Source organism: Amycolatopsis sp. lyj-23, assembly GCF_046549135.1.
Lineage (GTDB): Bacteria > Actinomycetota > Actinomycetes > Mycobacteriales > Pseudonocardiaceae > Amycolatopsis.
In genome coordinates this window covers 227,682-282,936 of record NZ_JAJPWN010000009.1, presented here as the reverse complement: position 1 = coordinate 282,936, position 55,255 = coordinate 227,682, and the positions used below count along the sequence as shown (strand labels likewise).

The following is a 55,255-nucleotide window of genomic DNA, read 5'->3' as shown; positions in this document are numbered from 1 at the left end:
ACGGGCCATGCGATCGCGCGAGGCAGACCCCGGTTCGCCCAACGGCCGATGCTTGCTCGGGCATCCCGCCCGCGGCGGTGAAACCACGCGATGGCGCGAGGCGGGCCGGTTCGCGCACGGCCGCCGCAATCGCCCGCCCCGCGCGGTTGTCCCGCCGGGGGAAGTCGTCGCGGGCTGGCGGGGTGGCGGGCCCTTCGCACCCAAAGCGAAAGGCCCGCCCACGCCTCAGCTCGTGTGCTGGGGCAGCACGGCGAACGCCACGCCGCCCGCTTCGTCCTCTTGGACGTCGAGCACCTTGTCGTCCAGCAGGGCCGCTGCCTGGGGCTCGAGGAAGACCTTCGGGCCCTCCGCCTCGCCCAGCACGCTGTCGCCCTCCGCGGGCTCGGGGGCCACCGACAGCGCCAGCTGGGCGCTCTCGCCGTCGGCGTTCTGGACGGCCAGGCGGAGCCCGGACTCGCCCTGTCCGTCGTTGGTCAGTGCGGTGATCGCCTCGGCGGCGGCTTCGGTCACGGTCAGCATCTTCGGCCTTCCCTTCGTCGCGGTCCGATGCAGCCCCACGCTAGGGGCGTCCTCAACGGCGTGCAGGCTGAGCGGCTCAGCCCTGGCGGGCGGCGCGGATGGCGTCCGCCACCGATTCGCCCGCGTAGTCCGTCGTTTCCCGGCGGCCCTGGTTGGAGTTGCGGCGCGGCATCGTCTCTTCCGGGGCCACCGGCTCGAAGTCCGGGGGCGCGTCCTCGATCGACTCGTCGAGCTCCGCCGCCGGGGTCGCCGCCAGCGGGCGCTCCGGGATGGGCTCCGGCTCGGTGTCCGGCACCTCCTCCGCCAGGCGCTGGTCCATCGGCTCGCCTTCGCGGATTTCTCGGGGTGTAGTGCCGAAACGGTTGGCGGCACTCCAGTGCTCGGGCGGCTCCATGCCCTCCTCGAGCGAATCCACGCGCAGCTCGTCCTCGTCCAGCGCCTCGCTGGGGCTCAAGCTCTGCGGTTCGGCCGAGTCTCGGTCACTCACTGGCCCTCCTGGCGCGTCGGAAACTGTCTTCGCCGCCTGACCTACCCCGGCCGGTGGGCCCGCGAAACCCGCCGGTGTCGCCGGGATCACAGATCTTCAACGGGTTTAACACATTCACAAGTTTGTGAACGCGGGGTAGGTTGGGATCATGGCCACCACCAGGTGTGCACCGGAGCACCGGCTGCTCGCCACCGATCCGGACCGCCACCACGAGCTCGGCACGCACGCGGCGTGGTACGTCGTGGCCGGCGTGGTCACCACCGGACTGCAGGCCGTCCTGTTCCTCCTGCTGCGCGACCAGCTCGGCTCGCAAGTGGCCAACCTCGTCGCCATCGCCCTCACCACGGTCGGCAACACCGAGTTCCACCGCCGCGTCACCTTCGCCGGGCGGCCCAGCAACGCCGGGAAGCGGCACCTGCAGGACCTACTCACCTTCGCCTTCTACGCCCTGTACGGCTCGGCCGTGCTGGCCCTGCTCGACGCGTTCGTCGACCGGCCGACGTCGTGGGAGGAAACCGGCACGCTGCTGCTGGCCAGCGTGGTCGGCGGGTTCGCGCGGTTCGCCGTGCTGCGCTGGTGGGTCTTCGCGCACCGCGCCGACCCGGCCGCCGCCGCGCACACCGGCTAGCGTCTGCGGACGTGGCCTCGGACAACACCCAGCCGGACGGCATCAAGCCCCACTCGGGCGGCACCGAACCGGACTACCGCTTCACCCTGGCCAACGAACGCACCTTCCTCGCCTGGCTCCGCACCGCCCTCGGCCTGCTCGCCGGCGGCGTGGCGGTGCACCAGCTCGTGCCCTCGCCGGCCGCGGCGAGCTCGGTGCTCGCCGGCCTGTGCGTCGCGCTGTCCGCCGTGCTCGCCGCTACCGCCTACCCCCGCTGGCGGCGGGTCCAGATCGCGATGCGGGCCGGGGAGCCGCTGCCGCGCAGCTGGATGGTCGTCGTCCTGACGGGCGGCCTGCTGGTCCTCATCGCCGCCGCGGCCGTGCTGCTGGTGGTCTCGTGAGCGACACGGAAGGCAGCGGACGGTGACGGCCGGGAAAAGCCGCCCGGACGCCCCGCCTCCGCGCCGAGCCGGACGACCGGGCGCCGACGAGCACGGCCGCCGGACGCGAATACCGCCGGTTCGCGATTATCGCGACGTCAAAAGTACCGACAGGCCGTTCGGGATCCGGCCGTGACCACGGGAAGTGGGGCTCAGCCCCAGCGCACGGGGCTCGCCTGGCGGCGAACCGCACTGGCGTCCGCCGCCTGCACGGTACTGCTCCTGCACTCCGCCGCCCAGCGCCATTGGGGTGGCACCTTGGTCCCGGTGCTGCTCGCCGGGGGGACATCTGCCCTGCTCGCAGCCATCGGGATGCACCGCGAACGGGCCTTGCGCGCGGCCGAACCGGCGCCACCAAGCCGGATACTGCCCGCAATCGCGTCGCTCGCCGTGACAGTGACCGCCACTTCCGTGGTCGTCTTCCACTGACGAGTGAACTCGGCACATCCTGAAACCGATTAATCGCAATGTGCGGGTCCGGGTCGCGGGAACGTCACGGTCCCTACTGCTAACGGGGTATTGGTGGTTGAAATCTGGACTGACCCGCCCGGACGTGTTTACGATTACCCTGCGTCGCACGGACCGCAGATCAGCCCCGATTAGCCGGAGCCTCTGCGATGGATCAGTTACGGAGTGTTGAACCCCCGGCAGCGACGGTCGAGGGTCGGCCGGGGAGACGACCATGACAGCACCGCCGAGCACCACCGAAGAATCGGCTTCCAGCGTTCGCGATTATCGCACCCCCGAGTCATTGCCCCGCCCGGGCGGACGGCTCACCAAGGAGGACCTCGACCCCCTGGTCAAGGACGCGGGCGAGGGCAACCCGGCGGCGATCCACTCGCTGCTGCAGATGATCGAGCCGGTGGTGGTCCGCTACTGCCGCGCCCGCATGGGCGGCCGCGACCTGTCCTACCTGTCGGCCGACGACGTCGCCCAGGAAGTCTGCCTCGCCGTGCTCAAGGCCCTGCCCGACTACCAGGACCGCGGTGGTTCCTTCCTCTACCTGGTGCACGCGATCGCGGCCAACAAGGTCGCCGACGCCTACCGCGCCGTCGCCCGTGACCGCTCCGAGCCCGTCCCCGAGCTCCCGGAGCGCCCGCTCGTCGCCGGCAACGAGCCCGAGTCCCACGCCCTGCACCTGGACCTCGGGGCCCGCCTGGGCCGGCTGCTCGCCTCCCTGCCCCGGGTGCAGCAGGAGATCCTGACCCTGCGCATCGCCGTCGGCTTCTCGGCGACCGAAACCGCCGAAGCGCTCGGGATCTCGCCGGGCAACGTCCGCGTGACGCAGCACCGGGCCCTGACCCGGCTGCGCGGCATGATCCGCGACGACGACTTCTGAGACCACCTCGCGGGCGGGCGGGGCGACCTCTTCTACCCCCTGGAGGAGGTCGCCCCGCCCGCGTCCAGCCCGTACACCGCGCGGGCGTTGTGCTCGAACACGCCCAGCCGTTCGGCGTCCGACAGCGAGCCCGTGAGGGCGATGGCCGCGTCGAGGACCAGCTCGTAGGACGCCGCCAGTTCGCAGACCGGCCAGTCGGAGCCGAAGAGCAGGCGCTGCGGGCCGAACACGTCGAGCACGTGGAGGACGTACCGGCGCAGGTGCCCGACCTCCCAGCCGGACCACTCCGCTTCGGTGACCAGCCCGGACAGCTTGCACACGACGTTCTCGCGCGCCGCCAGCGCGGCCACGCCGGACGCCCACGGCTCCCACTCCCCCGCCGCGATCGGGGGCTTGGCCGCGTGGTCCAGGACCAGGCGCAGCTCGGGCAGGCGCAGCGCCAGCTCGGCCGCGGCCGGCAACTGCCCGGGCCGGACCAGCAGGTCGTAGGCCAGGCCCGCGGCGGCCACCGCGCTCAGCCCGGCCACGACCTCGGGCCGCAGCAGCCAGTCGTCGTCGGGCTCGCCCTCCACCTGGTGCCGGATCCCGACCAGCGGGCCGTCGAGCGCCGCCAGCCGGTCGGCGACGTCCGGGGCCGTGAGGTCCACCCAGCCGACCACGCCCGCGATCACCGGCTCCGCGGCCGCGATCGCGAGGAACTCCGCCGTCTCCTCCGCCGAGGACACCGTCTGGACCAGCACGGTGGCGTGCACGCCCGCCGCCTTCGTCACCGCGCGCAGGTCGTCGGCGGTGTACGGGCGGCGGATCGGGTCGAAGGCCGCCCCCGCCAGCCAGGGGTACTCGCGCCGAGCGGGGTCCCACAGGTGGTGGTGGGCGTCGATCATGAGACTCCTTCGGCGATGACGACGTCGGCGCGCAGCAGGCCCGCGTCGATCAGCTCGGTCCACAGGGCGGGCGGTACGGCCGCCCGCGCCCGCCGCGCGTTCACCGCGACCTGGTCCGGATCATGCGCGCCGACGACCACCGACGCCACCGCGGGGTGCGCCATCGGCAGCGCCAGCGCGGCCTCCGGCAGCTCGACGCCGTGCCGCGCGCAGATCTCGGCGATCCGCCCGGCCCGCTCGACCAGCTCCGCGGGCGCTTCGGCGTAGTCGTAGACCCGGCCCGGCTCGGCGGTCGCCAGTATCCCGCCGTTGAACGCCCCGCCGACCACCACGCGGACGCCGCGCGCGGCGCAGAGCGGGAACAGCTCGTCCAGCGCGGGCTGGTCGAGCAGCGTGTAGCGCCCGGCCACCAGCAGGACGTCCAGGTCGGTCCGGCGGACGAACTCCGCCAGCATCGGCGCCTGGTTCATGCCGGCCCCGAACGCGCCGATCACGCCCTGTTCCCGCAGTTCGCGCAGCGCCGGGAACGCTCCCGAAACCGCCGCTTCGAAGTGGTCGTCGGGGTCGTGGACGTAGACGATGTCGACGCGGTCGAGCCCCAGCCGCGTCAGGCTGTCCTCCAGGGACCGCAGGACGCCGTCGCGGCTGAAGTCCCATCGGCGCTTGTACGCGGCGGGAACGGCGAAGCCCTGGTCGTCCCGGGCGCCGGCACCGTCCGGGTTGGGCTCCAGCACTCGGCCGACCTTCGTCGAGAGCACGTACTCCGCCCGCGGGTACTCGCGCAACGCGGCGCCGAGCCGGGTCTCGGACAGGCCGAGGCCGTAGTGCGGTGCGGTGTCGAAGTAGCGGATGCCCTCGTCCCAGGCGCGCCGGACGGTCGCGGCCGCCGTCTCGTCGGTGATCGCGTGATACAGGTTGCCCAGCTGCGCGCAGCCCAGGCCGAGCGGGGACAGGGAGAGTTCCAACGCGGTCACTCCTTCTCCGGCCGTTCCCATCGGCCCGGGGCCGGTGTCTTCGAGGACGTGGCCGAGCCCGGGACCGTTACGCCCGGGCTCGAGCCGGGTGGGCGGGGCCACTCGTTGCGGTGGGCGCTGGTGGGTCATCACCACTCCTTCGCCGGGACGTGGCACGCTGGGCAGCACCACCGAAACATCCGAGGTCTGTTGCAGGGAGGGCGGACGCGATGCCCGTCACCGATGTCGCGATCGACAAGATCAAGGACATGATCATCTCCGGCGAGCTGGCGCCGGGCGATCGGCTGCCGAAGGAGGCCGAGCTGGCCCAGCGGCTCGGGCTTTCGCGCAGTTCCCTGCGGGAGGCGGTCAAGGCGCTGTGCCTGATCCGCGTGCTCGACGTCCGCCAGGGCGACGGCACCTACGTCACCAGCCTCGAGCCCAACCTGCTGCTCGACGCCATGACGTTCGTGGTCGACTTCCACCGCGACGACACCGTCCTCGACTTCCTCGCCGTGCGCCGGATCCTGGAGCCGGCCGCGACCGCGCTGGCCGCGCTGCACATGAGCGACGACGACATCACCGAGCTGGGCACGCTGCTCGGCGAGCTGGAGGACTCGCCGACCGTCGAGGCGCTGGTCGCCAACGACCTGCAGTTCCACCGCAAGATCGCCGACGGCTCCGGCAACCCCGTGCTCTGCTCGCTGCTCGACAGCCTCTCCGGGCCGACGGCCCGCGCCCGGATCTGGCGCGGCCTCACCCAGGAGGGCGCGGTCGCGAAGACCCGGGAGCAGCACACGGCGATCTACGAGGCCATCGCCGCGCGCGAGCCCGAGCTGGCCCGCTCGTGGGCGACCGTGCACGTCGCGGGCGTGGAGCAGTGGCTGCGCAACGCGCTGGGCACCGCGGACGACCCGACGGTGCCCGACCCGGACGCCGAGCCGGCCGCGGAAGCCTCCTAGCACGCACTCCTCCTCGAAGGTCGGATCTCCACCGGGCGAGCGTCAGGTCTGGGGCTTTCCGCCCGCGTACCGGGCGATGATGAGCGCGATCAGGATGATGGCGCCGTAGATGGCGCCCTGCCACTCCGCCGTGACGTGCGCGTAGTTGAGCAGGCTCGACACCGAAGACAGCAGCAGGACGCCGGTGAGGGCCCCGACCAGGGTGCCCTTGCCGCCGTCGAGCGAGACGCCGCCGATCACCGCCGCCGCGAACACCTGCAGGATCATGCCGGATCCCTGGTTCGCGCCCAAGGCCCCGACGTAACCGGTGTAGGCGAGGCCGCCGATCGCCGCGAGGACCCCGGCGACGACGAACACCGCCCACGCGATCCGGTCGACGCGCACGCCGGCCGCCCGCGCGGCCTGGCGGTTGCCGCCGATCGCGTACAGCGCGCGGCCGACGCGGTGGTAGCGCAGCACCCAGCCCGCCACGGCGAACAGCAGCGCCGCCAGCCACACCGACATCGGCAGACCGGCGAACGTCGTCGTCGCCAGGTTCGTGAACGAGTCGGGCAGGTTGAACAGCGTCTTGCCCTTCGTCGAGCCGACCTGGACACCGCGCAGCACTGTGAGCATCGCCAGCGTCACGATGAAGGCGTTCAGCTTCAGCTTCACGATCAGGAAGCCGTTGACGAACCCGACCAGCGCCCCGCACAGCGGGATCACCAGCAGCCCGATCGCGGCGGGCAGCTCGACACCGAAGCCGGCCGACGCCGCGGGGATCACGACCATCGCGCCGAGCGCGGGAGCCAGGCCCATCGTCGATTCCAGCGACAGGTCGAACTTCCCGGTGATCAGCACCAGCGACTCACCCAGCACGACCAGCGACAGCGCGGCCGACGCGGTCAGGATGCTGACGATGTTGCTCCAGCCGACGAACGTGTCGTCGACCAGGCCGCCGATGACGAACACGACGACGAGGGCGGGCAGCAGCGCGAGTTCGCGCAGCCACACGGCTTTCCGGCGCCGGGGTGGGGCCGGCAGCGAAGTCTGCGGGGAGGTCATCACTTCGGTCACGAAAGCTCGACTCCTTCGATGTCGGCCACGAGGTCGCCGTCGGACCACCCGGCCTGGTGTTCGGCGACGACGGCCCCGGCGCGCAGCACCAGGACCCGGTCGCTCAGGCGCAGGTCGTCGAGCTCGTCGCTGACGATCAGCACCGCCTTGCCTTCGGCGCGCACCCGGTCGACGACCGCGAGCAGCGCCTCCTTCGACTTCACGTCCACGCCGGCCGTCGGGTTGATCAGCACGACCACCCGCGGGTCGCTCAGCAACGCCCGGGCCAGCACGACTTTCTGCTGGTTACCGCCCGAGAGGTCCGCCACCGGCTGCTCCGCGCCCGCGGCCACGATGTCGTAGTCCTTCAGGGCCTGCGACGCCTTCGCGTGCCTGGTGGCAGGCGACGCGATGCCGCCGCGGCCCAGCTTGTCCAGGATCGACATCGTGGCGTTGTCGGCGATCGAGTGGTCCAGGACCAGGCCTTCGTGGTGCCGGTCGCGGGGCACGCAGCCGATGCCGGCCCGCAGCGCCGCCGGGATGTCCCCGGGCCGCAACGGCGTGCCGTCGACCCGGATCGCGCCCGCCGACGGCGTCCGCAGGCCGTAGACCGTCTCGGCCACCTGGTGCTTGCCGCTGGCGTTGCTGCCCGCGAGCCCGACGACCTCGCCGCGGCGGAGCCGGAAGGAGACGTCCCGGAAGCCGTCGCCGGACAATCCTTCCACCGCAAGGATCTCGGCGGCGTCCGCTTCGAGAGCCTCGCGCGAAGCGGCGTCGCGGACGGAAAGGCCGCCCGGCTCGCCGGTCATCGCGTCGACCAGTTCCGCGCGGCCGACCTCGGCGACCGGCGCGGTGAGCACGTGCTTCGCGTCGCGCAGCACGGTCACCGCCTGACACACCTCGTACACCTCGTGCAGGTGGTGCGAGATGAACAGGAACGTCACCCCGCCCGCCTGCATCTGGCGCATCCGGTCGAAGAGCCGCTCGATGGCCTGGCTGTCCAGCTGCGCGGTCGGTTCGTCGAGCACGATGAACCGGGCGCCGTAGGACAGCGCGCGGGCGATCTCGACGAACTGCCGGTCCTCGACCGACAGGTCACCGGCCGCGGTGTCGACGTCGACGTGCACGTCCCACGAGTCGAGCAGGTCGCGCGCCTTGCGGCGCAACGACTTCCAGCCGATCGCGAACCCGCCGCCCGCCTGCCGGTTCAGGAACAGGTTCTCGGCCACGGTGAGCTGCGGGACCACCATCGCGTGCTGGTACACGCAGGCCACGCGGGCCTTCCAGTCGTCCTGGCGGGTCAGGGGCGGGGCCGGCTCGCCGCCGAACTCGACGTGCCCGGTGTCCGTGGCGGACAGGCCGGTGAGGATGGAGACGAGCGTCGACTTGCCGGCCCCGTTGCGCCCGACGAGCGCGTGCGACTCGCCGGGGTGCACGGTGAGGCTGACGTCGTGCAGCGCCACGGTCGGGCCGTAGCGCTTCCCGACACCGTGCGCGCTGACCACTCCGGCGGCGGTTTCGCCGGCGGGCAGCGCGGTCACAGGTTGTTCCCCCAGAGGGCCTTGTCGTCCACGTTGGCCTTGGTGATGACCGGCGCGGGCAGCTGGTCCTCGAGGATGCCGGGGCTGATCTCGACGATGGTGCTGTCGTGGTCGGTCGGGCCCGGCTTGAACGTCTCGCCCGCCATGGCCTTCTTCAGCCAGTACAAGCCGTACTTCGCGTACGCGTCGGCCGGCTGGGACACGGTGGCGTCCAGTTCGCCGGCGCGGATCGCGGCCAGTTCCTGCGGGATGCCGTCGTTGGAGACGAGCACGATGTGCTTCGGGTCCCCGACCGGGAAGAACAGGTTCTTGCGCTTGAGGGCCTGCTCGGTCGGGGCCAGGTAGACGCCGCCGGCCTGCATGTAGACGCCCTTGATGTCCGGGTTCGCGGTCAGCATGCTGTCCAGCCCGGAGGACGCCTTGTCGGCCTTCCACTCGGCCGGGATCTCCAGCACCTGGATGCCCGGGTACTTCGACTTCATGCAGTCGCGGAAGGCTTCCGAGCGGTCGCGGCCGTTGACCGAGGCGAGGTCGCCCATGATCTGCACGACCTTGCCGGACTTGACCTTCTCGCCGATCGCGTCGCACGCTTTCGTGCCGTAGGCCTTGTTGTCGGCCCGCACGACCATGGCGACCTTGCCGCTCTCGGGGGCGACGTCGACCGCGACGACCGGCACGCCCTTGTTCTCCGCCTGCTTGAGCCCGGCGACGATCGCGGCGGAGTCCAGCGGCGTCACGACCAGGCCCTTGACGCCCTGGTTGAGGAAGGTGCCGATGTCGGTGATCAGCTTGGCCGGGTCGCTGTCGGCGTTGACCGTCGGGAGGACGTCGACACCTTCCTGCTGGGCCATCTTCGGCACGTAGTTGTTGTAGGCCTGCCAGAACGGCGAGGTCAGCAGGGGCAGCGTCGCGCCCACTTTGCCGCCCGCGCCGCCTCCCGCCGCGGGCGCCGACGCATTGTCCTTGGTGGACCCGCAGGCGGCCAGTACCAGGCCGCAGGCGGCGACCGCGGCCACCTTGATCGCCCTCTTACCGAACGGCACAGTGCGCACAGCATCCTCCTTGATGACGGCGGGGAATCAAGTCTTCTAGTCGTGGTGCACGGGGCCGCGAGGACGCAGGCCGTACATGCCGCCGTCGACCGCGAGGGCAGTGCCGGTGGTCGACGCGGAAAGCGGGCTGGCGAGGTAGACGACGGCGTTCGCGACCTCGCCGGCGGTCACCAGCCGGCCCATCGGCTGGCGCGCGGCCAGCGCCGCGCGTTCGGCCGCCGGGTCGTCGGCGGTGTCGAGGAGCCGGCCGACCCACGGCGTGTCCGCCGTGCCCGGGCACACGCAGTTGACGCGGATGCGGTCGGGCAGGTGGTCGGTCGCCATGGCCAGGGTCAGCGAGAGCACGGCGCCCTTGCTGGCCGAGTAGAGCGCGCGGTTGGGCAGGCCGGCCCAGGCCGCGATGGAGCACGTGTTGACGATCGCCGCGGACGGCGAGTTCTTCAGGTGCGGCAGCGCGGCGCGGGCGACCCGGACCATGCCGACGACGTTGACGTCGAACACGCGGTGCCACTCGTCGTCGTCGTTGGCCGTGACGTCGCCCTGAGCACCGATCCCGGCGTTGTTGACGAGGACGTCGAGGCGCCCGAAGCGTTCCACGACCGCGTCGATCGCTTCGCGCACTTCCTGATCAGAGGAGACGTCGCAGCGGAAACCGTCGTCGCCGGGCTTCAGGTCCAGGATCGCCACCTGCGCGCCGCGCTCGGCCAGCAGGTCCGCGGTGGCCTTGCCGATGCCCGAGGCGCCTCCGGTGACGGCGGCCACCAGGCCCTCGAATTCACTCACTGGCGGTCTCCGTCCACTCGGGACCGTCCGGGAACCGGAACCGGCGCAGCGTGGCGTCGTGCATGCGCGCGGAGAACCCGGGTGCGGTCGGGGCGAGGTACCGGCCGCGCTCGACGACGGCCGGGTCGGTGAAGTGCTCGTGCAGGTGGTCGACCCACTCGATCGAGCGGTCCGCGTCGGTGCCGGACACCGCCACGAAGTCGAACATCGACAGGTGCCGGACGAGCTCGCAGAGCCCGACCCCGCCGGCGTGCGGGCACACCGGGACGCCGAACTTGGCCGCCAGCAGCAGGATGGCGAGGTTCTCGTTGAACCCGCCGACGCGGGCGGCGTCCAGCTGCAGCACGGAGATCGCGTCCGCCTGCAGCAGCTGCTTGAAGACCACGCGGTTCTGGACGTGCTCGCCGGTGGCGACGCGGATCGGCGCAAGCGCTTTCGCGATGGCGGCGTGGCCCAGAATGTCGTCCGGGGAGGTGGGTTCCTCGATCCAGTACGGGTCGTAGGGCGCCAGCGCCGTCATCCAGGTGACCGCGGCCGAGACGTCCCAGCGCTGGTTGGCGTCGACGGCGATCCGGACGCCGGTGCCGACGGTCTCGCGGGCGAGTTTCATCCGCCGGACGTCGTCCTCGAGGTTGCCGCCGACCTTGAGCTTGATCATCCCGAAGCCGTCGGCGACGGCCTGCTCGGCCAGCCGCACGAGCTTGGCGTCCGCGTACCCCAGCCAACCGGGTGAAGTGCTGTAGGCGCGGTAGCCGTTCGCCTGGAGTTGTTTCTCCCGTTCCGCGCGGCCGGGTTCCGCGCGCCGCAGGATGTCCAGGGCCTCGGCTTCGGTGAGCGCGTCGGTGAGGTACCGGAAGTCCACCAGCGACACGAGTTCTTCGGGCGTCATCCGCGCGGCGAACCGCCAGACCGGCAGGCCGGCGCGGCGCGCGGCGAGGTCCCACGCCGCGTTGACCACCGCCCCGACGGCCATGTGCGCGACGCCTTTTTCCGGGCCCAGCCAGCGGAACTGAGAGTCGCCGACGAGCGTGCGCGAAAGCTCGCCCAGCGCGGCCGCGTCCTCCGGGACGTCCCGGCCGACGACGTGCGGGGCGAGCGCGCGGATCGCGGCGGCCTGGACGTCGTTGCCGCGGCCGATGGTGAACGCGAGGCCGTAGCCGTCCGGGCCGCCGTCGGCGTGCAGCACGACGTACGCGGCCGAGTAGTCGGGATCGGGGTTCATCGCGTCCGAGCCGTCCAGCTCCCGCGAGGTCGGGAACCGGACGTCGAGGACCTCCATGCCGATGATCTTCGCCATGGTCAGGCCTGCCTCGCGGTCTGGCGCTGCCGGCCGAGGCCGTCGATCTCGAGCTCGACCACGTCACCGTCGCGCAGGTAGGGCTTGGGGTCGGGCTGCCCGAGCGCGACGCCTTCCGGCGTGCCGGTGTTGATCAGGTCGCCGGGCCGCAGCACCATCACCTGGGACAGGTGGTGGACGATCTCGGCGACGCTGAAGATCATGTCCTTGGTCGAGGAGTCCTGCTTCTTCTCGCCGTTGACCCACAGCCGCAGGCCGAGGTCCTGCGGGTCGGCCACCTCGCTCGCGGGGACCAGCGCGGGGCCGAGCGGGTTGAAGTTCTCACACGACTTGCCCTTGTCCCACTGGCCGGTGCGGAACTGCAGCTCGCGTTCGGAAACGTCGTTCGAGACGACGTACCCGGCGACGTACTCGAGGGCTTCGCCGACGGTTTCGAGGTAGCGGGCGGTCTTGCCGATGACGACGCCGAGCTCGACCTCCCAGTCGGTGCTGACCGACCCGCGCGGGATGAGGACGTCGTCGGCCGGCCCGACCACGACGTCCGGCGCCTTCATGAACACGACCGGCTCGGTGGGCGGGGTCGCGCCGGTCTCCTCGGCGTGGCGGCGGTAGTTCATGCCGATGCAGACGACCTTGCCGGGCCGGGCGATCGGCGCGCCGACGCGCAGGCCCTCGACCTCGGCGGCCGGCAGCTGCCCGGCGGCGAGCGCGGCGGCGGTCCGCGCGATCCCGTCCGCGGCGAGGAAGCCGCCGTCGACGTCGGCGGTCAGGCCGCCCAGCTCGTAGGTCGTGCCGTCGCCGTCCCGCACGAACGGCCGTTCGCTTCCCGGCTCCCCGAGGCGCACCAGCTGCACGGATATTCCCTTCACCTACACCGACCAGACATCCGATGTATATCGCAGTCGTGACCGCTGATCCAGAGTCGTCGCCGAAAAGGTGGCAAAATTGATCGGATCAGTGTCGCTGCATGGTCGGGCGACCACGGCGTGTCACCGGTCACAGCCGGAATAGCACCGGCGACCGCCCCGCTGGTCTGGGGTGAGGGAGCGAAAGGACGCGCATGACCACCACGGCGGAACCTACCGCGCCGAGCCGGCGGGCGCAGCTGAAGTTCGTCCTGGTCCTGGGCGGCCTCACGGCGTTCGGGCCGCTGTCGATCGACATGTACTTGCCGGCGCTGCCGCGGATGGCGGCCGACCTGCACGCGGCGGACAGCACGGTGCAGCTGACGCTCAGCGCGTTCATCGTCGGGCTCGCCCTGGGCCAGCTGGTGCTCGGGCCGCTGTCGGACGCCGTCGGCCGCCGCCGCCCGCTGCTGGCCGGTCTGGTGCTGTACGTCGTGGGCTCGGTGCTGTGCGCGGTGAGCCCGGACGCGTGGCTGCTGGTCGCGGCGCGGTTCGTGCAGTCGCTCGGGGCTGCCGCGGGGATCGTGATCGCGCGCGCCACCGTGCGGGACCTGTTCTCCGGGACCGCGATGACGAAGTTCTTCTCGACGTTGATGCTGGTCAGCGGCCTGGCTCCGATCCTGGCCCCGCTGATCGGCGGCCAGCTGCTCACCTGGACGTCGTGGCGTGGGGTGTTCGTCGTGCTGACGGCGTTCGGCGCGCTGCTGCTGGCCGTGGTCGTGTTCTTCCTGCCGGAACCGTCCCCGGTGCGGTCCCCGCTGCGGCTCGGCCGCGTGCTGCGGACCTACGGGCGGCTGGCGCTGGACCGTTCGTTCGCCGGGTACGCGCTGGCGGCGGGGCTGCTGTTCGCGTCGATGTTCGCCTACATCTCGGGTTCGTCGTTCGCGCTGCAGGGCGTGTACGGCCTCAGCCCGCAGGCCTACAGCGTGGTGTTCGGCGCGAACGGTGTCGGGATCGTGCTGGCGGGCCAGCTCAACGGGCGGCTGGTGGGCCGGGTCCGCGAGCGCACGCTGCTGTTCGCCGGCTTGCTCCTCGGCGTGACCGGCGGCGCCGCGGTGCTGGCTTCGGCGCTCTTCCGGGCGCCGCTGGCACTGCTGCTGGTGTCGCTGTTCCTGCTCGTGTCGAGCATCGGCTTGGTGATGCCGAACGCGAGTTCGCTGGCCCTGGCGGCCCAGGCCCGCTCGGCCGGGGCCGCGTCGGCGTTGCTGGGCGTGCTGCAGTTCGCGGTGGGCGCGGTGGCGACCCCGCTGGTCGGGCTGGGCGGGCCGGGGACGGCGGTGCCGATGGCCGCGACCATGGCGGGGTTCGCGGCGCTGGCGCTGGTGGCCTACCTGGCCCTGACGCGCCGAAGCCAAGGGGTTGCGGAGCCACTCGAAGCGGCTTAGGCAACTGACGGCATCGGCCGCGAGCCTGGTCCGCGGAAACGTCCCGCTGCGTCGATTTCACTCGATAAGGTGATGCCGTGGTCGATAGCGGCGAGACGGAGCGATCAGCGCGGATTGTGGAGATCTACACGGACGGCGCCTGCAGTCCCAATCCCGGCCCTGGCGGCTGGGGCGCTGTGCTGCGTTACGGTGTCCACGAAAAGGAAATCCACGGCGGCGAGGCCACCGAAACCACCAACAACCGCATGGAATTGACCGCCCCGATCATGGCACTGGAAAGCCTCAAGCGCCCCATGGCGGTACGGCTCCACACCGACAGCGCCTACGTGTGCGACGGCATCACCAAGTGGTTGAGCAAGTGGCGGGACAACGGCTGGAAAACCTCCGGGAAGACTCCGGTCAAGAACGCAGACCTCTGGCAGCGCCTGGCTGCGGCCGCTGAGCGGCACGAGGTGGAATGGGTGTGGGTCAAGGGTCACGCCGGCCACCCGGAAAACGAACGCGCGGACCGACTGGCGGTCAGTGGACTCGAGGAAATCACCGGGACGACCGTCGTTCAGCCATCACGACGGACAATCCCGGCCCAGCACGCGAAGCGCCGCGAACGACCGGACCCCTTGACTGACAGGCGCTGCCGTGAGGTCACCCGCAAAGGTCTGCCATGCCCGAACAACGCACGCCCCTCCGGCCTGTGTCACCTGCACGATCCCGCTGTCCAGTGCGGGGCGTCGAAACGCGACGGTCGGCGATGCACCACCGCGACCGGCGGCGGATTGTGCCCGAAACACCAGCCGCAGTCGAGCACAGAACCCGGCCTCTTCTCCTGAAGCTGCAGGACAACTCGACGCGCTGACCCGCGAACACCTGACACCAGCGAGCCGGCTCCGCGACCATGGCGGCGCTGGCGCTGGTGGCCTACCTGGCCCTGACGCGGCCCGCGGTCACCGCCTGAGCAGGCGTTCCAGCTCCTCACCGGCCGGTTCGTGGCCGGCGTCGGCGATGCGCTGCAACTGCAGGAGGTCGCCCGCGGCCACCGCGCGCCGGGTGAGCAGTGCGCCGGCGTGGTCGCAGCCTTCGTCCAGCAGCTCGCTCAGCTCCTCGACGTCCCCGCGGGCGTCGGCGAGGTCGGCCAGGCGGTCGAGCGCGGTTTCGTTGCCCTCGTCCGCCAGCGCGCGCAGGGTCTCGTGGTCGGTCATGCCGTCAGGGTGCAACCTTGCCCCAGGGGCAAGGTCAAGTGCGAGGATGGCCGGGTGCTCACCATCGGACAGCTCGCCGGGTACGTCGGGGTGACGACCAAGGCGATCCGCGTCTACCACGCGAAGGGCCTGCTCCCCGAGCCCGAGCGCGACGCCTCGGGCTACCGCCGCTACCGCGCGGCCGACGCGGTCGAGCTGATCAAGATCCGCACGCTCGCCGAGGCCGGCGTCCCGCTGGCCCGCATCCGCGAACTCCGTTCCGGGGAAGAGCTCGCTCCGGCTCTGCGGCGGATCGACGAAGACCTCACCGCGCGGATCGACGCACTGCAGGCGACCCGCGAGCGCCTCCACCGGCTGGCGGCCGGCCGGTTGTCGCCCCTGCCGGACGAGGTGGTGACGCACCTCGCCGAGCTGCGCGGGCTCGGCTTCAGCCGGCGGTGGGTGACGCTGCAGAGCGACCTGTGGCTGCTGGTGTTCGCCACCCACCCGGAGACGGCCCACCGCAACTTCCGCGACCAGGCGGCGATGCTGACCGACCCGGCGCTGCTGGCCTTGGTCCTCGAGTACGACCGGGTGCACGACCTCGACCCGCACGACCCGCGCGTCGAGGCACTGGCCGCGAAGCTCGTCGCGGCCACCCGGGCGCGTTACGGCGCGCAACTGCCTTCGTACGACCAGGGTTCGGCGATCCCGGCACTGGTGCAGGGCGCGGTCAACGCGTCGTCCTCCGCTTGGCGGCGGCTCGACGCGCTGCTCCGCGAAGACCTCAGACCAGCGAAGCCAGCTCCGCCGTCTTGAGCTGCTCGGCCGTCACCTTCTGGTCGCCGTCGACCAGCGCGCCCAGTGCGTCGCCGTCGTCCCACGTGTTCACGTTCATCGCCGCCGCCACTTCGCCGTCGCGGAGCCAGAACGCCGTGAACTCGCGGGCCGCCAGGTCGCCGCGGACCACCAGTTCGTCCGCGGCCGGGTCCGCCAGGCCGCGGTACTCGCAGCCCAGGTCGTACTGGTCGGTGAAGAAGTACGGCGAGGCCAGGAACGGCTCGTTCGCCCCCAGCAGGTTCTGCGCCACGTGCGTGCCCTGGTCCTTCGCGTTCGCCCAGTGCTCGACGCGGATGCGGCGGTCGTAGCGCGGGTGGAAGTGGGCCGCGATGTCGCCGACCGCGTACACGTCCTCGGCCGAGGTGCGCAGGGCCGCGTCCACCGCCACGCCGCCGTTGTCCGACTGCTCCAGGCCCGCTTCCCGGGCCAGCTCGACCCTCGGGGCCGCGCCCACCGCGATCAGGACGACGTCCGCCGTGAGCTCGTCGCCGTTGCCGAGGCGGACGCCGCGGACGCCGTCCGGGCCGCCGGTGATCTCGGCGACCTGCTCGCCCAGGCGGTACTGCACGCCGTTCGCGACGTGGAGGTCGCGGAACACCCCGCCGATCGTCTCGCCGACCACGTTCGCCAGCGGAACCGGCACCGGGTCGACGACCGTCACCTCCGCGTTGTGCGTCCGGGCCGCCGCGGCCGCTTCGGAGCCGAGCCAGCCCGCACCGACGATCACCACGCGCTCCGCCGCCGTGAACGCCGACCGCAGTTTGAGCGCGTCGTCGAGGGTGCGCAGGGTGTACAGGCCGGGCAGGTCGCCGCCGGGGACCGGGAGCCGGCGCGGCTGCGAGCCGGTCGCCAGCACCAGCCGGTCGTAGCCGTGCTCGCCGCCCGCGTCGTCCACCACCAGCCGGGCGCCGAGCTCGATCCGGGTCGCCGTGACGCCGGCGCTGAAGCGGATGTCCTTCTCGGCGTAGAACTTCTCTTCGTGCACCCAGTCGGGTTCGTCGGCGTTGCCCAGCAGCACGCCCTTCGACAGCGCCGGCAACTCGTACGGGCGGCGCGGGTCCGAGCCCAGCAACAGGATCTCCCCGCTGTAACCGCGTTCTCGCACCGCGGCCGCCGCGGACGCCCCACCGAGGCCCGCACCGACGATGACGATCTTCCGCGGTTCCGACATCCATACCTCCCACGAGACGGCTGCTGAACCGGACGCTACTCCCGAACCGGCGGCGCCACGAGCGTGGGCTACGCCGAAAACCCGCGAAACGCAAGACAAAACCCACTAGTAGGCAGATCGGGTGAACCCGCGTCATAGCTCCCCCGGGGCCCGCTCCCACCCTCGCACGGAGCACGACCACGACAGGAGAGCGAGGGCGGCGGCCATGAGTCGGGGCGAGTGGTCGATCGGCTGCCGGGATCTGGCCGGCAGGCGCAGGGACGTGACGGTGTTCGTCAGCAACGACAAGGTGGTGCTGGTCGCGCCGCCGGGCGAAGCGGCGGTGCTCGGGCCGCTCGACGTCGGACGGCTGCGGGCCGCCCTGCGGGACGCCGTCGTCGCGACGGCGGACGAAGACACTCCGGACCAGCAACACTGACAACTACCGTTCCTACTTTCCGGTAGGTTAGAGTCGGTCCGACTGAAGGGACCGGCCATGACGACCTACTTCGTGACGGGCGCGACGGGCTTCATCGGAAAGCGCCTGGTCGCCCGGCTGCTGCGGCGGCCGGAGACGTCCGCCGTCCACGCACTGGTGCGGGAGACCTCCCGCGAGCGCCTGGCCACCGCGGCCCGCGAGTGGGCGGGAGCGGACAAGCTGCACGCGGTGGTCGGCGACCTCGCCGAACCCCGGCTCGGGGTCGACGCCGCGGACCTCCCCCACTTCGACCACGTCGTCCACCTCGGGGCGATCTACGACCTGACCGCCGGCGAGGAAGCCAACCGGCGCGCCAACGTCGAAGGCACCCGGCACCTGCTCGCCTTCGCCGCCGCGGCACGGGCCGGGCTGGTGCACCACGTCTCCTCGATCGCCGTCGCCGGGGACCACGCCGGGCGGTTCACCGAGGCCGACTTCGACCTCGGCCAGCGCTTCGGCTCGCCGTACCACGCGACGAAGTTCCAGGCCGAGAAGCTCGTCCGCGAGCAGTCCCTGCCCTTCCGCGTCTACCGGCCCTCGGCCGTCGTCGGCGATTCGCGCACCGGCGAGATGGACAAGGTCGACGGGCCCTACTACTTCCTCCCGGCCATCTCGCGGCTGGCCGCACTCCCCCGGCAGCTCCCGCTGGCCGCGCCCGACCTGGGCGCGACGAACCTGGTGCCGGTCGACTACGTCGTCGAGGCGATGGAGTACCTGATGCACGTGGAGGCGCCGTCGGGAACGACCTACCACCTCGCCGCCGCGCGCCCGCAGCCGCTGAACTCCGTCTACAACGCCTTCGCGCGCGCCGCGGGCGGGCCCGTCGTCAAGGCCGTGCTGCCCGCCGGGCCGTCGGGCGTCCTGCGGCGCGCGGGCGGCCGCCTGGCGCACGCGGCCGCCGCCGGGATCGACCGCGTGCCGGGCGGCCGGGGTGCGCGTGCGGCCGTCCTCGACGAGCTGGGCGTCCCCCTGGCCGTGCTGCCGCACCTGACCATGGACGTCGACTTCGACACCGCGCGCACCACGACGGCGCTGTTCGGCAGCGGCATCGAACTGCCCGAGCTGCGGGACTACGCGGCGCCGCTGTACCGGTACTGGCAGGCGCACCTCGATCCCGACCGCGCCCGCCGCACCCACGGCTTGGCCGGGCGGACGGTGCTGATCACCGGCGCGTCGTCCGGGATCGGCCGGGCGTCCGCGCTCGCCGTGGCGCGCAAAGGCGCGAAGGTCGTCCTCGTGGCCCGCCGCGCTTCCGAGCTGGAAGAGGTCCGAGCGGAAATCCTCGCGGCCGGCGGCACGGCCGCGGCGTACCCCTGCGACCTGACCGACGGCGACGCCGTCGACGCGCTGGTCAAGGACGTGCTCGGCGACCACGGCGCGGTGGACGTGCTGGTGAACAACGCCGGCCGCTCGATCCGGCGCTCGGTGGCGCTGTCCACGCAGCGGTTCCACGACTTCGAGCGCACGATGGCGATCAACTACTTCGGCCCGGTGCGGCTCATCCTCGGGTTCCTGCCGTCGATGGCCCAGCGCCGCTTCGGCCACGTCGTCAACGTGACGACCCAGGGCCTGCAGACCGACACCCCGCGCTTCTCGGCGTACTTGGCGTCCAAGGCGGCGCTGGAGGAGTTCGGGCTGACGGCCGGGCGCGAGACGCTGTCGGACGGTGTCACCTTCACGTCCGTGCGGATGCCGCTGGTGCGGACGCCGATGATCGCGCCGACCGGCTACCGCGGCCTCCCGTCCAGCAGCCCGGAACGCGCGGCGGCGCTGGTGGTGAAGGCGTGCGAGGAGCGGCCGGAGATCCTCAGCCTCCCCGAAGGCCGCGCGGCCGAACTGGCCGCGCTCGCCGCGCCGCGGGTCGCCCGCTTCGCCGCGCACCTGGCCTACCGGGCGATGCCGGAGTCCGCGCCCGAAGCCCGCGGCCTGCCCCGCCGGTCCGCGCCGGCGTCGGTCGCGGCGGCGGTGACCCGCCTCATCTGGCGCCGTCGTGCCTGATTTCCGCGAATTCCGCCGAAACGGTGGCACGCACGCGACGGTACTTCTACCCTCGCGCGAGTCCCGTACATCCGTACGGGCTTCGACTGGGGAGTACGAAATGCCGGATTGCAGAGCAGGACACCGCACCGCCGCGCGCGACGAAACGGCCGTGATCGGCACCGCGAGGCGCACCCACGGGTGACCCGGAGTGACCGCCACCTCGCCGACCATCGGGACCAGCGAGGTGGCGGTCACCCCGGCCGCTACCATCGCCTGCGGGTGTGATCGGGAGCGGAAGGCGGGCACGGCGTGGGCGTGGCGAGTCCGGCACAGGTCGCCACGGCACCACCGCCCGGCAGGCAGGCCCGGCCGCTGCTGCGCCGGAGCATCCACTTCGGCTGGGTGCTGCTGCTCGCGCTGGCCACCGAATTCCGCGTCGGCCGCTTCGGTTTCCACCCCACGGACCAGGGCTTCATCCTCGCCCAGGCGTGGCGCGTGCTGCACGGCGAAGTCCCGCACGCCGACATCATCTCCGCGCGCCCGCTGGGGTCCGCGGTGCTGCACGTCGCCGACTACGCGCTGCCGATGCCGCTGTTCTTCGGCTCCAGTTTCCTGTCCATGGTCGAAATCATCGTGGCGACGATCGCGTTCGCGACGCTGGTGACCCGGCGCCGGGTGCTCGAGTGGGGCCCGGGCATGACGGCGATGGTCGCGGCCGCGTCGCTGATCAACCTCAACGCCTTCCCGCTGATGGCCTGGCACACCGTCGACGGCATCGCGCTCACCGCGTGCGGCGCCTGGGCGCTCGACGCGGGCTTGGGCAGCGGCCGCGCGCTCGCCCGCCGCGGCGGGCTGGTGCTGCTGGGCTGCGCGGTCTTCGTCAAGCAGAGCTTCGCGCTGGCCGCGGTGATCGGCGTGCTGTGGCTGCTGCTGCACCCGGCGACGCGGGCGGGCGCGCTGCGCACCGCGAGCTGGTGGCGGCGGCTGGTCCTCGACCTCCTCGCCCTCGGCGCGCCCGGGCTGGTGTACGTGACGTGGGTGAGCCTCGGCGGCGGGTTCGCCGAGATGGTCGAGCAGCTCACCGGCGGCGTGCCCGCGTACGGCGAGCGGCTGCTCGGGCTGTGGCTCGACGACCCCGAGGTGCTGACCAGGGCTCCCGTGCGGGAGCTGAGCTTCTTCGCCGCGATCGCCGTGGTGCTGCTGGCCGTCCGGCTGCCCGGCGACCGGCTCGGTGCGGCCGGGCGGGTGGCGTCCTGGGTGCTGGTGCTCGCCGGGGCCACGGCGGTGGTCTGGACCGTCGTCGACGGCCGGTTCACCGGCTCCTCGCGCTGGGCCGACGTCCTGTGGTGGATCCTCGCCGTCAGCGTGCCGGTGTACGCGGCCGTCCGGCGGAAGGTGCCGTGGGCCGGGCTGCTCGTCCTCGCCACCGGGTTCATGACCAGCCTGTCCTGGGGCAACGACACCCCGACGCTGCTCACCGGCACGCTGGCGCTGACCGCGTTGCTGCTGCTGAGCCACCTGGTCCCGCCCCGGCCGCGGCTGGCCCGGCGCTGGGTCACCGCCACGGCCGGGCTGACGGCGGTCGCGGTCTGCGGCTGGGTCGTCGTCGCCCGCCACGACCAAGCGGGCTACTTCGACGTCGGCCACGACCGGCTCACCGAGGACCTCGGTGCGGTCACCCCGGCGATGGCCGGGATCCGCACGAACCCGTCGACGTTCACCTTCGTCCGCCAGATCCGCGACTGCCTGGACCGCTTCCCGGCGGCGCGGACGGCGATCCTGCCGGACAGCCCGTTCGCCTACCCGGCGTTCGGCCTCCGCAACCCGTTCCCGCTGGAGTGGCCGCTGCCGCTGGAGGTCGTCGGCAGCGCGCCCGGGCGCATGCTCGCGACGGCCGACCGGCTGAACCGCGAAGGCGGCTACCTGGTCCTGTTCGAGACGGACTCGTTCCGGATGCTCGCCACGGGCGGCCCGGTCCCGGAGTCGATCCCGGCGGACACGCCGGTGTTCGACTACCTCGGCCTGGAGAAGGCGATCCAGGCCCGGCTCACGGGCCGCGTCGTGACCTGCGGCAGCTTCGTGGGCAAGTACGCGCCCTGACTTCAGGACGTCTGCTCGCGGCCGTGCACCAGGTCGAACAGCGCCTGCGGCACCTCGCCGTCCCCGAAGAGGCTTTCGAGGAGCACGGCCTCGTCGACCGGGTTGGCGCTGCGGGTGAACATGGCCTCCTCGTACTGCGCGAGCGCGGCCTCGACGTCGCCGGGGTGCCCGGCGAGGGCCTGGCCGAGCTCGGCGCCGTCGAGCATGGCCAGGTTGGCGCCTTCGCCGTTCGGCGCGGCGAGGTGGGCGGCGTCGCCGACGAGGGTCACGCCCGGCACGCGGTCCCAGCGCAGCCCGATCGGGAGCGAGTGGTGCAGGCGCAGGACCGGGGCGGTGTCGGCGTCGGTGATCAGCGCGGTGAGCTCCGGGGCCCAGCCGTCGAACTCCGCCGCGATCCGGGCCGCGGCGGCGGCGGGGTCGGTGAAGTCGACGGCGGCGAACCAGTCGAGCGGACGGGTGAGCGCCACGTAGGCGTGCAGGGTGTCGCCGTTTTCCCGGTGGGCGTTGATCGCCTCGTCCGGCGTGCCGCCGTTGGCGGCCATCGAGCCGCCGCCGACGGCCTTCGCGGTGGCCGGGTGCCGGGTGTCGGCGTCGTAGAGGTAGGTCTCGACGAACGCCGTGCCCTCGTACTCCGGCACGGCGCCGGTGAGCAGCGGCCGGACCTTCGACCAGGCCCCGTCGGCACCCACCAGGAGGTCGGTGCCGACGGTGTGCCCGCCGGCGAAGGTGACCTCGTGACGGCCGTCGGGGAGCGTGCGGGCCGCGGTGGCCTTGTGTCCCCAGTGGACGGTGCCGGCCGGGAGCGCGTCGAGCAGCATCCGCCGCAGGTCGGCCCGCAGCACCTCCGGGCGGCCGCCGGTGCCGTCGTCGGTCTTCTCGAACAGGAGGGTGCCGGCGCGGTCGAGGATCCGCATCGACTGGCGGCCCTCGAGGACCAGGCCGCGGAACTCCGCCACCAGCTCCGCCGCCTCGACGGCGAGCTGCCCGTTGTAGTCGTGGATGTCGAGCATCCCGCCCTGCAGCCGCGCCTCCGGGGAGGCTTCGGCTTCGTAGACGTCGGCCGGGATGCCGTGGACGTGCAGGACGCGGGCGAGAGTCAGGCCGCCGAGGCCGGCGCCGACGATCGTGACGTGCATGGGTGCTCCTTCGGTTCGTTGCGACACCCGAAGGTTGGCGGCGGTCGCTGGCGGGCGGCGCACACGCCGCTGGTACGCGCTGGCAGCGGCTGGCACCGGGGTCAGTCGGCGGGCAGGTCGTCCGGGCTGCCGCTCGCCAGCCCCGCCAGGACGTCGAGCGCCGAGGCGAGCGTCGCCACCGGCGGAGCCGACACCGCGAGCCGGACCGCGTTCGGCGCGTGCCCCGGCAGCACCGCGAACGCCGCCGCCGGGGACAGCGCGATCCCGCGGCGGGCCGCCGCCGCGACGAACGTCTCGGCGCGCCAGGGTTCCGGCAGTGCCCACCAGCGGTGGTACGACGCCGGATCGCCGCGCAGGCCCGGCAGCTTCTCCGCCACCACCGACGCGCGCGCGGCCGCGTCACGGCGTTTCGCCGCTTCGATCTCCGCGAGGGTGCCCGTCACGATCCACTGCGTCGCCGCTTCGACGGCGAAGCGCGAAGCGGCCCAGGCGCCCGAACGCACCGACGACGCCAGCCGCGCGGTCCAGGCCGCCGGCGAGACGAGGAAGCCCGCCGTCAGACCGGGCGCGATCCGCTTGGACAGGCTGTCGACGAACACCGTGCGCTCCGGCGCGTACGCGGCGAACGGGCGGACGTCGTCGCGCAGGAACGTGTAGATGCCGTCTTCGACCACCGGCAGGTCCAGGCGGGCCACGACCTCGGCGAGTTCGGCGCGCCGCGGCGGCGGCATCGTCGTGCCGAGCGGGTTGTGCAGCGTCGGCTGGACGTAGAGCGCGCGCACCGGGCCGGCCGCGGCGAGCGCCGCCGGCACCAGCCCGGACTCGTCGGTTTCGATCGGCACGAGCTCGACGCCGAGCCGGGCCGCCAGGCCCTTCACCACCGGGTAGGTCAGCGATTCGACGGCGAGCCGCTCGCCGACCGGCACGAACGCGGCGATCGAGGCCGCGAGGGCCTGCCTGCCGTTGCCGGTGAACAGCACCGTCGCCGGGTCCGGCCGCCAGTCGCCGCGGGCGAGCAGCCCGGCCGCCGCCTCGCGGGCCGCTCGCGTGCCCGCGGCGCCGATCGGGTGCAGGGCCGCGGTCAGGACGTCGGCGCGCAGCAGCGGTTCCAGCGCGCGGGCCAGCCGCGCGGATTCCTCCGGCAGGACGGCGAAGTTGAGCTCGAGGTCGACGCGGGCGCCGCCGGGCTCGGCGAGCGCGGGTTCGGGCGGCGGTTTCGCCGCGCGGACGAACGTGCCCCGCCCGACCTCGCCGACGGCCAGGCCGCGCCGGACGAGCTCGCCGTAGACGCGGGCGGCGGTCGAGCCGGCGATGCCGCGCTGCCGCGCGAACCGGCGCTGGGGCGGCAGCCGGTCGCCGGGCCGGAGGCGGCCGGCGGCGATGTCGGCGGCGATGGCGTCCGCGACGACGCGGTAGTCGTCCATGCCTGCCCTTCCGCCGGAAACACCCGGCGGCCATGATCCCATCCGGGCTAGATTGGCTTCGGAGGTGCCATGAGCGACCAGAACTGGACCGAAGTCGACGACTACCTCACCACCGCGTTGCTCGCCCCCGACCCGGTGCTCGACGCGGCATCGGCCGACGCCGACGCCGCCGGGCTGCCGTCCATCGCGGTCGCACCCAACCAGGGCAAGCTGCTCAACCTGCTGGCCCGGCTCGCCGGCGCGCGCACGATCCTGGAGATCGGCACGCTCGGCGGGTACAGCACGATCTGGCTCGCCCGCGCCCTCCCGGCCGGCGGCAAGCTGGTGACCTGCGAGTACGACCCGAAGCACGCCGAAGTCGCGCGGGCCAACCTGACGCGCGCGGGCTTCGGCGAAGACGTCGTCGAAATCCGGGTCGGCGCGGCGCTCGACACGCTGCCGCAGCTGACCGGGCCGTTCGACTTCGTGTTCATCGACGCGGACAAGGTCAACCTCGCGAACTACGTCCGCGCCTCGCTGGAGCTGGCCCGCCCGGGCACGACGATCGTCGTCGACAACGTGGTCCGCCAGGGCCGGGTGACCGACGCGAGTCTGGACGACCCGAACATCCGCGGCGCGCGCGAGATGTTCGAGCTGCTGGCGGGCGAGGACCGCATCGACGCGACCGCGGTGCAGACGGTGGGCAGCAAGGGCCACGACGGGTTCGTGCTGGCCATCGTGCGGTGAGCCTGCAACGCAAGTCGGCCACGAAGGCGGCCGCGGCCGAGGCGGACTGACCGGGCTCGCGCAGATCCCCGCTACGTCAAGCGCCCCAAGGCGGCCTTCGGTGCGTCTCACGCACCGAAGGCCACAATGGGGCGCTTGTGGGGGGCCGGAGTCGCGGCGCTCAGCGCAGGTCCGCCCGGCACCGCGGCCGCCGCGCAACCGGTCGGCGGCAAAGCCCACGACCGCTTCGAACCGACCACCGTGCGGTGAGTCACCGCGGCCGCGCCGCCGCGGTGACCGTGCGCCAGATGTCGGCCGGGACGCCGTCGCCGGTCAGTTTGCGGCCGCTTGCGTCCTTGAGGCGCCGCTCGTCGTCGGAGCCGATCCAGACCGCCGTTGTCAGCTGCGGGGTGTAGCCGACCGCCCAGGCGTCCTGGTAGTCCGGGCTGTTGCCGTGTTCGGCTTCACCCGTGTGCAGCGCCGGTCCGCCGTCGCTGCGCAGGGCCGCGGTGACCTCGCCGGCCACGCGTCCGCTCTCGTCGCGAACGCCGGGGCCGAGGCGTCCGGGTGCGTCCAGACGACCGAGCCGCTTTCGTCGCGCACCCTGGCCACCAGGTGCGGGGTGGCGCGCCGGCCGTCGGCGGCGAACGTCCCGTAGGCGCCGGCGACGTCCAGCGGCCGCAGCGGGTACCGGCCGATCGCGATGCCCGCTCCGATGAGGAAGCCGTCCTTCTCGCGCAGGGTCGGCGTCCCGTCGACGGCGTCCGGGATGCCGGCCTGCCGCGCGGTGTCGCTCAGTGCGTCCGGGCCGAGTTTCTTCGCCAGCCCGACGAAGGCGCCTTCGGCGTGCTTCGCCAGCGCCGTCCGGAGGGTGCACCGCGGGCCGCAGTCGTCCGGGTACTGGAAGGTCTCGCCGAGGAAGCCGACCTTCGCCGGCGCCGGGATCGGCTGGTCCGGGCCGTAGCCGCGGCGCAGTGCCGCGGCGAACGTGAACGGCTGGAACGCGCTGCCGAGCGCGTGCGGGGTGCTCGCGTAGTCGCGGACGCCCTGGTCTCCGCCCTGGTAGGCGCGCACGGCCCCGGTCTTCGGGTCGAGGGCGACGACGGCGCCGCGCAGCTCCGGCGGCTCGCCCGACAGCCTGTCCCGCAAGGCGTTCCTGGCCGCGTCCTGCATGCCGCGGTCCAGGGTCGTCTCGACCGTCATGTTGCCCTGCTGGAGGCGCCCGAGCGGGAAGCCGTCCTGCTCCAGCTCGGCCAGGACCTGCTGCTTGACGTGGAACTGGTCGTAGGTGAGCCGGCCGGCGCGGGTCTCCGACGGCGGCTGGACCTCGCCGCCGGGGTAGGCCATCGGTTCGTCGCCCTTGACGTACCCGCGGCTGACGAGCTTGTCGCGGACGTACTGCCAGCGCCGCGTGGCGTGGAGGTCGCCGGAGGCTGCCGGGTCGTGCACCGACGGCGATTGGATCATCCCGGCGAGGAAAGCGGCTTCGCTCCAGGTGATCGAGCCGTCGAGCTGCTTGCCGAAGTAGGCGTTCATCGCCGCGGCGGGCCCGAACGTGCCGCGGCCGAAGGAGATGATGTTGACGTAGCTTTCGAAGATCTGTTCCTTGCTCTGCTCCTGGGTGATCTTCGTGGCCAGCACGAGCTCGGCGAACTTGCGCCCGATAGTGGCGTCTTCGTCGCCGGTGGACTTCTTGATGTACTGCTGGGTGATCCCGGACCCGCCGCCGACGCCGGTGAGGAACGCGCGGCCGATGCCGGTCGGGTCGAAGCCCTGGTTGTCCCAGAAGGTCGGGTCCTCGGTGGCGATGATGGCGTCCCGCAGCTTCGCGGGCACGCGGTCGTAGGGGACGAACGTCCGGTCGCCGTCGGCCGGGACCACCTTGAGCAGCTCGGAGCCGTCCGCGTACTGCAGGACGACGGTCTTGTCGAGCCCGGCCAGGACGTCCTGCGGGCTGCGGACGTCGAGCACGAGGTAGGCGACCCAGAAGGCGATCAGCGGGCCGCCGACGAGGACGCCGAGCGTCCGGCCCGCGATCCGCCGGGCGCGGCGCCACTTCGGTTTGCGGGGCTTCTCGTCTTCCTCGGTCACCAAGGTCACGAATGGATGACGGCCGGACGGGTGAAAAGGTTCGGCGTCGACTTGTTCGATTCTCGTGAAGACGAGTTCAGGAGAGGAACGCGCGAAGCAGCGACGCGGTGCCTTCGATGTGTTCCGCCATGGCCCGCCGCGCCGCGGGCGCGTCACCGGCCAGTATCGCGTCGACGATCGCCTCGTGCTGGGCGTTCGAGTGCTCGAGGTTGGGCGGCAGCAGCGGGATCCGGTCGAGCAGCTGGTTGACGCGGGTGCGGGCGTCGGCCATCGCCGTGGTCAGCGAACCGGACGCGGTCACCTCGGCGACGGCCAGGTGCAGCCGGGAGTCCTTGCGGCGGTAGTCGGCGAGGTCGGCGCCGGCGGCCTCGGCGAGCGTGCCGGTGAGGTGCTGCCGGTCGGCCGGGCTCAGCGACCGCGCGGCGGCCATCTCGGCGGCGCCGGTCTCGAGGACGTAGCGGAGGCTCAGCGCGTCTTCGAGCGCGACGGCGTCGACCTTGCCATCGGGTTCCGGCGGCCCGGGCAGGCTTTCGTTCACGAACGTGCCGCCGTACCGCCCTCGGCGTGACTCCACGTAACCGGCGTCGGAGAGCGCCCGGATCGCCTCGCGCAGCGTGACGCGGCTGACGCCGAGCCGTTCGGCGAGCTCCCGCTCGGACGGCAGCCGTTCCCCGGCGCCGACGACGCCCAGCCGGATCGCCTGCAGCAGCCGCTCGACGGTCTCCTCGAAGGCGTTGCCCGCGCGGACCGGCCGGAACAGCGCTTCGCCGGCATTCACCACCGGGGTCGACTCCATCCCGCGAGTTTAGGCCGCACCTTCGAAGTGGCTGCGTCCGGTCGCTGTCGGTGACACTGGCGTTCGCGGTGCGGAAAACCGGTGGAACCGGACGAGCACCGTGAGCGACGATGCAGGAGACGACACCGAACATCGACGCAGGGGGCGATCCGGTGCACTTCTTGATGGCCGAGGACCTGGTCCACGAGCGGGAGAACGAGCTGCGCCACGGCGTGCGCAACCGCCCGCCGGGCCGCGCGACGCCGAGCCGTCACCCGGGAACGCGCAAGCAGCAACTGGGCTGGCGCCTGGTCGAAGTCGGCTTGAAGCTGGCCGTGGAACCGGAGGACCGCCGGAACTGACCCCAGGGGCACTTTCACGTGAAAGTGCCCCCGGGAGTCAGCACTCGATGACGTTCACCGCCAGGCCGCCGCGGGCCGTTTCCTTGTACTTCACGCTCATGTCCGCGCCCGTCTCGCGCATCGTCTTGATCGCCTTGTCCAGGGTCACCACGTGGCTCCCGTCGCCGCGCATCGCCATCCGGGCCGCGTGGATCGCCTTCGAGGCGCCCACCGCGTTGCGCTCGATGCACGGGATCTGGACCAGACCGCCGACCGGGTCGCACGTCAGGCCCAGGTGGTGCTCCACGCCGATCTCCGCCGCGTTCTCCACCTGCGCCGGGGTCCCGCCGAGGACCTCCGTCAGGCCCGCCGCCGCCATCGCCGAGGCCGAACCGACCTCGCCCTGGCAGCCGACCTCCGCGCCGGAGATCGAGCCCGTCTGCTTGAGGATCGAGCCGATCGCGCCCGCCGTGAGCAGGAACGTCACGATCCCGTCGTCGGTCGAGTGCCGGATGAACCGCTGGTAGTAGTGCAGCACCGCCGGGATGATCCCGGCCGCGCCGTTGGTCGGGGCCGTCACCACGCGCCCGCCCGCCGCGTTCTCCTCGTTGACCGCCAGCGCGTACAGGCTCACCCAGTCCATCGCGTACAGCGGGTCGTCCGCGCCGTCCTCGGCCAGGAGCTTCTCGTGCAGTGCCTTCGCCCGCCGCGGGACCTTCAGCCCGCCCGGCAGGACGCCTTCGTGCGTGCAGCCGTTGCGGACGCACTCGGCCATGACGGCCCAGATCTCCAGCAGCCCGGCCCGGACCTCGTCACGCGACCGCCAGGCGAGCTCGTTCTGCAGCATGATCTCGCTGATCGGCAGCCCGGTCGCCGCGCAGTGCCCGAGGAGGTCCGCGCCGGTGCGGAACGGGTACGGCACCGGGGTCGCGTCCTCGACGAACACCGTGTCGGTCTCGTACGACTCGTCGCGGACGAACCCGCCGCCGACCGAGTAGTACGTGCGCTCACGCAGGAGTTCGCCGTCGGCGCCGAACGCGCGGAAGACCATGCCGTTCGGGTGCGCGGGCAGCGACTTGCGCCGGTGCATGGTGAGGTCGGTGTCCTCGTCGAACGCGATTTCGTGCGTGCCGGCCAGGCGCAGCCGGCCGGACTCGCGGATCTCCGCAATGCGACCGGGCACGGTGTCGGTGTCGATCTCTTCGGGGCGTTCACCGGACAGCCCGAGCAGGACGGCTTTGTCGCTGCCGTGGCCGAACCCGGTCGCGCCGAGGGAGCCGAACAGCTCCGCCTGGACGCGGGACACCGAGGCGAGGTCGTCGCCGAGTCCGTCCACAAAGGTCCGTGCCGCCCGCATCGGCCCGACGGTGTGGGAGCTCGACGGGCCGATGCCGATGGAAAACAGGTCGAAGACGCTGATCGCCATTGATCCGCCCCTTCCTATCGGGCCAGCAGCGAGCTGGCCTCTTGCGAAGCCGGGCCCTGGTCGGCGAGGTGGGCCAGGTTCTCCGGCAGCTCTTCGCCGCGGTGGGCCTTGGTCTGGGCGTAGAGGCGTCCCGCGCGGTAGGACGAACGCACCAACGGCCCCGCCATCACCCCCGCGAAACCCATCGCCTCCGCAGCCTTCGAGTGCTCCACGAACTCCTCCGGCTTCACCCACCGATCCACCGGATGATGCCGCGGCGACGGACGCAGATACTGCGTGATCGTCAAAATCTCGCAGCCCGCATCGACCAGATCCTGCATCGCCGGAGCGACCTCGTCCGGCGTCTCACCCATGCCCAGGATCAGGTTCGACTTCGTCACCAAACCGGCCTCACGCGCCTTCGTGATGACCTCCAACGACCGCGCATACCGGAACCCAGGACGAATCCGCTTGAAAATCCGCGGCACCGTCTCCACGTTGTGCGCCAAGACCTCCGGCCGCGACCCGAACACCTCAGCCAACTGCGCCGGATCCGCGTTGAAATCCGGAATCAGCAACTCCACCCCGGTACCAGGGTTCAACGCATGGATCTGACGCACAGTCTCCGCGTACAGCCACGCACCGCCATCGGGAAGGTCATCCCGGGCCACACCAGTGACCGTCGAATACCGCAGCCCCATGGCCTGCACCGACTCCGCGACCTTCCGCGGTTCCGTGCGATCGAGAGCAGCGGGCTTACCCGTGTCGATCTGACAGAAGTCACAACGCCGAGTGCACTGATCCCCACCGATCAAGAACGTGGCCTCACGGTCCTCCCAGCACTCATAAATGTTGGGGCAGCCCGCTTCTTCGCACACGGTGTGCAGACCCTCGCGGCGCACCAGACCCTTGAGCTCGGTGAACTCCGGACCCATCCGCACCCGCGTCTTGATCCACGACGGCTTCTTCTCGATCGGCGTCTCACTGTTGCGAACCTCGAGACGCAACAGCTTCCGGCCCTCGGGCGACGCGCTCATCGCGAAAGGTCCGCGTACAGCGGGTGCTTCTTCGCCAGGCTCTCCACCCGGCCGCGGAGCTGAGACCGCACGGCGTCGTCGAAGTCCGGCTTCAGCGCTTCGGCGATGATGTCGGCGACCTCGGTGAAGTCCTCGGTCTGGAAGCCGCGGGTGGCCAGCGCCGGGGTGCCGATGCGCAGGCCGGAGGTGATCATCGGCGGGCGCGGGTCGAACGGGACGGCGTTGCGGTTGACCGTGATGCCGACCTCGTGCAGCCGGTCCTCGGCCTGTTGGCCGTCGAGCGCCGACTGGACCAGGTCGACCAGCACGAGGTGGACGTCGGTGCCACCGGTCAGCACCCGGACCCCGGCGTCCGCGCAGTCGGCTTGCGAGAGGCGCGAAGCCAGGATGCGCGAGCCTTCGAGGGTGCGCTGCTGGCGCTCCTTGAACTCCTCGCTCGCGGCGATCTTCAGCGCGACGGCCTTGGCCGCGATGACGTGTTCGAGCGGGCCGCCCTGCTGGCCGGGGAACACCGCCGAGTTGATCTTCTTCGCCAGTTCCTCGCGGCACAGGATCAGGCCGCCGCGGGGGCCGCCGAGGGTCTTGTGCGTGGTCGTGGTGACGATGTCGGCGTGCGGCACCGGCGACGGGTGCAGCCCGGCGGCGACCAGCCCGGCGAAGTGCGCCATGTCCACCATCAGCTTCGCGCCGACCCGGTCGGCGATCCGGCGGAACTCGGCGAAGTCGAGCTGACGCGGGTAGGCGGACCAGCCGGCGATGATCAGCTTCGGCTCGTGCTCGACGGCCAGGCGCTCGATCTCCGCCAGGTCGACGATCCCGGTCTCCTTGTCGACGTGGTAGGCGACGACGTTGTAGAGCTTGCCCGAGAAGTTGATCTTCATCCCGTGCGTCAGGTGCCCGCCGTGGGCCAGGTCGAGGCCGAGGATCGTGTCGCCCGGCTTGAGCACGGCGAACATCGCGGCCGCGTTGGCCTGCGCGCCCGAGTGCGGCTGGACGTTGGCGTGCTCGGCGCCGAAGAGGGCCTTCGCGCGGTCGATGGCGAGCTGCTCGACGACGTCGACGTGCTCGCAGCCGCCGTAGTAGCGGCGGCCCGGGTAGCCCTCGGCGTACTTGTTGGTCAGCACCGAGCCCTGCGCTTCGAGCACGCCCACCGGGGCGAAGTTCTCGGAGGCGATCATCTCCAGGGTCGACTGCTGGCGGGTGAGCTCGTCCGCGACGGCCGCGGCGACCTCGGGGTCGACTTCGGACAGGGGCGCGTCGAAGGTCGTCATCAGTTCTCCTGGGTGTGCGCGGCGTACGCGGCGGCGTCGAGCAGGTCCGGCACGTCCCCGGTCAGACGCACCTTCAGGAGCCATCCTTCGGTGTAGGGGTCGGAGTTGATGACCTCGGGGGTGTCCGATGTGGTGCCGTTCACCTCGACCACCTCGCCGGAGACCGGCGCGTACAGCTCGCTGACCGACTTGGTCGACTCGACCTCGCCGAACACCTCGCCCGCGGTGATGGTGGCGCCCGCGTCGGGCAGCTGGACGAACACGATGTCACCGAGGGACTCGGCGGCGAAGGCGGTGATGCCGACGGTGGCGATGCCGTCCTCGACCTTCAGCCACTCGTGTTCCTTCGTGTACTGCAGGTTCTCGGGGATGCTCACAGGGAAGTCCTTTACGCGCGGGAGTAGAAGGGCAGGGCGACGACCTCGACGGGCTCGATCCTGCCCCGGATGTCGACGGAGAGCTCGGTGCCGGGCTCGGCGTACGCCCGATCGACGTACGCCATGGCGATCGGGTAACCGAGGGTGGGCGACAGCGCGCCGCTGGTGACCTCGCCGATCTCGGTGCCGTCGGCCAGGACCGCGTAGCCGTGCCGCGGGGCGCGACGACCGGCGCCCTTCAGCCCGACCCGGACGCGCGGGACATCGGCCTTGGCCCGCTCTTCCAGCGCCGCACGACCGACGAAGTCACCCGGCTTCTCGAACTTCACCACGCGGCCGAGCCCGGCCTCGAACGGGCTCTGCCCGACGGTGAGTTCGTTGCCGTACAACGGCATCCCGGCTTCCAGCCGCAGCGTGTCGCGGCAGGCCAGCCCGGCCGGGACCAGGCCGTGCGGCTCGCCGGCCTCCAGCAGCAGGCGCCACAGCGCCGGGGCCTCGTCGGCGTCGACGAACAGCTCGAAGCCGTCCTCGCCGGTGTAGCCGGTGCGGGCGAGCAGGACGTCGTGGCCCTTCACCGACGCCGGGACGCTGGCGTAGTACTTCAGCGCGTCCAGGTCGGCGTCGGTGACCGCGCCCAGGATCTCGACGGCCTTCGGGCCCTGGACGGCGATCAGCGCGGTCGTCTCCGACCGGTTGTCGACCTTCGCGTCGAAGCCCGCGACCCGCTCTTCCAGTGCGTCGGCGACGACCTGCGCGTTGCCCGCGTTCGCCACGACGAGGTAGTGCTCGTCGGCCAGGCGGTAGACGACCAGGTCGTCCAGCACACCGCCGTCGGCGTTGCAGATCATCGTGTACCGCGCCCGGCCCGGCTTGACCCCGGTGAGGTTGCCGACCAGCGCGAAGTCCAGGACGTCGGCCGCCTGCTCGCCGATGACGTGGATCTCGGCCATGTGCGAGAGGTCGAACAGGCCGGCCGCCTCGCGGACGGCCTTGTGCTCGGCCAGCTCGCTGGCGTAGCGGACCGGCATGGACCAGCCGGCGAAGTCGGTGAACAGCGCACCGAGTCCCTTGTGGACTCCGTGCAGGGACGTTTCACGAGACACGGGTTCAGCCTTCGTAAGCGTTGAGGGGCGGGCAGGAGCACACGAGGTTGCGGTCGCCGCGGGCGCCGTCGATGCGGCGGACCGGCGGCCAGTACTTGTTCTTGCGCGAAACACCCGCCGGGTACACGGCCAGCTCGCGGTCGTAGGCCTTGTCCCACTCGCCGACCAGCGTCTCGGCGGTGTGCGGGGCGCCCCGCAGCGGCGACTCCTCCGCCGTCCACTTGCCGGAAGCGACCTCGTCGATCTCGGCGCGGATGGCGATCATCGCGTCGCAGAACCGGTCGATCTCGCCCAGGTCCTCGGACTCGGTCGGCTCGACCATCAGCGTGCCCGCGACCGGGAACGACATCGTCGGCGCGTGGAAGCCGTAGTCGATGAGCCGCTTGGCGACGTCGTCGACCGTGACGCCGGTCTCCTTGGTGATCTGGCGCAGGTCGAGGATGCACTCGTGCGCGACCAGGCCGTCCTGGCCGGTGTAGAGCACCGGGTAGTGCGGCGCCAGGCGCGAAGCCACGTAGTTCGCGGCCAGCACGGCGACCTTCGTGGCCGCGGTCAGGCCGGGCGCGCCCATCATCCGGACGTAGGCCCAGGAGATCGGCAGGATCGACGCCGAGCCGTAGGGCGCGCCGCTGATCGGGCCGACGCCGGTTTCCGGACCGGCCGCGTCGAGCAGCGGGTGGTTCGGCAGGTAGGGCGCGAGGTGCGCGCGCACCGCCACCGGGCCGACGCCGGGGCCGCCACCGCCGTGCGGGATGCAGAAGGTCTTGTGCAGGTTCAGGTGCGAGACGTCGCCGCCGAACTCGCCCGGCTTGGCCAGCCCGAGCAGGGCGTTGAGGTTCGCGCCGTCGACGTACACCTGGCCGCCGCCGTCGTGGACGATCTTCGCCAGCTCATCGATGTCGTGCTCGTACACGCCGTGCGTGGACGGGTACGTCACCATGATCGCGGCGAGCGTGTCGCGGTGGCTGTCCACCTTGGACCGCAGGTCGGCCAGGTCGACGTTGCCCTCGTCGGTGCACTTGACGACGACCACGCGCATCCCGGCGAGCACCGCGGACGCGGCGTTGGTGCCGTGGGCGCTCGACGGGATCAGGCAGACGTCCCGGGCTTCGTCGCCGTTCGCGCGGTGGTACGCGCGGATCGCGAGGAGGCCGGCCAGCTCGCCCTGGCTGCCCGCGTTCGGCTGTAGCGACACCTTGTCGTAGCCGGTGACCTCGGCCAGCCACTCGGCCAGCTGCGCGACGAGGACGTGGTAGCCCTCGGCGTCCTCGGCCGGGGCGAACGGGTGGATACCGGCGAACTCGCGCCAGCTGATCGGCTCCATCTCGGCGGTGGCGTTGAGCTTCATCGTGCAGGAGCCGAGCGGGATCATGCCGCGGTCGAGCGCGTAGTCGAGGTCGGACAGCCTGCGCAGGTAGCGCAGCATCGCCGTCTCGGAGCGGTGGGTGCCGAAGACCTCGTGGCCCATGAAGCCGCTCTCGCGGGCCAGGCCGTTCGGCAGCGCGACACCGTCGTCGACCTCGTCCTCGACGCCGAACGCGCGGAGGACCTTCGCGGTGATCGCCGGGGTGCTGACCTCGTCGAACGCGACGCGGACGTGGTCGGCGTCGACGTGCCCGAGGTTGATCCCGGCCGCCCGGGCGGCCGCGTGGACGTCGGCGGCCTGGCCCGGGACGTGCGCGACGACGGTGTCGAAGAACGACTCGTGGACGACCTCGACGCCGGTCTTGCGCAGCGCGCCGGCGAAGCCCGCGGCGAGGCCGTGGACGCGCTGGGCGATCTTCTTCAGGCCGTCCGGGCCGTGGTAGACCGCGTACATCGCGGCCAGCACGGCCGGGAGGACCTGCGCGGTGCAGATGTTCGACGTCGCCTTTTCGCGGCGGATGTGCTGCTCACGCGTCTGCAGCGCGAGGCGGTAGGCGGAGTTGCCGTCGGCGTCGACCGAGACGCCGACCAGGCGCCCGGGCAGCGACCGCTCGAGGCCGGCGCGGACCGACAGGTACCCGGCGTGCGGGCCGCCGTAGCCGAGCGGGACGCCGAAGCGCTGGGTCGACCCGGCGGCGACGTCGGCGCCGAACTCGCCCGGCGAGGTGATCAGGGTGAGGGCGAGCAGGTCGGCGGCGACGGTGAACAGCGCGCCCGCGGCCTTCGCCGACTCGGAAATCGCGTGGTAGAAGCCGCGGCCGCGCAGGACGCCGGACGCGCCCGGGTACTGGACGACGACGCCGAAGAAGTCCTCGGGCAGGCCGGTGAGCAGGTCGCGCACCTCGACCTCGATGCCGAGGGCCTCGACGCGGGTGCGCACGACGGCGATGGTCTGCGGCAGGCACTCGGCGTCGAGGACGACCTTGTTCGACTTCGACTTGGACGCGCGGCGCATCAGCGTCACAGCTTCGGCGACGGCGGTCGACTCGTCCAGCAGCGAGGCGTTCGCGGTGGCCAGGCCGGTCAGGTCGGCGACCATGGTCTGGAAGTTGAGGAGGGCTTCGAGCCGGCCCTGGGAGATCTCCGGCTGGTAGGGCGTGTACGCGGTGTACCAGGCCGGGTTCTCCAGCACGTTGCGGCGGATGACACCCGGGGTGACGGTGTCGGAGTAGCCGAGGCCGATCATCTGCGTCATCGGCCGGTTGCGCGCGGCGAGCGCGCGCAACTCCGCGGTGGCCTCCTCTTCGGACGCGGCGGGCGGGAGCCGCAGGTCACGGGTGGCGCGGATGGCGGTCGGGACGGCGGCGCCGACGAGGGCGTCCAGGCTGCCGTAGCCGCACTCGGCCAGCATCTTCGCGCGTTCGGCCTCGGACGGGCCGATGTGGCGGGCGTCGAACTGCGTTGAAGTGATCGGGAGCTCCTTGGGCCGGGCACACAGCGGTGCGCTGGAACTCCCCCTCTGTCATGGCACCTGAGAGTTTCACCGCCTGTGAAGCGGCTTTCACCTTGGGTGAGGCGCGGGTGCGCCTGCTTTCCAGAGTGGCCTCGCACGAAGCGGTAGCAGGTACCTGAGAGATTCCGGGGAGTTTGCTCCTTCGGTGCCCCACCACGTTCGTGAGGGCTCTCCCGCCTCGGCTCGACGGCCCGATCTGCAGTTGTGAGGGTCACCGTACCTGCCGCTTCCCGCGGCCGTCCACTTCACCCGGCCAACACCACATCGGCCCTCGATCACCCCACGACAAGCGCCCCAAGGCCGCCTTGGGGCGCTCTCAGAGCGGGGTGACGTACGCGCCCGAGATGCCGCCGTCGACGAGGAACTGCGACGCCGTGATGAAGCTGGCGTCGTCGCTGGCCAAGAAGGCCACCGCCGCCGCGATCTCCTCCGGCTCGGCGAACCGGCCGACCGGGACGTGCACCAGGCGCCGCGCCGCGCGTTCCGGGTCCTTCGCGAACAGCTCCTTGAGCAGCGGCGTGTTCACCGGGCCCGGGCACAGCGCGTTCACGCGGATGTTCTCCCGCGCGAACTGCACCCCGAGCTCGCGGCTCATCGCCAGCACGCCGCCCTTGGACGCGGTGTAGGAGATCTGCGACGTCGCCGCGCCCATCACCGCGACGAACGACGCCGTGTTGATGATCGAACCGCGGCCCTGGCGCTGCATGTGGGGCAGCACGGCCTTGCAGCAGTGGTACACCGACGTCAGGTTGACCCGCTGCACCCGCTCCCACGCCTCGATGCCGGTGGTCAGGATGGAGTCGTCCTCCGGCGGCGAGATGCCGGCGTTGTTGAAGGCGACGTCGACCGAGCCGAACTGCTCCACCGTGGTGTGGAACAGGTTCTCGACCTGCTCGGCGTCGGTGACGTCGGTCTGGACGAACGCGCCGCCGATCTCGTCGGCCACGGCCTTGCCCGAATCCGGCGTCAGGTCCCCGATGACGACCTTCGCGCCTTCGCTCGCCAGGCGGCGGGCCGAGGCGAGCCCGATGCCGCTCGCGCCGCCGGTGATGACCGCGACGCGGCCTTCGAAACGCTGGACCATTACTCCTCCGTGCTGAGAAAGACGTTCTTGGTTTCGGTGAACGCCGCGGCGGCGTCCGGGCCGAGCTCGCGGCCGAGGCCGGACTGCTTGAAGCCGCCGAACGGCGTCCAGTAGCGCACCGACGAGTGCGAGTTCACCGAGAGGTTGCCGGATTCGACGCCGCGCGCAACCCGGAACGCGCGCCCGGCGTCGCGGGTCCAGATCGACCCGGACAGGCCGTACTCGGTCGCGTTGGCCATCCGGATCGCGTCGGCCTCCTCCGCGAACGGCACGACGGCGACGACCGGGCCGAAGACCTCCTCCGCCGCGGCCGGGTGGCGCAGGTCGGACGGGGTGAGGACGGTCGGCGGGAACCAGAAGCCCGGCCCGGAAGGCGCGGTGCCGCGGAACGCGACGGGCGCGTCCTGGGGCACGTAGGAGGCCACCTTCGCCCGGTGCGCGGCCGAGATCAGCGGGCCCATCTCGGTCTTCTCGTCGCCCGGGTCGCCGACGACGACGCCGTGCACCGCCGGTTCGAGCAGCTCCATGAACTTCTCGTACGCGCTCGCCTGCACGAGGATCAGCGACCGCGCGCAGCAGTCCTGGCCCGCGTTGTCGAAGACGCCGTAGGGCGCGGTCGCCGCGGCCTTCTCCAGGTCGGAGTCGGCGAAGACGATGTTCGCGTTCTTGCCGCCGAGCTCCAGCGTCACGCGCTTCACCTGCGCCGCGCAGCCGGCCATGATCTGCTTGCCGACCTCGGTCGAGCCGGTGAAGACGACCTTCCGCACGCCCGGGTGCTCGACGAACCGCTGCCCGACCACGGACCCCCGGCCGGGCAGCACCTGGAAGACGTCCTCCGGGATGCCCGCCTCCCGCGCCAGCTCGGCCAGCCGGAGCGCGGTCAGCGGCGTCAGCTCGGCGGGCTTGAGGACGACGGTGTTCCCGGCGGCCAGCGCGGGCGCGAACCCCCAGCCGGCGATCGGCATCGGGAAGTTCCACGGCACGATCACGCCGACCACGCCCAGGGGCTCCTGGAACGTCACGTTGATGCCACCCGGCACCGGGATCTGCTTGCCGATCAGGCGTTCCGGCGCCGCGGAGTAGTAGTTGAGGACGTCGCGGACGTTGCCCGCCTCCCAGCGGGCGTTGCCGATGGTGTGCCCGGAGTTCTCGACCTCCAGCCGCGCGAGGTGCTCGATGTCGGCCTCGACGGCGTCGGCGAAGCGACGCAGCAGCCGCGCGCGGTCGCCGGGGGTCACGTCCCGCCACGCCGGGAAGGCCGCGTGCGCGCGGGCGATCGCCGCGTCCGTCTCCTCGGCGCTGGTCAGGGGGACGCTCCGCACCACCTCCTCGGTGGCCGGGTTGAGGACGTCGAAACTGGTGGTCATCGGTTCTCCTTGCTCGCCTCTACGCTCGCTTCGACGAGAGCCTCGAACAGCCGGACGTCGTCGGTGTCCTGCTCGGGGTGCCACTGGACGCCCAGGGTGAACTCACCAGGTAGTTCAGCGGCCTCGATGGTGCCGTCGGCCGCCCAGCCGACCGGTTCCAGGCCGCTGCCGAGCCGGTCGATGGCCTGGTGGTGGTAGCAGAGCGTCTTCGTCTCGGGGCCGAGGATCGACGCCACCCGGCTGCCCTCGGCCAGCGTGACGGTCCCCCGGCCGAAGGTCGCCCGGGCGGGCTGGTGCTCGGTGGTACCCGCGGTTTCGGGCAGGTGCTGGGCCAGCGTGCCGCCGAGGGCGACGCTGATCACCTGCAGGCCCCGGCAGACGCCGAGCACCGGCTTGCCCGCCCGCCGCGCGGCCGCGAACAGGCCGAACTCGAAGGCGTCGCGTTCCGGCCGGGTGTAGGTGGCCGGGTGCGGCTCCTGGCCGTAGCGCGCGGGCTCGACGTCGGCGCCGCCGGTGAGCACCAGGCCGTCCACTGTGGACATAAGGCGGTCGTGGGCGCCGGACACCGGGGGCAGCAGCACCGGGATGCCGCCCGCCGCGACGACGCAGTCGACGTAGAAGCGGTGCAGGAGCACGGCTTCGGTCTCCCAGACGCCGAACTTCGCCGGTTCGAGGTAGCTGGTGAGGCCGATGACGGGCGTGCTCCGATCGGGCTCAGAGGCGTTCGAAGCCACGGACGAGCTCCCAGTCGGTGACGGCGGCGTTGTAGGCGTCGATCTCGATCTTCGCCGCGTTGAGGTAGTGGTCGACGACGTCGTCGCCGAAGGCCGCGCGCGCGAGGTCGCTGCCGGCCAGTGCCGCGGCGGCCTCGGGCAGCGTGGTCGGCACGGTCCCGCGGTCGGAGTGGTAGGCGTTGCCGGTGAACGGCGCTTCGAGCTCCAGCTCGTTCTCGATGCCGTGCAGGCCGGCGGCGATGAGCGCGGCGACGGCCAGGTAGGGGTTGACGTCCCCGCCCGGCACGCGGTTCTCGACGCGCAGCGACTCGCCGTGGCCGACGACCCGCAGCGCGCACGTGCGGTTGTCGGTGCCCCAGGCGATCGCGGTCGGCGCGAAGCTGCCGGGCACGAACCGCTTGTAGGAGTTGATGTTCGGCGCGAGGAAGTACGTCAGCTCGTGCAGTGCGGCCAGCTGGCCGGCGAGGAAGTGCTCCATCAGCTTCGAGAAACCGTGTTCGCCGTCCCCGGCCAGCACGGCCCGGCCCTCGGTGGAGCGCAGGCTGATGTGGATGTGGCAGGAGTTGCCTTCGCGCTCGTTGTACTTCGCCATGAAGGTGAGGCTCTTGCCCTCCTGCGCGGCGATCTCCTTGGCGCCGTTCTTGTAGACGCTGTGGTTGTCGCAGGTGGTCAGGGCATCGGTGTAGCGGAAGGCGATCTCCTGCTGGCCGGGGTTGCACTCGCCCTTGGCCGACTCGGGGTAGAGCCCCGCGCCGGCCATGTCGTTGCGGATGCGGCGCAGCAGCGGCTCCAGCCGCGCGGTGCCGAGCATCGAGTAGTCGACGTTGTACTGGTTGGCGGGCTTGAGGCCGTGGTAGCGCTTGTCCCAGGCGGCTTCGTAGGTGTCGTCGAAGACGATGAACTCGAGTTCGGTGCCGACGAAGGCGGCGAGCCCGCGTTCGGCGAGCCGGTCGAGCTGGCGGCGCAGGATCTGCCGCTGCGACACGCTGACGGCGCCGCCCTGCACCCGCTCGACGTCGGCCAGCACCAGCGCGGTGCCCTCCTGCCAGGGGATCTCGCGCAGGGTGTCGAAGTCGGGGCGGAGCACGAAGTCGCCGTAGCCGCTCTCCCACGAGGAGAGCGCGTAGCCGTCGACGGTGTTCATGTCGACGTCGACGGCGAGCAGGTAGTTGCACGCTTCGGTGGCGTGGCCGACGACCTCGTCCAGGAAGTACTCGGCCGAGCAGCGCTTGCCCTGCAGCCTGCCCTGCATGTCGGTGAGCGCGACGAGCACGGTGTCGACCGTGCCCGCGTCCACGCGCGCCCGGAGTTCGTCGAGCGTGAGCATGCCTCGCCTGCGTGCCATCGTCGCCCCAAAGGTTTGGTATGAATCCTTTGCCGGTCCTTCCTACCCGGTGGCCGGGTCGCGGTCAACCCGAGAAAAGGTATCTTTTCATACCATTGTGTCGGCGTCCGGATTGTCCGGGCTGCCCGGCTGAGAAGAGTCTGTGAATTCGCCGGACCGGGAGGAAAACCGGGGTCCCCGCACGTTGAACGGGACAAGAGAGGTGAGATCGATGACCACATTCACGCAGCAGAGCACGATCGGACAGCAGCAGGCCCGGCCCCAGCTGCCGACCATGCCCACCGGCTGGCCGATCGGTTCGTACGAGTCCTACGAGCAGGCACAGCGCGCGGTCGACCACCTCGCGGGCACCGACTTCCCCGTCACCGACGTCACGATCGTGGGCGTGGAGCCGATGCTCGTCGAGCGGGTCGCGGGCAAGATGTCCTGGGGCCGCGTCCTGAGCAGCGCGGCAACGTCCGGCGCGCTGTTCGGTGTGTTCCTCGGCCTGATGCTCAGCCTGCTCAACCCGGGCGCCGGCCTGGTCCCGATCGTGATCGGCCTCGTCGCCGGTCTCGGGTTCAACCTGCTCTTCGGCGCGCTGGGGTACGCGGTGAACCGGAACAAGCGCGGGTTCATCTCGCAGAGCCAGCTGGTGGCCCGCCGCTACGACGTCCTGTCCCAGCCCCGCAACGCCGAGAAGGGCCGCGCGTTGCTGGCCGACCTCGCGGCGCGCAGCGCGTTCGGCCACTGATCCGGGTTTGAAGGCCGCTTCCGGGGAGACCCGGGGGCGGCCTTTGCCGTGTTCCCGGGGTCGGCGTGTTCGGGCGGGTCCGCCCTTGCGGCCGGGCGACAGCCCTGCTCAGGTACCCGACGACACCGCCGGCACATCCGCGATCCCCGCCGGATCCGACCACGGCGGCGGCTGCCGCTGCTCCCGCTGCGACTCCGGCCGCCCCGCTCGCAGCAGCTCCCCCCACCGCCCCCGGTCGTACTCGGCCGGTGGTGTCTCCGCCAGGAACTCGCGCAGGATCTCCAAGAACCGCTCCGGCGCCGAGCGGTGCGGGAAGTGGCCCGCCCCCTCGAAGAGCACCAGGCGGCTGCCCGGCATCGCCCGGTGGGCGCGCAGCGCGTGGCCGCTCGGGATCACCCGGTCCTCCGTGCCCCACACCAGCAGCGTCGGAATCCCCTGCGTGAGGTAGCACCGGTCCAGCATGTTCACGACCTGCCCCCGCCAGTCGACGACCGAGCGCAGCGTCCGCAGGAACGCCGACCGCGTGCCCGGCTCGACCAGCCGCAGGTAGCGGGCGACCACGTAGTCGAGGTCGTCCGAAATCCGGAGCGCCTCGGCCAGCCTGCGCAGCACCGGCAGCGCCGGCGACGCTCCCAGCAGCGGCAGCAGCAACCCCGCGCCCGGCGCCGCGGCCAGCCGGAGCAGCGGGTGGACGCTCGCGCCGACCCCGCCCGAGCCCACCAGGACCAGCCGCTCGCAACGTTCCGGGAACTGGTAGGCGAACTGCATCGCCACGCCGCCGCCCAGGGAGTGCCCGACCACCGTCACCCGGTCGACGTCGAGGGTGGTCAGCAGGTCGCGCATGCCGCACGCGTAGGCCGCGACCGAGTAGTCCGCGCGCGGTTTCGCCGAGAAGCCGTGGCCGAGCAGGTCGGGCGCGATGACCGTGAACTCGCCGGCCAGCGACGTCAGCAGGTCCAGCCACGTCGACGAGTCGTCGCCGATGCCGTGCAGGAAGAGCACGGCGGGGCCGCGCCCGGCCATGCGGTAGGCGCGCTCGTACCCGTGGATCACCCGGGTGCGCGGGGCGAAGGCTTCCGGAAGCACCCGTCCAGCTCAGCACGCCCGCGTTGGCGGGACGTTTCGCGCACGTTCGGATCGGGTGAACGCCCGCCCGCTCCTACCTCGTCGGCGCCGGGGACGGCGGCGGCGTGGCGGTGGCCGTCCCGGGCGCCGTCACCTTAGGGATCGCCGCGCTGAACGGCACCTCCGTGACTTCGCGGCACGCCCCGCGGTAACCGTTGTAGCCGTTGAAGTTGCCCTGGTCGTCGGTGACGCCCTCCTCGATCTTCGGCCGCGGGAACCGGTTGTCCTGCCCGATCTTCTGGCGGCTGCCGCTCGCGCGCTCGCAGCCGTAGCGGGTCACCGTGATCGGCCTGCCCTCTTCGTCGTAGAGGTAGACCTCGGTCAGTGGCTTGCCCTCGGCGTCGAAGGCGTAGACGTTGCCGACCTCGCGGCCGCCGTAGGTGAGCTGGTCGTTGCCGTAGTTGTCGGCCGAAGACGAGTAGTACGGCCTCGGTGCCGAAGACGTGCCGCGCGCGAACAGGTCGATCGCGGCGCCGAAGCCGCCCAGCGCGCTGCCGATGACGAACGCCGAGATCGGCACGGCCACCCACAGCAGCCGCCGGTCGGTGCGCACCCGCGGGCCCGCCCACACGGCCGCGACGGCCGCCACGAGCAGGAACGGCAGCAGCACCACCGCGCCGCGCTGCCGCAGCATGAGCACCAGGCCGAAGCAGACCAGCGCGACCGCGCACAGCACCCACCACGCCGGCTTGAGCGAACCGAGGTAGCGCAGGAACTTGCCGGCGTCCTCCTGTTCGCGGCCCTTGGCCACGGTGCTGCGCAGCCACGCCACCTCCGGCAGCGCCAGCACCGGCTCGACCCCGCCGCTCAGCAGCAGCGCCGCGCTGACGAGGAACACCGGCACGAACGGCAGCAGGCCCACCAGGACGCCGGCCCGCACGGAAACGGCGGCTCCGAACGCGAGCAGCGCCAGGGCCAGCGCGCAGAGCACCAAGCCCCACAACGCGATCCGCGGCCGCGCCAGGCTCGGCGCAGTCGTCGCGAGCACCTGCGTGGCGTCCTCCCCCGGCGCCGGGTACCCGCCGGACGCGCGCAGCTCGGCCGCGTAGCTCTCCGGCGTGCCGAGCCGTTCGATCAGGGCTTCGACGCGGGCGCCCTCGCCCAGCTCGGCTTCGAGCTCCGCCAGGTGCGGGCGGACGTCCTCGAGGATCTCTTCGATCTCGCCCGCGGGCAGGTCGGCGAGCGCGGTCCGGACCCGCGCCAGATACACCCGCACGGCGGTCGGCTTGTCGCTCATGCTGCCTCTCCCAAAAGCACGTTCATCGTCGAAGCGAAGCTCTGCCAGGTCTTGCCCGACTCCGCGAGCCGGGCCCGGCCCGGCTCGTTCAGGCTGTAGTACTTGCGGTGGGGTCCCTCTTCGCTCGGGACCACGTACGAGGTCAGCAGGCCGGCCTTGTAGAGCCTGCGCAACGTCCCGTACACCGACGCGTCCCCCACCTCGTCCAGGCCGGCGGCCCGGAGCCTCCTCAGGACGTCGTACCCGTAGCCGTCTTCTTCGCGGAGCACCGCGAGGACGGCGAGGTCGAGCACGCCCTTGAGCAGCTGACTGATCTCCACTGCACCCTCCAGTCTTACGCATGGGAAGGTACCACGCATTGCGCAGTAGTGCGCACGGCGGAGGGCCATGCTGGGGCGATGGACTTGGTCAAGACGGACTTCCAGCTGCTGGACGAGCGGTTCCGGCCCGTCAACGGCGACGAGTGGATGCAGCGCCTGCACACCGGCTGCCGCTGGACGGAGGGACCGGCGTACTTCCCGGCCGGGCGCTACCTGGTGTTCAGCGACATCCCGAACGACCGCACGCTGCGCTGGGACGAGACGACCGGCCGGGTCGGCGTCTTCCGTCAACCGTCCGGGTACGCGAACGGCCACACGGTCGATCGCCGCGGACGGCTGATCAGCTGCGAACAGGGCCCGCGCCGGGTGACGCGCACCGAGCACGACGGCTCGATCACCGTGCTGGCCTCGGAGTACCGCGGCAAGCGGCTGAACAGCCCGAACGACGTCGTCGAGCATTCGGACGGCTCGATCTGGTTCACCGACCCGAGTTACGGCATCGACAGCGACTACGAGGGCTACCGGGCGGAGAGCGAGATCGGCGCGTGCCACGTGTACCGGGCGGCCCCGGACGGCACGGTCGAGATCGTCGCGGACGACTTCGAGCGGCCGAACGGGCTGGCGTTCTCGGCGGACGAGTCGCGGTTGTACATCGCCGACACGCGCCAGGACCCGAGCCACATCAGGGAGTTCGGCGTCGGCCCGGACGGCGGGCTGACGGGCGGCGAGGTCTTCGCCACGAGCGACAGCGGCGGCTTCGACGGAGTCCGGGTGGACAGCGAAGGCCGGGTCTGGGCGGCGGCCCACGACGGTTTGCACTGCTTCGCCGCCGACGGAACCCGGATCGGGAAGCTGCGGATCCCGGAGATCTGTTCGAACTTCACGTTCGGCGGCGCCCGCGGGAACGAGCTGTTCATCACGGCTTCGAGTTCGGTGTACACGCTGCGCGTGACGGTGAACGGGGCCCGCTACCCGCGCTGACGGGCCCGGCGCCGGTGCGCACCGGCGCCGGGCGCCGGCTCAGCGCAGCGACAGGGCGAATTCGACGTAGGGTCCGCTGCCCCGCTGGGCGGGGTCGCGGACCAGCACGGCGCGCATGCCCCCCGACGGTTGCCGGTTGCGCTGCGAGGCCCACGCGAACAGCGTCCCGACCGCGACCTCCACCTGGTTCGCGCCGGCCCACGGCCCGGGCGTCTCCTGCCGGACGAACGCTTCCTGGTGCGCGGGTTCGGTGCGCAGGGTCAGGTCGGGGAACCCGGCCGCGATCTCGGCGGCCCGATCGCCGGGGACGGGCCAGCACCACTCGACCGGGCCGTCGCTGTCCCCGCTCACTTCCCCGTGGTAGATCGTGAACGGCGCACCGGCCACCCCCGCCACCCGCGGAACGCCGCTGCGGCGCAACCGGTGGATGAACAGCTCCCGTGTCATCGCTTCGAATTCGTCTTCGCTCACCCGGCTGACCACGCTCAGCAGCTTTCGCTCGGGGATGTCGCGGACGTCGACCTCGTACATGGCGGGCTCCTTGCCGTGAAGGTGATCGACGAGGCGCCCGACCAGCACGCGCTGGGCGGCGTGCTCGGCTTCGGCCTCGGCCCAATAGGCGCGGACCTCCTCGGCGGCCGCGGCCGGCTCCCGGGCCAGGATGGCCCTGATCCGGGCCAGCGGCACACCGGCCCGGCGCAGCGAGGCCACCACGCGCGCCTGCTCCAGCTGAGTGGTGGCGTACCAGCGGTAGCCGGTGTCGGCGTCCACGCGGGCCGGCACCAGCAGTCCGAGTTCGCCGTACAGCCGCAGCGCCTTGGGCGACAACCGCGACAGCCGTGAGAACTCGCCGATACTGACCATGGTCATGGCGGGCTCCTCGTCCCGGGCGGGCGCCCGGTCTCGACCACTCTGCGGCTTCCCCGAGGGTGAAGGTCAACAGCCGCCGGGATTTCCGGCGGATCGGTAGACGCGCTGGCCGAGGGGCGCCTTCGCGTGCCTCCGGCGGCGCGCCGGCCGGTCGCTTCGCCGGGCGACCGCCGGACCGAAGCGGGCATGACGCGTGATTGGAGGGGCATCACGCGGGGCTGGAGGGGCATCACGCGGGGCTGGAGGGGCATCGGGGTGAGGGCTCGGGTGGTGTGGGGCGGCGTTGCCAGGCCCGGCTCACCTGGACCAGCCAGGCCGCCTCCGCGGTCACGTCCGCTTCCGCGTCCGGTTCCGGCGGCGGGTCCGGCTCGCGGTCGAACCGGCGGCCCGCGTGGGACGCCTCGATCGCCGCCGCCAGGGTCACCGCCTCCACCGTGGCCGCGACCTCCGCCTCGCGGACTCCCGCCCGGCGGGCCGCCGCCTCCGCGCGGGCCGGGAGGTCCGGGTCGAAGTGGGCTCGCAGGGCCAGGTGGCCGTCGCGGATTTCGATCACCCTGCGGTACAGCGCGAACTCCGCGCCGCCCGCCAGCTCTCGGCCCGGGTCCAGCGCGATGCCCGGGACCGCCGTGCGCAACGCCGTCCACAGTGGCTCGATGCGGCGGTACGCCCGGTACGCGCGGACCCGGCCGGTCACCGACGCCACCGCCGGCGCCCACGCGCTGAGCGTCGCGCCGGCCGCGACGAACCCGATCGTCACCGCCGCCAGCACCGAGGACGGGAGGTCCTCACGGGCACCGATCCGCCCCGTCCGCGCGAGCTGCACGACGTCGTCGACGTCCCAGAACGTCCACGCCGTCGCCGCGCCGACGCCGACCACCAGCAGCCACAGCCCGGCCCGCAGCGGCCCCGGCTCGGCGTGCCAGGCGCTGCGGACGAACACCGCGAACAGCAGGCCGAGGCTGACCAGGCCGTAGCACAGGAACACCACCTTGTCGCCGACCGCGAAGGGCAGCCCGGCGCCGGAAAACACCGTCTCGTCGCCCACGCGCCGCGGCCGCGAAAGCGCGAAGCAGACCGCGAGCAGCACCATCGTCGCTCCGGTGAACAGCGCGTGCGGCGCGAGCCGCGCGCCTTCGCCGCGCCACACCGACTGCGTGAAGGCGACCGCGAAGCCGATCGCCCCCAGCTTCAGCTCGTCGCCGGCCAGGCTCAGCACCCACTCGGCCACCGGGCCCGGGCCGGCGAGGGCCGACATCGCCGGCGTCAGCACGACGATGCCGGGCGCGATGCAGATGCCGAACCCGGCGAGGAACCACATCGTGCGCGCCGGCTGGCTGCCGCGCGCTTCGATCAGCTTGTAGCCGAACCCGGCGAACCCCGCGAGGCAGAGGTAGTAGGCGAGCGACTCGGTCACGGCGTGCGCGGGCCGAACAGGGAATCGAAGCGCCGCACGCCTTCCGGGACGCCGGGCGCGGGTTCGCGCGGCTCCGCGGGCCGGACGACGCGCTGCGCGAGCAGGCTCGCGACGAGTTCGGCCTCGCGCTCCTCGACCTCGGAGTAGGTCGTGCGCCCGAGCACCCGCCGGACGAGCTCGGGCGAGAGGTTCGGCATGAGCTGCCGTCCGGCGGCGGCGTCGATCACGGCGTCGATCGCCCGGCCTTCGGCGCCGGCGTCCGAGCCGACGTGCCCGCACAGCAGGTGCCCGACCTCGTGCAGCAGGATGTGCCGCCGGTGCAGGGCGGTCGTGTTGGTCGGGTAGAGGATGTAGTCGGCGCGCTCGGTGCTCATCAGCAGCCCGCACGGCGCGCCTTCGGGAGCGCTGACGGGCATCAGCTCGATGGGCCGCCCGCGCTCGGCAGCCAGTCCCGCGACGAACGCACCGGCGTCGAACGGCTCGGGCAGGCTGACGCCGTCGGCGACCTGACGGGCCCGCTGCCAGAGCGAGCGGGCCGGCCGCCGCCGCCGCCACGATGGTCGCGCCACTTCAGCTCTCCCTCACCACACCGCCGGAACGGCTTCGGCGGGTTCAACGCGGCGGATCCGGCCGGGTTACGCACGGGCGGCGAGAAACCCGAAACGAAGGCCTGGCACCCCGGGCCGCTTCCGGTGCCGGGCGCCCGGCCGCCGCGGACGTGCTGCCCCCTCAGCTCTCCCGCTTCCCGCCGCGGCCGGCCTCCCTCCGGGCGATCGCGTCGATCATGTCGCTGATCGTGTCCAGGCCGTCCGAGGACAGCGTCACCGCGCGCAGCGCCAGGTCCCGCACGCCCGCGTCGCGCAGGGCGCCCAGCAGGGCCAGCTCCTCGGCGATCTTCCGGCTCTGCTCGTCGTCGAAGAAATACGCCGGCGGCACCCCGAAGAACTGCGCCAGTGCCTCGAGGTGGCGCTTGGTCGGGTTGTCGCGGCGGCCCGTGCGCAGCTGCCACAAGTACGTCGTCGAAAAGCTCTCGCCCGTGGCCTCGCGGCAGGCCTTGGCGACCTCTTCGTTGCTGTACGGCTCCCGATCGGGCCTGCGGACCACGTGGAACAGCCGGTCGATCTTGTCGGCCAGCGTCGACTTTCCGGGCTCCTTGACCACGATGCACTCCCTCAGCTGCCAGGCGTATTCATCCTAGCTGAAAGGCGAACACGTTTTATCAACCCGAGTTCGCCCTCGGCCGGGGCTGGCACCGCGGGCACGAGAAGGACGAACGGTTCATGAACGGCTCCCGCCGGATCGCCGTGCCGCAGCGATGACACGGCTTGCCTTCCTGGCCGTACGCGTCCAGCGACCGGTCGAAGTACCCCGACTGCCCGTTGACGTTGACGTACAGCGCGTCGAACGACGTCCCGCCCGCGCCCAGGGCCGCGTTCATCACGTCCGACGCCGCGGACAGCAGCTCCCGGCCCTTCGCCATGGTCAGCTTCTCGGTCGGGCGCGCCCAGTGCAGGCGGGCGCGCCACAGCGCTTCGTCCGCGTAGATGTTGCCGATCCCCGACACGAGGGTCTGGTCGAGCAGGGCCCGCTTGACCTCGGTGCGCCGCGACCGCAGCGCGCGCACCGCCGCGTCGAGGTCGAACTCCGGGTCCATCGGGTCGCGCGCGATGTGCGCGATCGTGTCCGGGAGCAGCACGTCGCTGCCGATGTCGCTGAGGTCGTCCAGCGCCAGGCCGCCGAACGTCCGCTGGTCGACGAAGCGCAGCTCCGGCCCGTCGTCGTCGAAGCGCAGCCGCACCCGCAGGTGCTTCTCGTCCGGCGCGCCCTCGGGCTGGACCAGCATCTGCCCGCTCATGCCCAGGTGGGCCAGCAGCGCTTCCTTGTCGGACAGCTCCAGCCACAGGTACTTGCCGCGGCGCCGCGCCGCCTCGACGCGGGTGCCGGCGAGCCGCTGCGTGAAGTCCTCCGCGCCCATGGCGTGCCGGCGGATGGCGCGCGGGTGCAGGACCTCCGCCTCGCGGATGGTCCGCCCCGCGACGTGCACCTGCAGGCCCAGGCGGACGACTTCGACCTCGGGTAGTTCGGGCATACGGCCATTGTGCCCGGGGGGTACGACACTTTTCGAAAAGGCACCTAGGGAGCGGTGGGCCCGACGTCGGCTTTCGTGAGCGGCACGCGGGTCGTGCCCGAGGCGAAGTACTCGTCGGCGCCGACGTCGAAGGGGCCGGTGCGGGCCTGGAGGTCGAAGTCCTTCGCGGCGTACGGGTACGACCCGGCGCCGGCGTCGATCGCCGGGCTGCCCGAAGCGAGCCGGTAGAGCCCGGCGGCGTCCTTGACCAGCTTCGGGTCGGCGTTGCGCGACGGGATCCCCGCCGCACCGCCGAAGGTGATGTTGCCCTCGTACTTCACGACCGACCCGCTCGGCAGGGTCACCAGCGTCCCCGAGGTTCCCTTGACGATGTTGTCCGCGACCACGCAGTCCTTCGGCTTGAAGTCCCCGCCGTCGCCGTCGATCACCGAGGAACTGCCCAGGACCGTGTTGTACGCGACGGTCACGCGGTCCGGCCGGTCGTGAAGCTTGCTCGTCGGGCCGCTGTCGGCTTCGTCGCCGGAGCCGAACACGATCGCGCGGTCACCGGCATTGGCCACGTAGTTGTTCACGATCCGGTGGTCGTTGCCGTGGAACCGGATGCCGGAGCCGAACAGGACGTTGCCCTCGACGGTGCTGCGGTTGCCGTGGCGCAGCACGATGTAGCCCCGGCTGTCCCGGATCGTGTTGTAGCGCACCACGTTGCCGGACGACTTGACCGAGATCGCCTCGCTGTCGCCGTCGGCCTTCTCGAAGAGGTTGTCCTCGATCAGCGCGTTCGCGGTGGACGACTGGCGGTCGCTCAGCCCGAGCCGGAGGGACTCGCCGCCGTTCGAACCGGCGAACTGGTGGTTGTAGAAGTAGTTGTGGTGCACGTGGACGCGCTTGGCCATGGCCCCGGACGGCCCGAGGATCTGCAGGAAAACGCCCTGGCTGGTGCGGTTCTGGAAGATGTTGCGGTCGACGACGGTGTCGTCACCGCCGACCGTGACCCAGTTGCCGTCGGTCGAGAGCTGGAAGTCGTTGCGCGTCAAGCGGTTGCCCGGCGCGCCGGCCGGGATCGACAGGGGCGCGCCGCCCCGGAACCTGAACCCGCGCAGCACCACGTTCGAAACGCCGCCGGTGAAGGCGAACGTCTTCGAGCCGGTGATGGTGGCCAGCCCGGTGTGCTCGGCGGCGATGGTCACGGGAGCCGAGGCGGTGCCGGACCGCTTGATCGTCAGCGTCGAGCCCGCGGAGTAGGTCCCGTCGGCCAGTGCGATCGTGTCACCGGGGTTCGCCTTGTCCATCGCGGACTGCAGCGCCGCCAGCGAAGTGACGCGGATCGGCGCGGCCGACGCCGCCGGGCCGGGCACGACGACGAGTGCCGCGGTGATCAAGGGTACGAAGAACAGACGCATCCGCCCCAACCTCTCCGTTGAGTGACAGCGCGGCGGATGATCACCACGCTACGGAGGGAGGGCGGGGCCGTCAACGGGGGTTCCCGCTGATCAGGACTCCGGTTCGGCCTGCTTCTGCGTCTCGAGTTCGGCCGACAGCGAACGCCAGGCCGTCTCGGCGGCCTTCTGCTCGGCTTCCTTCTTCGTCGACCCGGTGCCGTGGCCGAGCGGACGGCCGGCGATCAGCACGGTGGCCGTGAACTCCTTGCGGTGGTCCGGCCCGGTGTCCTCGACCCGGTACTCGGGCACGCCGAGACCGGCCGACGCGGTGAGCTCCTGCAGGCTCGTCTTCCAGTCGAGCCCGGCCCCGCGCAGCGGCGCTTCGGCGAGCAGGCCGTCGAAGAGGTGGTGCACGAGCTTGCGCGCGATCTCGATGCCGTGCTCGATGTACGCGGCGCCGATCACCGCCTCCAGCCCGTCGGCGAGGATGCTCGCCTTGTCCCGGCCGCCGGTGAGCTCTTCGCCCTTGCCGAGCAGCAGGTGCGCCCCGAGCCCGCCGTCGCCGAGCCCGCGCGCCACCCGCGCCAGGGCGTGCATGTTCACGACGCTGGCGCGGAGCTTCGCGAGCTGGCCTTCCGGCAGGTCGGGATGCGTGGTGTAGAGGTGATCGGTGACGACGAGGCTGAGCACGGCATCACCGAGGAACTCCAGCCGCTCGTTCGGCGGCAGCCCCCCGTTTTCGTACGCGTACGAACGGTGGGTCAGCGACAGCCGGAGCAGCTCGGGGTCGAGGGCGACCCCGAGCGCTTCGAGCAACGGCGCCGGATCGGCTGCGGGTCCCCTGGGCGTCTTGCCCCCCATATCGGCTAGCCGATCAGGCGGGCTCGACGACCTGGCGGCCGTTGTGCTGGCCGCACGACGGGCACGCGACGTGCTGGAGCTTCGGCTGCTTGCAGGCGCGGTTGGAGCAGGGCACCAGCTGCACCGGAGCCGCCTTCCACTGGCTGCGGCGGGAGCGCGTGTTGGATCGCGACATCTTCCGCTTCGGGACGGCCACGAGTAGATCTCCTTATGACGGTCTGCTCGCGGTGCGAGCGAACTTTCCTCCGGAACGAGCTGGGGCGCTCGTCAGGCTTGCTCAGCTGGGCCCGGGCTTTTCGCCCGCGTTCTCGTCGAAGCGCTCGACCAGTGCGGCCCACCGAGGGTCTATCTTCTCATGCCCGTGTCCGGGCTCGAGATCGGCCCACTTGACGCCGCAGTCCGTGCAGAGCCCGGCGCAGTCCTCGGTGCACAGCGGAGCCAGCGGGAGGGCCAGCACGACGGCGTCGCGGACGATGGGTTCGAGGTCGATCCGGTCGTCGACCAGCCGGGGGATCTCGTCCTCGTCGGTGGTCTCCTCGGTGACCGAGCCGGGGTAGGCGAACAGCTCCTGGACCTCGACCTCGACCTCTTCGGTCAGCGGGTCGAGGCAGCGGGCGCAGGTGCCCTTGGCGGTGGCCTTCGCGGTGCCGCTGACGAGCACGCCCTCGACGACGGACTCGAGGAGCAGGTCGAGTTCCAGCTCCGAGCCGGCTTCGATGGTGATGACGTCGGGGACGCCGAGCGGCGTCTCCACCGGCACGCTGCGCCGGACGGCGCGGCTGAGGCCGGCGTGACGGCCGAGCTCACGGGTGTCGATCACCCACGGGCTGCGGTCGTCGAGCTGGGGGGTTTTGTTCTCGGACATCCCGTCCAGGGTACGCACCGGTCGCCACCGCTTTTGAGCTGGCACCCGCGCGGCCGGGGCGGCGGTGCACCGCGGAGGACGCGGCCGGGAGGCACCTCGCGCGCGCCCGCCCTCCCAGGGGGCCGGTCCCCGGTCCAGTCTACCCGGGAGCACCCGCCGAAATCCGGAAAAGCCGCAGGTGAGGGCCCCACTGTCCACATCTACGCCGGGCTGTGGACAACTCGCTCGAACGCCCGGACCCCAGCCGCGACCAGGCCGGGGCAAGGTTGAGAAGCTCGTCACACCTGGTAGTCGTACAGCGTCGGCCGCCCGCTCGAGCTGGGCAGGTTCGCCGGGGACCGCAGGTGGTTGCGGCCCGAATCGACCGTTCGCAGGGTGGTCGCCAGCAGCTCCGAGAACTCCGCCAGCTTGCCGTCCACGTACGCGTCGCAGTCCGCGCGCTGGCGGTCGGCCTCCGCGTGGGCCTCGTCCACGATCCGCGCCGACTCCGCGTGGGCCGCCTGGACGACCTCCGTCTGCGCCACCAGGCGGGCCTGCTCGGCCCGGCCGTCCTCGATCGCGCGGTCGTAGGCGTCGCGGCCGGCCTGGATCATGCGCTCGGACTCCGCGCGGGAGCGGTCCGTGAGGTTCTGGTACTCCGCCTGGCCCGCCGCGACCGTGCGGTCCGCCTGGTCGTGGGCGTCGGCGAGCATCTGCTCCGCGCGGGCGCGGGCGTCGGCGAGGATGCGCTCCGCCTCGTCCGTCGCGTCGGCGATCGTGCGCTCGGCCTCGGCGTTGGCACCCGCCACCGTCTCGCCCGCCTCCTTGCGGGCGGCGTGGATCAGGTCGTCGCGCTTGTCGAGGACGTCCTGGGCGTCGTCGATCTCCGCGGGCAGTGCGTCGCGGACGTCGTCGAGGAGTTCGAGCACGTCCCCCCGGGGCACGACGCAGCTGGCCGTCATCGGGACGCCGCGCGCCTCCTCGACGATGGTGACGAGCTCGTCGAGCGCCTCGAAAACCCGGTACACGGCAACTCCAATCCCCTGTCGCTGTGTCCCAGTCTGCCCGCATCGGGCGCCGAAGCGGTGAACGCCACCGGCGCCGGGCGTGTCCCGGCGCCGGTTCCCCCCACCGCGCCGCGGAGCCGGGTCGGTGCGGCTCAGGAATTCACGTCGATCCGCTTGAAGGTCGCGTACCGGTCGGGCGTGTAGGCCAGCTCGCCCGCCTTGCCCGAGATCACGCGGTCGTTCGTGCCGACCGCGTAGAGCTTGTAGTAACCCGACGCGCAGGACGGCAGCACGCCTTCGCGGTTCTCGTACGTCGTGCCGGTGGCCGTGCCGCCGCGGACGTCGTCCACCACCGCCTTCGCCGCCGAGGACAGCTGGGAGTAGCCGATCTTCGCCAGGCCCGAGAGGTCGCCGCACGCGTGCGTCGTGCTGCCGCCGACGTCGATGACCTTGAAGGTCGCGTAGTGGTCGCCGGTGTAGAAGTACTCGCCGGCGCTGCCGGTCACGATGCGGCGCGTGCCGCGGGTGCTCGAGCCCGGCGTCGGCACCGTGTACTCGTGGTAGTAGCCCGACGCACAGGCCGGGAGGACGCCTTCGCGGTTGTCGAAGACGACGCCGTCGTTCTTCGGGTACGGGAACGGCCCGCCCGTCTGGATCAGGTTGTACGTCGTCGTCGCTTCCGGCGGCAGCGCCGAGAGCGTCGTGTGCGAATACCCGGACAGGTTCCCGCAGGAGTTCTGCGCGACGACGGCCGGGGACGCCGGGGACGCCGCGGAGGCGGCGGTGACCCCGGTGAAAAGCGTCGCCAGGAGCGCGAACAGGACGGCAGCCACGCGCGATCTGTAGTTGGTCATTTTCGGACGGTAACCCGATGGAGTGATCGTCAGGAGACGACGACGTGAACTCCCGCACCACCGCGCCCAAGTCCCGACGAACGGAGGGGGCCGAACGACGGGAACCGGACAGCCCGCCAGTCCCGTGTGGAGGGTCAGCGCCCGAGCTTGGGGAACTTTTCGGACAGCCGCTCGTAGACGACCGGCGGCACGAGGTGCTCGATGTCCCCGCCGAGCGCGGCGACCTCCTTGACCAGCGAGCTGGACACGAAGCCGTACGCCGGGTTGTTCGCCATCAGCAGCGTCTCGACGCCGGTGAGCTCGCGGTTCATCTGCGCCATCTGCAGCTCGTAGTCGAAGTCGCTGACCGAGCGCAGGCCCTTGGCGACCGCCGCGATGTCGTGGTCGCGGCAGTAGTCGACGAGCAGGCCCTCCCAGGAGTCGACCCGCACGTTCGGCAGCTTCGCGGTGATTTCGCGGAGCATGTCGAGCCGCTCGGAGACCTCGAAGAGCCCCTTCTTCGACCGGTTCACCCCGACCGCGACGACGACCTCGTCGAACAGCACGCTGGCCCGTT

Annotated in this window: 54 protein-coding genes, 2 pseudogenes and 1 riboswitch (1 of these 57 running past the window's edge); of the genes and pseudogenes, 15 read left to right on the top strand and 41 right to left on the bottom strand. The window is 71.9% G+C overall.

The genetic code is table 11. The features are described from left to right. Positions 1–225: 225 nt before the first annotated feature. Together ACLJPY_RS23960 and ACLJPY_RS23955 are read right to left on the bottom strand one after the other, a co-directional pair. On the bottom strand, positions 226–519 hold the full coding sequence (locus tag ACLJPY_RS23960) for an iron-sulfur cluster biosynthesis family protein (RefSeq protein WP_410591636.1): 294 nt from the start codon (positions 517–519) through the stop codon (positions 226–228). Between the two features lie 76 nt (positions 520–595). After that, entirely contained in the window at positions 596–1,006 is a 411-nt protein-coding gene (locus ACLJPY_RS23955; RefSeq protein ID WP_410591634.1) for a hypothetical protein, read from the bottom strand. Between the two features lie 148 nt (positions 1,007–1,154). On the opposite strand from ACLJPY_RS23955, the gene ACLJPY_RS23950 reads away from it, so the two are divergent. From ACLJPY_RS23950 to shbA, 4 genes are all read left to right on the top strand, one after another. Continuing rightward, entirely contained in the window at positions 1,155–1,634 is a 480-nt protein-coding gene (locus ACLJPY_RS23950) for a GtrA family protein (RefSeq protein ID WP_410591633.1), read from the top strand. 11 nt (positions 1,635–1,645) lie between these two features. After that, positions 1,646–2,014: a YidH family protein gene (locus tag ACLJPY_RS23945; protein ID WP_410591631.1), complete on the top strand. Its 369-nt coding sequence runs from the start codon at positions 1,646–1,648 to the stop codon at positions 2,012–2,014. 171 nt (positions 2,015–2,185) lie between these two features. Beyond that, positions 2,186–2,482, top strand: coding sequence for a DUF202 domain-containing protein (locus tag ACLJPY_RS23940; RefSeq protein ID WP_410591629.1), 297 nt, complete (start codon positions 2,186–2,188; stop codon positions 2,480–2,482). Positions 2,483–2,735: 253 nt separating this feature from the next. Next, a complete protein-coding gene (gene shbA, locus ACLJPY_RS23935) occupies positions 2,736–3,392 on the top strand; it encodes an RNA polymerase sigma factor ShbA (protein ID WP_410591627.1) in 657 nt (218 codons plus the stop codon). A 32-nt stretch (positions 3,393–3,424) separates the two neighbouring features. Here shbA and ACLJPY_RS23930 read toward each other — a convergent pair whose 3' ends face one another. Both ACLJPY_RS23930 and ACLJPY_RS23925 read right to left on the bottom strand, forming a co-directional pair. Next, on the bottom strand, positions 3,425–4,276 hold the full coding sequence (locus tag ACLJPY_RS23930; protein WP_410591625.1) for an amidohydrolase family protein: 852 nt from the start codon (positions 4,274–4,276) through the stop codon (positions 3,425–3,427). After that, positions 4,273–5,241, bottom strand: coding sequence for an aldo/keto reductase (locus ACLJPY_RS23925; RefSeq protein ID WP_410591859.1), 969 nt, complete (start codon positions 5,239–5,241; stop codon positions 4,273–4,275). Before ACLJPY_RS23925 ends, ACLJPY_RS23930 begins: the two co-directional genes overlap by 4 nt. A 218-nt stretch (positions 5,242–5,459) precedes the next feature. On the opposite strand from ACLJPY_RS23925, the gene ACLJPY_RS23920 reads away from it, so the two are divergent. After that, positions 5,460–6,191, top strand: coding sequence for a FadR/GntR family transcriptional regulator (locus ACLJPY_RS23920; protein WP_410591623.1), 732 nt, complete (start codon positions 5,460–5,462; stop codon positions 6,189–6,191). A 42-nt stretch (positions 6,192–6,233) separates the two neighbouring features. Here the strand turns inward: ACLJPY_RS23920 and ACLJPY_RS23915 are convergent, their stop codons facing one another. From ACLJPY_RS23915 to ACLJPY_RS23890, 6 genes are read right to left on the bottom strand one after another with little or no spacing between them, the layout of a single operon-like run. Further along, the gene (locus ACLJPY_RS23915) at positions 6,234–7,247 is read right to left on the bottom strand and encodes an ABC transporter permease (RefSeq protein WP_410591621.1); all 1,014 of its coding nucleotides are present in this window, start codon (positions 7,245–7,247) and stop codon (positions 6,234–6,236) included. Beyond that, on the bottom strand, positions 7,244–8,767 hold the full coding sequence (locus ACLJPY_RS23910; RefSeq protein WP_410591619.1) for a sugar ABC transporter ATP-binding protein: 1,524 nt from the start codon (positions 8,765–8,767) through the stop codon (positions 7,244–7,246). The genes ACLJPY_RS23915 and ACLJPY_RS23910 overlap by 4 nt, the downstream gene beginning before the upstream one ends. After that, the gene (locus tag ACLJPY_RS23905; protein ID WP_410591617.1) at positions 8,764–9,819 is read right to left on the bottom strand and encodes a sugar ABC transporter substrate-binding protein; all 1,056 of its coding nucleotides are present in this window, start codon (positions 9,817–9,819) and stop codon (positions 8,764–8,766) included. The genes ACLJPY_RS23910 and ACLJPY_RS23905 overlap by 4 nt, the downstream gene beginning before the upstream one ends. A gap of 36 nt (positions 9,820–9,855) precedes the next feature. Continuing rightward, positions 9,856–10,602: an SDR family NAD(P)-dependent oxidoreductase gene (locus ACLJPY_RS23900; RefSeq protein WP_410591615.1), complete on the bottom strand. Its 747-nt coding sequence runs from the start codon at positions 10,600–10,602 to the stop codon at positions 9,856–9,858. Further along, complete coding sequence (locus ACLJPY_RS23895; protein WP_410591614.1) at positions 10,595–11,899, bottom strand: enolase C-terminal domain-like protein; 1,305 nt, start codon at positions 11,897–11,899, stop codon at positions 10,595–10,597. The genes ACLJPY_RS23900 and ACLJPY_RS23895 overlap by 8 nt, the downstream gene beginning before the upstream one ends. Positions 11,900–11,901: 2 nt before the next feature. Next, positions 11,902–12,753: a fumarylacetoacetate hydrolase family protein gene (locus ACLJPY_RS23890; RefSeq protein ID WP_410591612.1), complete on the bottom strand. Its 852-nt coding sequence runs from the start codon at positions 12,751–12,753 to the stop codon at positions 11,902–11,904. Positions 12,754–12,959: 206 nt separating this feature from the next. Here ACLJPY_RS23890 and ACLJPY_RS23885 point away from each other — a divergent pair, with 206 nt between their 5' ends. Beyond that, positions 12,960–14,189, top strand: coding sequence for a multidrug effflux MFS transporter (locus ACLJPY_RS23885; protein WP_410591611.1), 1,230 nt, complete (start codon positions 12,960–12,962; stop codon positions 14,187–14,189). 113 nt (positions 14,190–14,302) lie between these two features. Next, a pseudogene (gene rnhA / locus ACLJPY_RS23880) lies at positions 14,303–14,734 on the top strand (ribonuclease HI); the annotation flags it as partial. A 396-nt stretch (positions 14,735–15,130) separates the two neighbouring features. Here the strand turns inward: rnhA and ACLJPY_RS23875 are convergent. Beyond that, complete coding sequence (locus ACLJPY_RS23875) at positions 15,131–15,385, bottom strand: hypothetical protein (RefSeq protein WP_410591610.1); 255 nt, start codon at positions 15,383–15,385, stop codon at positions 15,131–15,133. 54 nt (positions 15,386–15,439) lie between these two features. Between ACLJPY_RS23875 and ACLJPY_RS23870 the strand changes: the two genes are divergently transcribed. Beyond that, positions 15,440–16,183 (top strand): MerR family transcriptional regulator, encoded by a 744-nt coding sequence (locus tag ACLJPY_RS23870; RefSeq protein ID WP_410591608.1) that lies wholly within the window; start codon positions 15,440–15,442, stop codon positions 16,181–16,183. Here the strand turns inward: ACLJPY_RS23870 and ACLJPY_RS23865 are convergent. After that, positions 16,152–17,375: an NAD(P)/FAD-dependent oxidoreductase gene (locus ACLJPY_RS23865; RefSeq protein WP_410591607.1), complete on the bottom strand. Its 1,224-nt coding sequence runs from the start codon at positions 17,373–17,375 to the stop codon at positions 16,152–16,154. The genes ACLJPY_RS23870 and ACLJPY_RS23865 overlap by 32 nt on opposite strands. A 205-nt stretch (positions 17,376–17,580) precedes the next feature. Between ACLJPY_RS23865 and ACLJPY_RS23860 the strand changes: the two genes are divergently transcribed. The 3 genes from ACLJPY_RS23860 to ACLJPY_RS23850 all read left to right on the top strand — a co-directional run bounded on the left by ACLJPY_RS23860 (position 17,581) and on the right by ACLJPY_RS23850 (position 21,912). After that, the gene (locus ACLJPY_RS23860) at positions 17,581–17,793 is read left to right on the top strand and encodes a hypothetical protein (protein WP_410591605.1); all 213 of its coding nucleotides are present in this window, start codon (positions 17,581–17,583) and stop codon (positions 17,791–17,793) included. A gap of 57 nt (positions 17,794–17,850) precedes the next feature. Then, positions 17,851–19,830: an SDR family oxidoreductase gene (locus ACLJPY_RS23855; protein WP_410591604.1), complete on the top strand. Its 1,980-nt coding sequence runs from the start codon at positions 17,851–17,853 to the stop codon at positions 19,828–19,830. Between the two features lie 291 nt (positions 19,831–20,121). Then, positions 20,122–21,912 (top strand): hypothetical protein, encoded by a 1,791-nt coding sequence (locus ACLJPY_RS23850; protein WP_410591602.1) that lies wholly within the window; start codon positions 20,122–20,124, stop codon positions 21,910–21,912. A gap of 2 nt (positions 21,913–21,914) precedes the next feature. Here ACLJPY_RS23850 and ACLJPY_RS23845 read toward each other — a convergent pair whose 3' ends face one another. Both ACLJPY_RS23845 and ACLJPY_RS23840 read right to left on the bottom strand, forming a co-directional pair. Further along, positions 21,915–23,048, bottom strand: a complete 1,134-nt coding sequence (locus tag ACLJPY_RS23845; RefSeq protein WP_410591600.1) for an FAD-dependent oxidoreductase — start codon at positions 23,046–23,048, stop codon at positions 21,915–21,917. Positions 23,049–23,149: 101 nt separating this feature from the next. Continuing rightward, entirely contained in the window at positions 23,150–24,472 is a 1,323-nt protein-coding gene (locus ACLJPY_RS23840) for a PLP-dependent aminotransferase family protein (protein ID WP_410591598.1), read from the bottom strand. 69 nt (positions 24,473–24,541) lie between these two features. On the opposite strand from ACLJPY_RS23840, the gene ACLJPY_RS23835 reads away from it, so the two are divergent. Beyond that, entirely contained in the window at positions 24,542–25,198 is a 657-nt protein-coding gene (locus ACLJPY_RS23835; RefSeq protein WP_410591596.1) for an O-methyltransferase, read from the top strand. Positions 25,199–25,448: 250 nt separating this feature from the next. Here ACLJPY_RS23835 and ACLJPY_RS23830 read toward each other — a convergent pair. Continuing rightward, positions 25,449–27,277, bottom strand: a pseudogene (locus ACLJPY_RS23830) (transglycosylase domain-containing protein). A 67-nt stretch (positions 27,278–27,344) separates the two neighbouring features. Continuing rightward, complete coding sequence (locus ACLJPY_RS23825) at positions 27,345–28,064, bottom strand: FadR/GntR family transcriptional regulator (RefSeq protein ID WP_410591594.1); 720 nt, start codon at positions 28,062–28,064, stop codon at positions 27,345–27,347. 110 nt (positions 28,065–28,174) lie between these two features. Between ACLJPY_RS23825 and ACLJPY_RS23820 the strand changes: the two genes are divergently transcribed. After that, complete coding sequence (locus ACLJPY_RS23820) at positions 28,175–28,405, top strand: hypothetical protein (RefSeq protein ID WP_410591593.1); 231 nt, start codon at positions 28,175–28,177, stop codon at positions 28,403–28,405. Between the two features lie 37 nt (positions 28,406–28,442). Here ACLJPY_RS23820 and ACLJPY_RS23815 read toward each other — a convergent pair whose 3' ends face one another. The 10 genes from ACLJPY_RS23815 to ACLJPY_RS23770 all read right to left on the bottom strand — a co-directional run bounded on the left by ACLJPY_RS23815 (position 28,443) and on the right by ACLJPY_RS23770 (position 40,985). Next, positions 28,443–29,810 (bottom strand): L-serine ammonia-lyase, encoded by a 1,368-nt coding sequence (locus ACLJPY_RS23815; protein WP_410591592.1) that lies wholly within the window; start codon positions 29,808–29,810, stop codon positions 28,443–28,445. A 14-nt stretch (positions 29,811–29,824) separates the two neighbouring features. After that, on the bottom strand, positions 29,825–30,826 hold the full coding sequence (gene lipA, locus ACLJPY_RS23810) for a lipoyl synthase (RefSeq protein WP_410591591.1): 1,002 nt from the start codon (positions 30,824–30,826) through the stop codon (positions 29,825–29,827). Then, complete coding sequence (gene glyA, locus ACLJPY_RS23805) at positions 30,823–32,097, bottom strand: serine hydroxymethyltransferase (RefSeq protein WP_410591589.1); 1,275 nt, start codon at positions 32,095–32,097, stop codon at positions 30,823–30,825. Before glyA ends, lipA begins: the two co-directional genes overlap by 4 nt. Continuing rightward, entirely contained in the window at positions 32,097–32,474 is a 378-nt protein-coding gene (gcvH, locus tag ACLJPY_RS23800) for a glycine cleavage system protein GcvH (protein WP_410591587.1), read from the bottom strand. The genes glyA and gcvH overlap by 1 nt, the downstream gene beginning before the upstream one ends. Before the next feature lie 11 nt (positions 32,475–32,485). After that, entirely contained in the window at positions 32,486–33,577 is a 1,092-nt protein-coding gene (gene gcvT, locus ACLJPY_RS23795; RefSeq protein WP_410591586.1) for a glycine cleavage system aminomethyltransferase GcvT, read from the bottom strand. A 4-nt stretch (positions 33,578–33,581) separates the two neighbouring features. After that, positions 33,582–36,413 carry an aminomethyl-transferring glycine dehydrogenase gene (gcvP, locus tag ACLJPY_RS23790; protein WP_410591857.1) on the bottom strand — a complete coding sequence of 944 codons (2,832 nt, stop codon included), beginning with the start codon at positions 36,411–36,413 and terminating at the stop codon, positions 33,582–33,584. Between the two features lie 38 nt (positions 36,414–36,451). After that, positions 36,452–36,550: riboswitch (glycine riboswitch) on the bottom strand. 221 nt (positions 36,551–36,771) lie between these two features. Then, positions 36,772–37,539 carry a 3-oxoacyl-ACP reductase gene (locus ACLJPY_RS23785; protein ID WP_410591584.1) on the bottom strand — a complete coding sequence of 256 codons (768 nt, stop codon included), beginning with the start codon at positions 37,537–37,539 and terminating at the stop codon, positions 36,772–36,774. Further along, positions 37,539–38,906, bottom strand: coding sequence for an aldehyde dehydrogenase family protein (locus ACLJPY_RS23780; RefSeq protein WP_410591582.1), 1,368 nt, complete (start codon positions 38,904–38,906; stop codon positions 37,539–37,541). The genes ACLJPY_RS23785 and ACLJPY_RS23780 overlap by 1 nt, the downstream gene beginning before the upstream one ends. Then, the gene (locus tag ACLJPY_RS23775) at positions 38,903–39,640 is read right to left on the bottom strand and encodes a gamma-glutamyl-gamma-aminobutyrate hydrolase family protein (protein WP_410591581.1); all 738 of its coding nucleotides are present in this window, start codon (positions 39,638–39,640) and stop codon (positions 38,903–38,905) included. Before ACLJPY_RS23775 ends, ACLJPY_RS23780 begins: the two co-directional genes overlap by 4 nt. Next, positions 39,621–40,985 (bottom strand): glutamine synthetase family protein, encoded by a 1,365-nt coding sequence (locus ACLJPY_RS23770; RefSeq protein ID WP_410591580.1) that lies wholly within the window; start codon positions 40,983–40,985, stop codon positions 39,621–39,623. The genes ACLJPY_RS23775 and ACLJPY_RS23770 overlap by 20 nt, the downstream gene beginning before the upstream one ends. A gap of 211 nt (positions 40,986–41,196) precedes the next feature. Here ACLJPY_RS23770 and ACLJPY_RS23765 point away from each other — a divergent pair, with 211 nt between their 5' ends. After that, positions 41,197–41,718, top strand: a complete 522-nt coding sequence (locus tag ACLJPY_RS23765) for a general stress protein (protein ID WP_410591579.1) — start codon at positions 41,197–41,199, stop codon at positions 41,716–41,718. 108 nt (positions 41,719–41,826) lie between these two features. On the opposite strand, the gene ACLJPY_RS23760 is transcribed toward ACLJPY_RS23765, so the two are convergent. The 3 genes from ACLJPY_RS23760 to ACLJPY_RS23750 all read right to left on the bottom strand — a co-directional run bounded on the left by ACLJPY_RS23760 (position 41,827) and on the right by ACLJPY_RS23750 (position 44,400). Further along, the gene (locus tag ACLJPY_RS23760) at positions 41,827–42,741 is read right to left on the bottom strand and encodes an alpha/beta fold hydrolase (protein WP_410591855.1); all 915 of its coding nucleotides are present in this window, start codon (positions 42,739–42,741) and stop codon (positions 41,827–41,829) included. Between the two features lie 136 nt (positions 42,742–42,877). Further along, positions 42,878–44,080, bottom strand: a complete 1,203-nt coding sequence (locus ACLJPY_RS23755; RefSeq protein ID WP_410591578.1) for a DUF1700 domain-containing protein — start codon at positions 44,078–44,080, stop codon at positions 42,878–42,880. Next, entirely contained in the window at positions 44,077–44,400 is a 324-nt protein-coding gene (locus tag ACLJPY_RS23750) for a PadR family transcriptional regulator (RefSeq protein WP_086843254.1), read from the bottom strand. Before ACLJPY_RS23750 ends, ACLJPY_RS23755 begins: the two co-directional genes overlap by 4 nt. Positions 44,401–44,478: 78 nt before the next feature. On the opposite strand from ACLJPY_RS23750, the gene ACLJPY_RS23745 reads away from it, so the two are divergent. Continuing rightward, on the top strand, positions 44,479–45,381 hold the full coding sequence (locus tag ACLJPY_RS23745; RefSeq protein WP_410591577.1) for an SMP-30/gluconolactonase/LRE family protein: 903 nt from the start codon (positions 44,479–44,481) through the stop codon (positions 45,379–45,381). Between the two features lie 39 nt (positions 45,382–45,420). Here the strand turns inward: ACLJPY_RS23745 and ACLJPY_RS23740 are convergent, their stop codons facing one another. The 12 genes from ACLJPY_RS23740 to coaD form a co-directional block, all read right to left on the bottom strand. Next, positions 45,421–46,251, bottom strand: a complete 831-nt coding sequence (locus ACLJPY_RS23740; protein WP_410591576.1) for a MerR family transcriptional regulator — start codon at positions 46,249–46,251, stop codon at positions 45,421–45,423. A gap of 229 nt (positions 46,252–46,480) precedes the next feature. After that, entirely contained in the window at positions 46,481–47,665 is a 1,185-nt protein-coding gene (locus ACLJPY_RS23735; RefSeq protein WP_410591574.1) for an MAB_1171c family putative transporter, read from the bottom strand. Then, complete coding sequence (locus ACLJPY_RS23730; protein WP_410591573.1) at positions 47,662–48,234, bottom strand: hypothetical protein; 573 nt, start codon at positions 48,232–48,234, stop codon at positions 47,662–47,664. Before ACLJPY_RS23730 ends, ACLJPY_RS23735 begins: the two co-directional genes overlap by 4 nt. Positions 48,235–48,394: 160 nt before the next feature. Beyond that, the gene (locus tag ACLJPY_RS23725) at positions 48,395–48,826 is read right to left on the bottom strand and encodes a helix-turn-helix domain-containing protein (protein WP_410591571.1); all 432 of its coding nucleotides are present in this window, start codon (positions 48,824–48,826) and stop codon (positions 48,395–48,397) included. Positions 48,827–48,884: 58 nt separating this feature from the next. Continuing rightward, on the bottom strand, positions 48,885–49,754 hold the full coding sequence (gene mutM, locus ACLJPY_RS23720) for a bifunctional DNA-formamidopyrimidine glycosylase/DNA-(apurinic or apyrimidinic site) lyase (RefSeq protein WP_410591569.1): 870 nt from the start codon (positions 49,752–49,754) through the stop codon (positions 48,885–48,887). Positions 49,755–49,798: 44 nt separating this feature from the next. Then, on the bottom strand, positions 49,799–51,154 hold the full coding sequence (locus tag ACLJPY_RS23715; protein WP_410591567.1) for a polysaccharide lyase 6 family protein: 1,356 nt from the start codon (positions 51,152–51,154) through the stop codon (positions 49,799–49,801). 90 nt (positions 51,155–51,244) lie between these two features. Further along, on the bottom strand, positions 51,245–51,994 hold the full coding sequence (rnc, locus tag ACLJPY_RS23710) for a ribonuclease III (RefSeq protein ID WP_410591566.1): 750 nt from the start codon (positions 51,992–51,994) through the stop codon (positions 51,245–51,247). A 13-nt stretch (positions 51,995–52,007) separates the two neighbouring features. Then, a complete protein-coding gene (gene rpmF, locus ACLJPY_RS23705) occupies positions 52,008–52,190 on the bottom strand; it encodes a 50S ribosomal protein L32 (protein WP_003090635.1) in 183 nt (60 codons plus the stop codon). A gap of 81 nt (positions 52,191–52,271) precedes the next feature. Continuing rightward, positions 52,272–52,859 carry a YceD family protein gene (locus ACLJPY_RS23700; protein ID WP_410591564.1) on the bottom strand — a complete coding sequence of 196 codons (588 nt, stop codon included), beginning with the start codon at positions 52,857–52,859 and terminating at the stop codon, positions 52,272–52,274. 278 nt (positions 52,860–53,137) lie between these two features. Next, a complete protein-coding gene (locus tag ACLJPY_RS23695) occupies positions 53,138–53,866 on the bottom strand; it encodes a DivIVA domain-containing protein (protein WP_410591562.1) in 729 nt (242 codons plus the stop codon). A gap of 131 nt (positions 53,867–53,997) precedes the next feature. Then, entirely contained in the window at positions 53,998–54,699 is a 702-nt protein-coding gene (locus ACLJPY_RS23690) for a ribonuclease domain-containing protein (protein WP_410591560.1), read from the bottom strand. 134 nt (positions 54,700–54,833) lie between these two features. Next, positions 54,834–55,255, bottom strand: the 3' portion of a protein-coding gene (gene coaD / locus ACLJPY_RS23685; protein ID WP_410591558.1) for a pantetheine-phosphate adenylyltransferase. The gene runs 64 nt beyond the window's last position; 422 of the gene's 486 nt are visible here — the last part of the coding sequence; its start codon lies off the right edge, out of view; its stop codon occupies positions 54,834–54,836.

What these genes read in the sequence shown, in the direction of transcription:
- ACLJPY_RS23960 (WP_410591636.1), bottom strand. Translation starts at nt 519, where the DNA reads ATGCTGACCGTGACCGAAGCCGCCGCCGAGGCGATCACCGCACTGACC.
- ACLJPY_RS23950 (WP_410591633.1), top strand. Translation starts at nt 1,155, where the DNA reads ATGGCCACCACCAGGTGTGCACCGGAGCACCGGCTGCTCGCCACCGAT.
- shbA (WP_410591627.1), top strand. Translation starts at nt 2,736, where the DNA reads ATGACAGCACCGCCGAGCACCACCGAAGAATCGGCTTCCAGCGTTCGC.
- ACLJPY_RS23930 (WP_410591625.1), bottom strand. Translation starts at nt 4,276, where the DNA reads ATGATCGACGCCCACCACCACCTGTGGGACCCCGCTCGGCGCGAGTAC.
- ACLJPY_RS23920 (WP_410591623.1), top strand. Translation starts at nt 5,460, where the DNA reads ATGCCCGTCACCGATGTCGCGATCGACAAGATCAAGGACATGATCATC.
- ACLJPY_RS23895 (WP_410591614.1), bottom strand. Translation starts at nt 11,899, where the DNA reads ATGGCGAAGATCATCGGCATGGAGGTCCTCGACGTCCGGTTCCCGACC.
- ACLJPY_RS23885 (WP_410591611.1), top strand. Translation starts at nt 12,960, where the DNA reads ATGACCACCACGGCGGAACCTACCGCGCCGAGCCGGCGGGCGCAGCTG.
- ACLJPY_RS23875 (WP_410591610.1), bottom strand. Translation starts at nt 15,385, where the DNA reads ATGACCGACCACGAGACCCTGCGCGCGCTGGCGGACGAGGGCAACGAA.
- ACLJPY_RS23865 (WP_410591607.1), bottom strand. Translation starts at nt 17,375, where the DNA reads ATGTCGGAACCGCGGAAGATCGTCATCGTCGGTGCGGGCCTCGGTGGG.
- ACLJPY_RS23860 (WP_410591605.1), top strand. Translation starts at nt 17,581, where the DNA reads ATGAGTCGGGGCGAGTGGTCGATCGGCTGCCGGGATCTGGCCGGCAGG.
- ACLJPY_RS23855 (WP_410591604.1), top strand. Translation starts at nt 17,851, where the DNA reads ATGACGACCTACTTCGTGACGGGCGCGACGGGCTTCATCGGAAAGCGC.
- ACLJPY_RS23845 (WP_410591600.1), bottom strand. Translation starts at nt 23,048, where the DNA reads ATGCACGTCACGATCGTCGGCGCCGGCCTCGGCGGCCTGACTCTCGCC.
- ACLJPY_RS23840 (WP_410591598.1), bottom strand. Translation starts at nt 24,472, where the DNA reads ATGGACGACTACCGCGTCGTCGCGGACGCCATCGCCGCCGACATCGCC.
- ACLJPY_RS23835 (WP_410591596.1), top strand. Translation starts at nt 24,542, where the DNA reads ATGAGCGACCAGAACTGGACCGAAGTCGACGACTACCTCACCACCGCG.
- ACLJPY_RS23825 (WP_410591594.1), bottom strand. Translation starts at nt 28,064, where the DNA reads ATGGAGTCGACCCCGGTGGTGAATGCCGGCGAAGCGCTGTTCCGGCCG.
- ACLJPY_RS23820 (WP_410591593.1), top strand. Translation starts at nt 28,175, where the DNA reads ATGCAGGAGACGACACCGAACATCGACGCAGGGGGCGATCCGGTGCAC.
- ACLJPY_RS23815 (WP_410591592.1), bottom strand. Translation starts at nt 29,810, where the DNA reads ATGGCGATCAGCGTCTTCGACCTGTTTTCCATCGGCATCGGCCCGTCG.
- lipA (WP_410591591.1), bottom strand. Translation starts at nt 30,826, where the DNA reads ATGAGCGCGTCGCCCGAGGGCCGGAAGCTGTTGCGTCTCGAGGTTCGC.
- glyA (WP_410591589.1), bottom strand. Translation starts at nt 32,097, where the DNA reads ATGACGACCTTCGACGCGCCCCTGTCCGAAGTCGACCCCGAGGTCGCC.
- ACLJPY_RS23785 (WP_410591584.1), bottom strand. Translation starts at nt 37,539, where the DNA reads ATGGTCCAGCGTTTCGAAGGCCGCGTCGCGGTCATCACCGGCGGCGCG.
- ACLJPY_RS23780 (WP_410591582.1), bottom strand. Translation starts at nt 38,906, where the DNA reads ATGACCACCAGTTTCGACGTCCTCAACCCGGCCACCGAGGAGGTGGTG.
- ACLJPY_RS23770 (WP_410591580.1), bottom strand. Translation starts at nt 40,985, where the DNA reads ATGGCACGCAGGCGAGGCATGCTCACGCTCGACGAACTCCGGGCGCGC.
- ACLJPY_RS23765 (WP_410591579.1), top strand. Translation starts at nt 41,197, where the DNA reads ATGACCACATTCACGCAGCAGAGCACGATCGGACAGCAGCAGGCCCGG.
- ACLJPY_RS23760 (WP_410591855.1), bottom strand. Translation starts at nt 42,741, where the DNA reads ATGGCCGGGCGCGGCCCCGCCGTGCTCTTCCTGCACGGCATCGGCGAC.
- ACLJPY_RS23755 (WP_410591578.1), bottom strand. Translation starts at nt 44,080, where the DNA reads ATGAGCGACAAGCCGACCGCCGTGCGGGTGTATCTGGCGCGGGTCCGG.
- ACLJPY_RS23745 (WP_410591577.1), top strand. Translation starts at nt 44,479, where the DNA reads ATGGACTTGGTCAAGACGGACTTCCAGCTGCTGGACGAGCGGTTCCGG.
- ACLJPY_RS23740 (WP_410591576.1), bottom strand. Translation starts at nt 46,251, where the DNA reads ATGACCATGGTCAGTATCGGCGAGTTCTCACGGCTGTCGCGGTTGTCG.
- mutM (WP_410591569.1), bottom strand. Translation starts at nt 49,754, where the DNA reads ATGCCCGAACTACCCGAGGTCGAAGTCGTCCGCCTGGGCCTGCAGGTG.
- ACLJPY_RS23715 (WP_410591567.1), bottom strand. Translation starts at nt 51,154, where the DNA reads ATGCGTCTGTTCTTCGTACCCTTGATCACCGCGGCACTCGTCGTCGTG.
- rnc (WP_410591566.1), bottom strand. Translation starts at nt 51,994, where the DNA reads ATGGGGGGCAAGACGCCCAGGGGACCCGCAGCCGATCCGGCGCCGTTG.
- ACLJPY_RS23700 (WP_410591564.1), bottom strand. Translation starts at nt 52,859, where the DNA reads ATGTCCGAGAACAAAACCCCCCAGCTCGACGACCGCAGCCCGTGGGTG.
- ACLJPY_RS23690 (WP_410591560.1), bottom strand. Translation starts at nt 54,699, where the DNA reads ATGACCAACTACAGATCGCGCGTGGCTGCCGTCCTGTTCGCGCTCCTG.